Below are 53,736 nucleotides of genomic sequence, written 5' to 3'. Positions count from 1 at the left end.
CCGGGCCGCACCTCGCCCGCGTCCGGGCGGTCGAGGAACGCGGCCGGCTCGGTGGTCAGCGAGCGCAGCACGTCGGCCGTCGTCATGCCGCAGGCCGCCATCGCCTCGAGCTCCGGGCGGACGTCCCGGTCGGTGAGGTAGCCGACGTCCGTGCCGAACAGGACGCGGCCCCCCGCGGCGAGGAACACGCGCAGCCCGTCGCGGACCGGCTCCATGAAGCCGTCCTCCGGGCTGACCATGGCGGCGAACATGTGCAGCGTGGGGATCAGCCGGGTCCCCCGGTCCGCGGCCTCCCGCAGCAGGTCGGCGGTGCCGCCGGCCACCGAGGGGACGTGCGCGAGCGCGTCGACGCCCGCACGGAGCGCCACGGCGGTGCCCTCCCGATCGGTCGGGTGGGCCAGGACCAGCAGGCCTCGGCGGTGGGACTCCTCGACGGCAGCGCGAGCGATGTCCACGTCCATCGCGAGGACCCGGTCCCGCTCGACGAGCGAACCGGTGAACAGCTTGGTCAGGACGACGCCACGGCGGTGCCGCACGGCGACGGCGCGACGTGCGGCTGCGGCGCTCGCGGGCGTCGGGATCCAGCGGCGCGCGTACCACGGCATCGTCTCCCGGACGTAGAAGGGCAGTCCGCGCCGCGGCATGAGCGTGGCCCCGGTGACGAGGATCTCCGGTCCGCGCAGGTCTCCGGACGCGATGCGCTGGACGACGGGCAGCGTGTGCCGCGGGTCCGAACCGAGGTCGAGCGCGGTCGTGAACCCGCGGCTCAGCAGCATGTCGTCGATCTCGGCCTGCAGCGCGGCAGCCGGTGCGGTGCGGGCGCGGGCCCACACCCGCTCGCTCAGGTGGATGTGGCTGTTGGTGTACCCGGCGGTCACGACCCGGCCGCCCACGTCGACGTGGGGCAGGCCGGCGTCGGGCGGGACGTCGCCACCGACCTGCCGCACGACCCCGTCGCGCACCAGCAGGACACCCGGCTCCCCGACGGGGGCATCGGGTGCCGACCACACGCGCGCGCCCGTCAGCAGCAGGTCGCGGGGGGCGGGCGCGCTCGAGGCCGGCGGCATGAGCGCGACCGTAGCGACCGCCCGGCTGCGCCGTCCAGGGGGTGCCGACCGGCCCGGGCCGGGCACGTGGCGTGCAGGGCGGCGCGGCGTTCACCCGGACGCCACTGCTCCACCCGTGCGGGGGCCTACGCTGCCGCCATGGGTCACCCCGCAGCCGAGGTTCCCGCCGACACCGTCGTCGAGCCCGCACCCGCCCGCCGTCAGATCGCCGCGTGGGCGTCGTGGGACTGGGGGTCGGCGGCGTTCAACGCGGTCGTCACGACCTTCGTCTTCACCACGTACCTCACGAGCAGCGTGTTCGCCGAACCCGGCCAGGACACGGTGGCGGTCACCGCCCTGCACAGCCAGTGGCTCGGCTGGGGACTGGCGGCTGCGGGCATCCTCGTCGCGCTGACCGCGCCGGCGATGGGCGCCCTGGCCGACGCCGGGGGGCGTCGCCGCCCGATCCTGGCGGCCACGTCCGGGATCGTCGGGCTGTGCGTGCTGGCCCTGTGGTTCGTCCGCCCCGAGGAGGGCGGCATGGCCGACGCCGTCCGGCTCGGCGTGATCCTGCTCGGCATCGGCACGATCGCCTTCGAGATCGGGTCGGTCGCGTACAACGCGCTGATGCTGCAGATCAGCACGCCGCGGACCATCGGGCGGATCAGCGGCATCGGGTGGGGCGCCGGGTACGTCGGCGGGATCGTGCTCCTGCTCATCCTCTTCTTCGGGTTCATCGACCCCGAGGTCGGCTGGTTCGGCGTCACGTCCGAGGCCGGCATGGACGTCCGGGTGTCGATGCTGGTGGCCGGCGCGTGGTTCCTCCTCTTCGCCGTGCCCGTGCTCGTCATGGTGCCGGACCGCCGCCGTGCCGGTGCGGCGCCCACCCGCGTCGGCCTCGCGGGCGCGTACGTCGCGGTCGGCCGACACATCGCGGAGCTGTGGCGCGAGCGCCGCGCGACCCTGCGCTTCCTCGTCGCGTCCGCGGTGTTCCGTGACGGGCTCACGGGCGTGTTCACGTTCGGCGGCGTGATCGCGGCCGGGTCGTTCGGGTTCTCCGCGAGCGACGTCATCATGTTCGGCATCGCCGCGAACGTCGTCGCCGGTGCCGCGACCATCGGTGCGGGCTGGCTCGACGACCGGTACGGGCCGCGGCTGCTGGTCACGTGGTCGCTCGTGGTGCTCGTCATCGCCGGCACGGCCGTCTTCCTCCTGCACGACGCGGGGGCGCGGGCCTTCTGGGTCGGCGGACTGGTGCTCGCGGCGTGCGTCGGGCCCGCGCAGTCCGCGTCGCGCGGCCTGCTGGCACGGCTGGCCGACCCCGGCCGGGAGACCGAGCTGTTCGGCCTGTACGCCACGACCGGGCGCGCGGCGACGTTCCTGGCGCCCGCCGCGTTCTCGATCGCGATCGGCCTGGGCGGCGCGCAGTACTGGGGGATCCTCGGGATCGTCGCGGTGCTGGTGCTCGGCCTGCTGCTCTTCCTGCCGGTGCGGTACCCGCGCGGCCGCGGCGTCGAGGGACGGCGCGACCTGCTCGCGGACGGCGCATGACGTCACCCGGCACGCGGCGCGGCTGGTCGCCCGACACGCTGCTGGCCGGGTACGAGTCGTGCACGCTGCCGGGGTGGGTACCGGCGCCCGGGGGGCCGTCCGCGCGAGCCGTCGCGGCCGGTGGTGCGGCACCCCTGCTCACCCTGGTGCGGCCGCCCCGGGCCCCGGAGGCGCCGCGGGGCGTCGTGGTGCACCTGCACGGCTACAACGACTACTTCTTCGCGACGCACCTGGCCGACGCGTTCGTCGACGCCGGGTGGGCGTTCCTCGCGCTGGACGCGCGCCGCGCCGGCCGGTCGCTGCGCCCCGGCGACCTGCCCCACTACCAGGGTGACCTGCGCGAGCAGGCGTCGGACCTGAGCCGCGCGGTCGCGGTCGCGCGCCGGACGTGGCCGGGGTTGCCGGTCGTCGTGCACGCGCACTCCACCGGCGGGCTGGTCGCCGCGCTGTGGGCGCACGCGCACCGAGCGCGTCGGGGCGCGGACGCGGTGGTGCTCGACAGCCCGTTCCTGTCGTCCGAGCGCTCGTGGGTGCGGCCGCTGGAGGACGGCGCGCTGCGGGCCCTCGCACGGCGGCGTCCCATGCAGGTCGTGGCCTCCCGGCCGTCGTGGTACGCCGGGCGGATGGCCGAGCGGTGGGACTTCGACACGTCGCTCAAGCGCCCGCAGGGGGTACCCGCGCGTGCGGGCTGGCTCGCGGCCGTCCGGGCGGGGCAGGCGCGCGTCGCGCGCGGGCTGCGGATCCGGGTGCCGGTGCTCGTCGCCCGGGCCGCACGCTCGGGCGCCGACGTGGTGGACGGCGCGGACCTCGACACGGCCGACACGGTGCTCGACGTCACGACGATCGCGGCGCTCGTACCCCGCCTCGGTGCGGACGTGCGCGAGGTGGTGGTCGACGGCGGCGTCCACGACCTCGCGCTCTCCCGCGCGGAGCCCCGCACCGCGTATCTCAGCGCCGTGCGGGACTTCCTCGCCGGGGTCCGCTGACGCGCCGACCCGCGCACCCCCCGCACGCCGAGCGCGGTACTCGGCCGCCGAGCGCGGTACTCGTATGCGCCGCGCTCGACCGGTGTGTACCGCGCTCGGCGGGGGTGGGGGAGGTGGCGTCAGCGCAGCCTGGTGCGTGCCCTGCCGAGGGGCAGGTCGGCGAGCGGGCCCGCCGGGTACATGATGCCCGAGGCCTTGCACACGCCCAGGAGGTCGACGTCCGCGGCCACGGGGGTGCCGTCGGGATTCTCGAAGTCGGCGTCGGCGAAGCGGACGCGGGGCAGGTCGGCCGCCGTGACCAGGCCCACATGGCCGTCCGTGAGGTCGGCGGGGAGCGTCGTCTCCAGCCACACGCCGTCGCCGTCCTCGACGACGGCGGCCTCGACGGCGCCGCTCACGGTCCGGGCGCCCGTCTCGCCCGAGAACGGCCGGCTGCCGTTCGCGTAGACGTTGTGGTGGATGTAGACGCCCTGCCGCTGGGTGCCGAAGCGCTCGTGGTCGCCCTCGGCGGCGTTGACGGCCTCCAGGTAGCCCTCCCAGCCGACGGGGCACCCCTCGTAGGCGGAGGTGCCCGACGCCGCCGGGGCGGCGTCGAGCCAGATCGCGCCGGGCAGCAGCGCGCCGGCGACGTCGGCGCCGGTGAACAGGTTGCCGATCCAGCGGTCGTCGCCGCCGAGGATGTTCGCGAACCCGGCCACCGCCGTCGAGTGCGGCCGGTGGTACTGCGTGGCCCGGTCGATGACCTGCCCGCAGCGCACGACGCCGCCGACGAGGTTGTTCACGTACGCGCCGCCCTGCGCGAAGTTCTCGATCGCGACAGGTGAGGCGAACACGTTGTGGTCGACCAGGTAGGGGCCGTGCGAGACCTCGACGAAGAGGTCGCGCGTGTTGGCGTGGTAGACGTTGCGGGCCACGCGGGTGCCCTGGGTCTGCCAGTCGAGCCAGGTGCCGAGCGTGCAGTGGTCGATCCGGTTGCCGAGGAGCTGCACGTCGATCGCGGCGTGCAGCTTGATGCCGGCGATCTCGAAGCCGTAGAACTCGCGCTTGGTGCCGATGTGATGGATGTGGTTGTCCTCGATGGTCGAGAACACCGCGCCCAGGTGGCCGACGACGCCGTTCTGCCCGCAGTCGTAGATGTGGTTGCGGCGCACGACGTGCGAGCCGATGCGGTCCTTGGACCAGCCCTGCTCCAGCGCCGTGAACACCGACTCGAGCTGGTACTGGTAGCCCGGCTTGTCACCGCGGACCGCCGCGAAGTTGTGACCGGTGGAGATCTCCTTGCCGAGCGAGACCCCCGAGCACTTCGCGTCGTGGATGACGTTGTCCTCGATGACCCAGCCCTTGGCCCAGTTCGGCCCGATGAGGCCGGGCTGGTCGGCGGTGGGCGGGGTCCAGGGCGACGCCGCCTGTGCCAGCTCGAAGCCGCGCACCGTGATCCAGTCGAGGTGGTGCTGCTCGGGGTAGAACACCGCGGGGCGCACGTTGACCTCGGTCAGCGCGGCGTTCGGGTCGGCATCGAGGAAGTTCGCCCAGATCGTGGTGACGTCGTCGCCCACCTCGGCGTACCAGACCGCCTGCGACCACGCCGGGTCCTCGACCGCCTGCGTGGTCCTGGTCCAGCCGTCGACGACGGACTCGCGCCGCTCGGGGTGCGCGACGGACTCGACGTCGTACACCTGGGTCAGGGAGACGCCGTCGAGGTACACGTCGCCCCGGGTGGGCCTGCCGCCGTACTGCCCCGGGACGAGCCAGTCGCCCCACAGCTCCTCGGCGAACGGGTTGAAGCCGCCGAACAGGGCGTGTGGCACCTCGACCCGCCAGGTGCCGTCCGCCGTGCGCGTCCAGCCGGTCACGGGCTCGGCGCCCGTGACCACCACGTGGTCGCCCGCGGCCTCGAACGTGATGCGGCGCGTGTCGCTCAGGCCGCCGCGCACCGGGCGGACCCACTCGCGGTAGACGCCCTCGTGCACGCGCACGGTGTCGCCCGGCATCGCCTTCGCGGCGGCGGCGTTGATGGTGCGCAGCGGCGCGCCCTCGTCGCCGCGGTGGGTGTCGTCGCCGGTCACGGCGACGTGGATGATGCCCATGCTCGTCTCCTTCGACGGTGGCGGGGTGGTCAGGCGGTCACGGTGAGCGCCTGCTCGCCGGCCGGCAGGGTCACGTCGACGGCGGCGCCGGCGACGGTGAGGCGGTAGTCGCCCGCGAAGGCGTCGACGACGACGCGGCCGGCGTCGTCGGTGCGCACCGTCGTCGGCGCAAGCCACCAGGCACCCTTGACGAGGCCGCGCAGCGCGTCGTAAGCGGGCTTGGGGGTGCCGTCGGCGCGGACGAGCCCGCACGGGGCGCCGAGCCACGCGCCCTCGTCCGTGATGCCCCAGTAGTTGACGCACTCGACCGAGGGGTGCGCGACGAGCTGGGTGTAGTGCCGCACGATCTCCTCGGCCTGGCGCTCCTCACCCTGCGGCGTGGACGGCCAGGAGTCGACGACGTAGTCGTTGAGGTCGGTGACCTCCGCCGGCATGACGTCCCCCGAGAGCAGCGTGTTCTCGGTGAAGTGCAGGGGCAGGCCGAACCGCTCGAAGCGGGTGAGCACGTCCGCGAAGAACTCCTCGCCGCGGTAGCCCTGGTGCATGTGGGACTGCAGTCCGAGCACGTCGATCTGCACGCCCGCGTCGAGGACGTCCTCGATGAGCCGCTCGTAGGCGGGGGAGAGGTTGAAGTCGTTGAGCAGCAGCGTCACGGCGGGGTTCGCCTCGCGCGCGGCCTCGAAGGCGAGGCGGACCATCTCGACGCGCCCGCGCCGCTGGGCGAGCCGGGTCACGGCGTTCTCCTCGCGGTCGAACACCGGCAGGATGACGGCCTCGTTGATGGCGTCCCAGGTGGGGACGACGTCGGCGAGCTGCGTGACCTCGCGTGCGATGCGGGCGCGGATGGTGCGCTCGAGCTCCGCGTCGTCCATGCCGAGGAGCCACGTCGGGGCCATGGTGTGCCACAGCAGCGGGTGGCCCTTGGTCGCGGCGCCGCGTGCGGCGAACCACTCGGCGGTGCGCCGCAGGCGCGTGGTGTCGGGACGGCCTGCCTCGGGCTCGAAGCCCCGCCAGTAGAACGGGAGCGTGACCTGGTTGAAGAGGTCGAACCAGAGGGGCTCGAGGTGCCGGGCGGCCTCGACGGAGGCGCCGCCGAAGGGGGAGTAGAGCGGCGTCGTGTCCTCGCCGTTGGCGAGTCCGACGAAGTCGAAGCCGACGTTGCCGAACAGGAACGCGTGCGTGGTCTGTTCGACGACGACCTCGCGGTCGGCCAGGGGAGTCCCGGCGGCGTCGGTGACGGTCACGGTGCTCTGCGTGTGGCGGTGGGCGAAGCGCGGGTCGGCAGTGATGCGGGCGACGTTGTCCATAAAGGAAACTTTCCATACCCGAGGCGCTTCGCGCTAGTCGGCCGACCCGAATCAGGCGCGCGGCACGTCGGTCGATCTGCGGACCACCAAGGACGTCGCCAGCTCGGTGCGAGGTGCCGGGCGCAGGTCGGACCGGGACATCTCGATGACGATGCGGGCGGCCTCGCGCCCCATCTCCACCAGCGGCTGGCGCACCGTCGTCAACGCCGGCGTCACCCACTGGCACAGGTCGACGTCGTCGAACCCGACCACGGAGACGTCCCGGGGCACGCTCAGGCCCAGCTCGGCGGCGGCGAGGTAGACGCCGTAGGCCTGCTCGTCGGAGCCCGAGACGATCGCGGTGGGGCGGTCCGGCAGGCTCAGCAGCGCGGTGCCGTGCTCGATCCCGCCGCTGACCAGCGAGTCGCCGTGCCGGACCAGCGTGGGGTCGGCCCGCAGGCCGTGGCGCTGCAGGGCGCTGCGGTAGCCGTCGAGACGGTCGCGGTGGGACTCGTCACGCAACGGCCCGGTGATGAAGGCGATCCGCGTGTGGCCCAGGCCGATGAGGTGTGCCGTGGCGTCGCGCCCACCGGCCCAGTTGGTGGCGGCGACGGTGGGCAGCGAGGGCAGTGCTGCGCCGATGGGGTCCAGCAGCACGACGGGCATGCGCAGTCGCGAGAGCTCGCGCTCGGCGACGTCGTGCACCTGGGCGGCGACGAGGATGACGCCTTCCGAGCCGCGGCGCGACAGATGGTCGAGCCACGTGCGCCCGCTCGCGGGCGTCGACGTCGTCGTCACGACGAGATCGAGCCCGAGCCGCGCGACCTCCGCCTGGGCGCCGCGCAGGAGCGTGGTCGCCCACTGGGTGTCGAGCGAGTACAGGACGAGGTCGACCAGGGCGCTGCCGGACCCGGGATGGGTGCGTCGCTGTTCGTAGCCCTGCTCGTCGAGTACCTGCTCCACCTGCCGGCGGGTCGCCGCCGAGACGCCGGGGCGCCCGTTGAGCACCTTGGACACGGTCGGCACGGAGACGCCGGCTGCCTGCGCCACCTTGGCGATGGTCACGCCGCGCCGCTCCTTCGAGCCCTTGCGGGACGCGGGCCCCATGGCGCCCTCCTCTGCTCCTCGTGTCGTGCCCGGCGCATCACATTGACGGCGCCGCGGAGGCACCCTAACGTACGGGTGAGCGAAAGGATTAAAGAAACTTTCGCAAATCGGAGCAGTCCCCAACGGCGGGGACGAGCAGAAGGAGCAGCGATGCGAACCTCAAGGACGACGGTTCAGACGCGGAGGGCGGGCATCATCGCGGCAGTCGTCGCGGTCGGCCTCCTCGCCACGGGATGCGGGGGCACGGACGGCGAAGCCGCCGGCGGTACGGAGGGCAGCGCCACCGAGGGCACGGTGACGTGGTGGGGCTGGACCCCGGACGCCCCCAACGCGGAGAAGCTGATCGCGGCGTTCAACGAGGAGTACCCCGACATCGAGGTCACCTTCGTCTCACGGCCCATCGACAGCTACGACTCGGTCCTCTCCCCGGCGCTGACGTCCTCGGACGGACCCGACGTGTTCAACGTCGCGCCGGGCTCGGCCAACGGTGGCGTCCAGACCTTCGGCGCCGGCGCGATCGACCTGACCCCCGCGGTCCAGGAGGCCCTCGGGGACGGATGGAAGGACCAGCTCGCCGGGATCGGCGTCGACGGTCTGACCGTCGACGGCAAGCTCGTCGGCCTGTCCGCCGGTGCGGTCTACTCCGGCAACCTCTGGATCAACCAGGACCTCTTCGACGAGTTCGGCCAGAAGCCGCCGACCACGCTCGAGGAGTGGAAGTCCGTGTGCGAGGCCTTCGAGGCGGGCGGCAAGGGCTGCTTCGTGCAGGGCGCCGGCCAGCACGCGTTCAACATGGACACCTTCGAGGCGATCATGGAGAACATCGAGCCCGGCCTCTACCAGAAGGCGTCGCTCGGCGAGGCCTCGTACGTCGACGGCGACTCGGGCGCCAAGTTCGCCCAGGGCATGGAGATCTGGAAGTCGCTGTTCGACGAGGGCATCATGCAGCCCGGGGCCACGGGCCTCCAGCAGTACCCCGACGCGAACAACGAGTTCTTCGCCGGCAACTACGCCATGGTGATGATGGGCTCCTGGTACACCCAGTACGCCGTCAAGGACTCCAACCTCGCGGCGCAGGAGGCCGCGGGCGTCGCGAACCCCGAGCCGATGACGATCATCCCGATCGACCTTCCGGACCTCGCCGGCACCGGCAACGTCGGGAGCATGTTCGGTGACGCGGACTACGGCCTCGCCGTCTCGGCGCGCTCGCAGAACCAGGCCGCCGCCACGACGTTCGCCGTCTGGCTCGCCACCTCGCAGAGCGGGCAGCAGGCCGTCGCCAACACGCTCAACAACATCCCGGCGCTCAACGGCATCACGCCGGTCTGGGAGGACATCGAGCTGGCCAACCCCGAGGCCCAGGCCGAGGTGCTGTCGGCATACACGGAGCAGGCCGCCTCGGGCACCGAGCCGCGGTTCGCGACCGTCTCCGCCGAGCTGAACTCCGGCTTCCGCGACACGCTCGGCGAGGTCGCCGAGGGACGCATGAGCATCGCGGACGCGCAGGCTCACCTGCAGTCGATCATCGACGCGCAGTGACCGATCACAGCTGACTCCCGTCGGGCCGGCCGTGCCCTACCCTCCGCGGCCGGCCCGACCGGGCGTACCCCACCCCCCGGAACTCCCACCAGAAGGACTCCCGATGCGCAGCGACAGTGCTGTCGACGCACCACGCGAGACCACCGGTGGCCCCACTCGCACCTCCGCGCAGCGTCGTCGCGGCGGAACCCTGAAGCACGTCGCGAGCGGCTACCCGTGGATCCTCCCGGCCATGATCGTGGTGGCCGGTCTGATCTACTTCTCGATCGGCTACACCGGATTCGTCTCGACCCAGAAGTGGAACGGATTCATCCTCACCCCCTCCGAGTGGATCGGGGCCGGCAACTTCCAGACCCTCGCCGGGGACCCGATGTTCCGGCGTGCGCTCGCCAACACCGTCGTCTTCTTCGTCGTGACCTTCACGGTGCAGACCACGATCGGGTTCGTCTTCGCGGCGCTGATGCACTCCTCGGTCAAGCTCCGCGGGCTGTACAAGGTCATCGTCTTCGTCCCCACGGTGCTCGCGCCCGCGACGATGGCCCCCGTCTTCCGCACGATGTTCGCCAACAACGGCGAGGTCAACACGTTCCTGTCGTCGATCGGGCTGGACGGGCTGACGCACACCTGGCTCTCGGACCCCGGCACCGCGCTCGGCGTCGTCATGGCGGCGACGATCTGGCAGTGGACGGGCCTGACGTTCATCCTCTTCTACGCCGCCATGTCGCAGATCGAGCCCGAGATGCTCGAGGCGGCGCGCATGGACGGCGCCGGCAACGTCCGCAGCCTGTTCTCGATCGTGTGGCCGTCGTGCCGCGGGACGACGTTCGCCCTGGCGACGCTCGGCCTGATCGGTGCGCTCAAGACGTTCGACTGGCCCTACCTGATCTCGCCCTCGGGCCTGGGCGGGGCGACCCAGTTCCTGGGCACGTACATCTACCAGACGATGATGCAGGAGAAGAACTTCGGCTACGCCGCGACGATCTCCGTCGCGCTCCTCGTCCTGGCTGTGACCTGCGGTGTCGCGATGTCGATCCGCAACCGTCGTGAGGGGAAGAGCTGATGTTCGAGGCCCGTACGAAGTCGCAGAGGATCGTCATCCAGGTCGTCGTGACGCTGATGGCGCTGCCCTTCCTGGTCCCGCTGGTCGTGATGGTCCGCGGGTCGCTCGCCGGCCGAGGGTTCGGCAACTACGTCAAGGTCTTCGAGACCGGCGTCCTGGGCACCTACCTGCTCAACTCGGTCATCGTCTCGGTGTCGGCGATCCTCATCGTCTACGCCTGCGCCATGCTCGCCGCGTTCGGCTTCTCCAAGCTGCGCATCGTGGGCAAGGAGCTGTGGTTCTGGGCGCTGCTGCTGGCCCTGACGATGCCCGAGGCCGTGCTCCTGACGCCCCTGTTCGTCACCGCGTCCACGTTCGACATGTACAACCAGCTCATCGCCGTGATCCTGCCGATCGCGGCCCTGCAGATCCCGTTCGCGACGCTGCTGGCCCGCAACTTCTTCGACGGCATCCCGAACGAGCTCATGGAGGCCGCGCGCGTCGACGGCGCCAACATCTGGCAGGTGTTCCGGCGGATCATCCTGCCGCTGACCAAGCCGATCGCCGCCGCCATCGTGGTGCTCACGCTGATCTCCGCGTGGAACGCGTACCTGCTCCCGCTGCTCATGCTGAACTCCCCGGACCGCCAGGTGCTGACCCTGCTGCCGTCGTTCTTCATCAGCCAGTACACGAACGACCAGACCGGCGTGCTGGCGGCCGCGGTCATCGCGGCGCTGCCCATGGTCATCGCCTACCTCTCACTGCAGAAGTACTTCGAACGCGGGCTCGCCGCGGGTGCCCTGAAGTGACCGTCCCGAAGGAGAGAAGCATGGGTCTGCTCGAGGGCAAGCTCGCCGTCGTCACCGCCGGCACCGCCGGCATCGGCAAGGCGGTGGCCACCCGGTTCATCGCCGAGGGCGCGACCGTCGTCGTCACCTCGCCGTTCCCCGACGAGGTCGCGGCCGCGGCCGCGGAGCTCGGGCCCCAGGCCATCGGCGTCGTCGGCGACGCCGCCGACCTGGGCGACCTGGACGCGCTCGCGGCGGCCGTCGCCGCCACCGGCCGCCGCATCGACGTGCTGCACGTCAACGCCGGCCGCGACGTCGAGGCGACCGACGTCGCCGACATGACGCCCGAGAAGTTCGACGCCGTCGCGGGGCTCACGTTCCGCGGCGCGCTGTTCACCGTCCAGCGGCTCCTGCCGCAGATCGCCGACGGCGCGTCGATCGTGCTGACCTCCTCGATCGCCGGGACGAACGGCGGCCCCGGTCACGCCGTCTACAACGCGAGCAAGGCGGCCGTGCGCTCGCTGGCCCGCACGCTGACCGCCGAGCTGGGACACCGCGGCATCCGCGCCAACGCCGTGAGCCCCGGGCCGACGCGTACGGCGCTGTTCGAGCAGTTCACGGGTGGCTCCGCCGACGTCGAGGCCGCCGTGACCGAGCACATCCCGCTGCGCCGGGTCGGCCGGCCCGAGGAGATCGCCGCCGCGGTGACGTTCCTCGCGTCCGACGAGTCGAGCTTCGTCGCGGGCGTCGAGCTCACCGTCGACGGCGGCATGAGCCAGGTCTGAGTTTTCCGTCAACGCATTACCGAAAGGACCGCTCACATGAGCAACCCCATCCGTTTCGCCGTGATCGGCACCGGCTGGCGCGGCCAGTTCCACCTGCGGGTGGCCGCGGCCGACCCGTCGCGGCTCGAGGCCGTCGCCGTCATGGCGGTCGACCAGGCCCAGGCCGACATGATCCACTCCGCGTACGGCGTGCCCGCCGTGACGTCGCTCGACGAGCTGCTCGCCTACGAGCCCGAGTTCGTCGTGGCGGCGGTGTCGTGGCCGGCCATGCCCGGGCTGCTCAAGGAGCTCACGGCCCGCGGCGTCAAGGTCATGGGCGAGACCCCGCCCGCCCCCGACCTGGCGGGGTTGCGCGACCTGTGGACGTCGATCGAGGACCAGTCGCTGGTCCAGGTGGGCGAGCAGTACGTCCTCATGCCGGGGCACGCCTCGCGACTCGCGGTGCTCGGCGCGGGCCTCCTCGGCGTCCCGCAGTCGGTGGAGATCGCCTCGACGCACCTGTACCACGCGACGTCGCTCATGCGCGCCTTCCTCGACGTCGACATGGAGCGGACCGTCGTGTCGGGCCGCACCTTCGACACCAGGATGACGCTGCCGCTGACCTTCGACGGCTGGGTCACGGAGCCGCAGCCCGAGGTCCAGGCCTCCACGTACGCCACGCTCGACTTCGGCGACGGACGCGTCGGCGTGTACAACTTCGTCAACATGCAGTGGTGGAACCCGCTGCTGTCCCGTCGCATCGTCGTGCGGGGCACCCTGGGTGAGATGGTCGACGACACGGTCGTCCGCTGGGACGGCGCCGACCCGATCACCTCGCGCATCGAGTACCGCCGCACCGGCGTCGACATGAACCTCGAGGGCAACGAGGTGGTGCACACGTCGTTCGACGGCAAGATCCTGTGGCGCAACTCCTGGGTCGGCACCCGCCTGTCGGAGGACGACGTGGCCGTGGCCGACCACCTGGTGGCGGTCGGCGCCTGGGCGCGCGGCGAGGCCGTCGGCCCGTACTCCCTCGCGTCGGCCTGCCAGGACCACGCGCTCGGCCTCGCGATCGAGGAGTCCGCTCGCACGCACCAGGACGTCGTCGTCGAGGGGGAGCCGTGGGCATGAAGCACCCCGTCACGCTCGGCGGTCTGATCCAGGTCGCGATCGTCGTCGAGGACATGGACAAGGCGCTCGACCACTGGTGCGAGCTGTTCGCCATCGAGCGGCCGGAGGTGCGCGTGATGGGCCTGCCGAACGCCGACGAGACCTACCGCGGCGAGCCGGCGAACTACGGCATGCAGCTCGCCGTCATCGAGGTGCCGGGGCAGCCGGTCGTCATCGAGCTCATGGAGCCCGACGACAACCCGTCGACCTTCCGCGAGTTCCTCGACAAGCACGGCGAGGGCGTGCACCATCTCGGCTTCGCGGTGGGCGATGCGCGTGACGCCGTCGTCGGCGAGCTGGCGGGCCGCGGCCACGCGCTCCGGGTCGAGGCGTTCTACCCGGGCGGGTCGTGGACCGTCGTCGACACCGAGGACGTCCTGGGCGTCAACCTCAACATCAAGCCTGCCTGATGTTCGTCGACACCCACGTGCACCTGTGGGACCGGCGCGACCGGGACCTCGGGTACGGGTGGCTGGACGGCGACGGGTTCCCCTACGGGGACCTCGTCGCCGTCCGGGCGCCCCGGTTCTCCGTGCCCGAGCTCCGCGCGGAGGGCCGGCTGGCCGGCCTGACGAAGGTCGTGCACATGAACGCCGCGTTCGACGCCGCGGACCCCGTGGCCGAGACCGCGTGGCTGCAGCGGCTCGCGGACGAGACCGGCTGGCCGAACGCGGCCGTGGTCACGTGCGATCTCGCGGCCCGTGACGCGGCGGAGCAGCTGGGGCACCATGCACGGCACGCGGTGTTCCGCGGCGTGCGGGAGATGGGCCCGGCGACGCGGTTCGCGGACCCGGCGTTCCGGCGGGGGTACGCCGCGCTGGGGCGCATGGGCGGGCTCTTCTTCCACACCGTGGGGTGGCAGCACGCCGGACTTGCGCTCGACCTGGTGCGCGCGCACCCCGAGGTGACGTTCGTCCTCGACCAGGCCGGGATGCCGCAGGACCGCAGCCCGCAGACGTGGGCGGCCTGGACGGGCATGCTCCGGGCGCTCGCCGCCGAGCCGAACACGCTGTGCAAGGTGTCCTCCCTGGGCATGGTCGAGCCGGGCTGGACACCGCGGTCGCGACGGCCGTGGGTGCTCGCCTGCATCGAGGCGTTCGGCTCACGCCGGGTGTTCCTGGGTACGAACTGGCCGGTCGAGCGGCTGTACTCGAGCTACACCGACGTCGTGCAGGCCTACCGCACGGCGGTGAGCGAGCTGACGGCCGCCGAGCAGAGCGACGTGCTCGCCCGGACCGCGGAGCGTGTCTTCCGGATCTGACGCCACCCCCGCCGAGCGCGGACCGCGCTCGGCGGGGGTGGGGCGGGTCAGAAGGCGGGGATGATCTCCCCGGACGGCCAGCGCTCCTCGATGAAGGCCCGCACCTCGTCGGAGTGCAGCAGCTGGTCGAGCGTCGCGAGAGCCTCGCTGTCGGCGTCCTCGGTGCGGAAGGCGACGAGGTTGGCGTACGGGTTGTCCGCGCCGTCCTCGAGGAGGATCGCGTCCTCGGCCGGGTTGAGCCCTGCCTCCAGCGCGTAGTTGCCGTTGATGACGGCTGCGTCGACGTCCTGCAGGGACACGACGAGCTGCTCCGGCGCCGCCTCGACGAACTCAAGGTTCCTCGGGTTCTCGGCGATGTCGAGCAGGGTCGCGTCGCCGTCGGTCTCGGCGAGCTCGATGAGCCCGGCCCCGACCAGCAGGTCCAGCGCACGGGGCTGGTTGCCCGGGTCGTTGGTGAGGGCGATCGTGCCGCCCTCGGGGATGTCGTCGAGCGAGTCGAGCGACTCGGAGTAGACCCCGTACGGCTCGATGTGCACGCCGTCGAAGTGGTCGAAGTCGTAGCCGTTCTCCGCGATCTGCGCCTCGAGGTAGGGCAGGTGCTGGAAGAAGTTCGCGTCGATCTCGCCCTCGGCCAGCGCCGTGTTGGGCAGGACGTAGTCGGTGAACTCGCGGATCTCCAGCTCCAGCCCGGCGTCCGGGGCGAGCTCGTCGGCGACGTACTGCAGGATCTCCGCGTGCGGGACGGGGCTCGCGCCCACGACCAGCGTCGTCCCGCCGTCGCCCGCCTCGTCGGAGCCGCCGGCCGAGCAGCCGGCCATCAGCAGGGCGGCGGCGGTCAGGGCGGCTGCGGTGCGGACGGTGCTTCTCATGGTGGTTCCTCTCGGGTGGTGCCCCCGGGGGCGGGGTGGGACGGTGCCGCAGGTGCCGGGCGGCTCAGCGGTGGTCGAGGCGGCGGGCGACGAGGTCGCCGACCAGCTGGACCACCGTGACGAGCGCGACGATGACGACGATGGACGTGTAGAGCACGGGCGGGTCGAAGCGCTGGAAGCCGTAGGTGATCGCCAGGAACCCGAGGCCGCCGCCGCCGATCGCGCCGACCATCGCGGAGAAGCCGATGAGGGTGATCACGGTGACGGTGAACGCCGAGACGATGCTCGGCAGGGCCTCGCGCACGAGCACGGCGCGAAGGATCTTCGGCGTGGTGGAGCCCATGACCCGCGCGGCCTCGACCTTGCCCGGGGCGACGTCGCGCACCGCGGTCTCCACGAGCCGCGCGAAGAAGGGGATCGTCCCGATGCTCAGCGGGACGACGGCCGCCTCCCACCCGAGGGACGTGCCCACGATCGCGCGCGTCACGGGGATGATCGCGAGCGCCAGGATGATGAACGGCAGCGAGCGCAGCACGTTGACGACGAAGCCGAGCACGGACGCCGCGGTGCGGTGCGGCAGCAGGCCGTCGGCGGACAGCGAGCGCAGCAGCAGGCCGAGCGGCAGCCCGACGACCAGCGTGATCAGCGCGGAGAGCCCGACCATCTGCAGCGTCTCGAGCGTCGCCTCCGGCAGCTTCTCGGTGATGACGCGGTTGGACGCCAGCTCGTTCCACAGCTCGCCCATCAGGCCACCTCCTCCTGGCCGGCGGGTCCTGGCAGCGGGTCGAGGCCGGCGGCCCTGAGCCGTGCCACGACGTCGTCGGTGAGGGCCTCGGGCGTGTCGAGGATGAGGCGCCCGATGCGCACGCCGCCCAGCGGCTCGACCGTCGCCGACACCACCTCGACGTCGGCACCCAGGCCGGCAACCGCTGCGAAGGCGGCGGACGTGGCGACGGCGCCGGTCGAGTAGACCGCCTCGACGAGGCGCCGCCGCCCTGCCGCCGGCACGTCGGGCACGGGGACGAGCGCACGCGACAGCGGCGAGCCGACCTCGGTGACCACCTGCGCGAGGGCCCCCGACTGCACGACCCGTCCGTGCTCGAGGAGCGTCACGGCGTCGCACGTCTCGCGCACCACGGACGGTTCGTGGGTGATGAACACGACCGTGATCCCGAGGCGGTCGCGCAGGTCCCGCACGAGCCCGAGGATCTGCCGCGTCGTCTCGCCGTCGAGCGCGGACGTGGGCTCGTCGCACAGCAGCACGGCGGGCTCGGTGGCCAGCGCGCGGGCGATGCCGACGCGCTGCTTCTGCCCCCCGGACAGCTGCGCGGGGTACGCGGCGGCCCGGTCGCCCAGGCCGACGAGGTCGAGCAGCTCGGCGACCCGGGCCGCGCGCTGCGTGGTCTTCACGCCCGCGACCTCGAGCGGGTAGGCGACGTTCGCGGCGATGGTGCGCGAGTCGAGCAGGTTGACGTGCTGGAAGACCATGCCCGTCTTGCGGCGGGCGGTGCGCAGCCGGCGCTCCGGCAGGTCGGAGATGGTGACGCCGTCGACGGTGACGGTGCCGGCGGTGGGCCGCTCGAGGCCCGTCAGGCACCGGATCAGCGTCGACTTGCCGGCGCCGGAGCGCCCGACGATGCCGTGCACGGTGCCGCGCTCGACGGTCAGGTCGATGCCGTCCAAGGCGACGACGTCGCCGTCCGGGGACGGGTAGACCTTGCGGAGGCCTGACAGCTCGATCACGGGGGGACCCTTCGAGGGTGGCGCCGCGAGGCGGGGACGGACCCGGGGGTGCGTCGGCGGCGGGGGGACGACCCGGCGTGCAGGGCAGCGGGTCAGGGGAGCGCGCGGGGCGCGCGGGGGGTCGCGGTCAGCGACACATTCGGGCACGACACATGCGGACGGCGACGGCGGGAGCCGGTCGCGTCGCGTGCGTGTCGTGGAGCGCCATGTCCGTCATGCAAGCACGCGGTCTCGCGGGACCCGGCATCGGTCTCATTCAGTGAGACGATATGTCCGAGGGGTGGCGCCACGCCTGAGACGTGTCCTCGCAGGTCAGGGCAGTGGCGATGGAGGGCGACGGGCGTGGGCCGTCCCATCCTGTGACGAGATCGGCTGTGTCTCGCGTCCGGCTGATGAGACTTTCGGCCCGGGTCGACGCGTCGACGGGCCGCCCCCCGCTCCCGTCAGCAGCCCTCGCCAGGTGCGTCCTGAGCCGCCCTGTCAGGCGACGAGCGTCGCACGCAGCGCCGCCACCTCCTCGTCCGTCAGACGCAGGCCGTCGCGCAGGTAGTCGTCGACGGTCCCGAAGTGCGTGCGCATGGCGTCGAGGGCCGCGTCCAGGTACTCCTCGTGGACCTGCAGCAGGGGCGCCAGGAGCGCCGGGTCCCCGCCGACGGACGCGAACTGCCGCAGCAGCGGCGCGTACATCGCGCCGACGGCCGCGTTCACGCCGAGGTACTCCTCGCGGACACCGTCCTCGTCGACGCCCGCGGTGAGCAGCAGCACCGTCGTCGCCCACCCGGTGCGGTCCTTGCCCGCCGTGCAGTGGTAGAGCACGGGCGTCGCCGGCGGGTCGATGATCTGCCGCAGCAGCGTCGCGTACCCCGCGCGGCCCAGGTCCCCGACGACGAGGTCGACGTACGTGCGCCGCATCTGCGCTGCCGGGTCGAGCTCCGCGAGCACCCGTGACGCCTCGTCGGGCCGTCGCAGCATCTCGGCGAAGTCGGCGGCGGGCGCGTCCTGCGTGACCGCCAGGACGTCCGCGTGGATGCCACGCGCGCCCGCGGGCAGCACGTCGGGCAGCGCCGCGCGCTCGGCAGCCGTGCGCAGGTCGACGACGGTGCGCACGCCCAGGCCGGCGAGCACGGGGTCGTCCGCGATCGTCGGAGCGCGCAGCTCGGCGGAGCGGAACGCGACGCCCCGCCGGACGGTACCGCCGTCGGCGGTCGCCCGGCCCCCGATGTCCCGCAGGTTCGCGAGGTGCTCGGACGCGACCGCGTGCGGGTCGACCGTCGCCAGGGCCGAGCGCGCGTCGGGCGCGGGCTCGCCCGTCGGCGTCGTCGGCGGGTGCGGGGGCAGTGTCACGTCGTCGTCCACCCCTGGACCCTCGCACACCCGCCCTGCCCGCCGCTGTCGTTCCGCGCTCCGGGAAGGACGGGCGAGGTTAGGGTGACGCCGTGCCTGAAGGTCATACCGTCCACCGGATCGCACGCCAGATGACGCTGGACCTCGTCGGGTGCCGCCTGGCCGTGTCGTCCCCGCAGGGGCGGTTCGCCGCGGGCGCCGCGCGCCTCGACGGCCGCACGATGACCTCCGCGTCCGCCGTCGGCAAACAGCTGTTCTGCACGTTCGACGCGGGCGACGTCCTGCGCGTGCACCTGGGGCTCTACGGCGCGTGGGACCTGCACGGTGACGTCAGCCCCCTCGGAGCCGGGCAGCGCGCGCGCGGCAGCCTGGGTGCCCCGCGGGTGCGGTCGGGCGCGCCGACGGATGCCCGGCCGTCGAGCCGCCGGCTGCGCATGGGCGAGGGGGAGACCGAGAGCACCGTCCCCGCCGGCACGGCGTGGCCGCCCCCGCCGATCGGCCAGGTCCGCGTGCGGCTCGACTCCGGGAGCGTCGTGGCGGACCTGCGTGGCCCGACGGCGTGCGAGGTCCTCACGGCCGCCGAGGCGGCTCTCGTCCGGGAGCGGCTGGGACCCGATCCGCAGACGGTCGACGACCTCGACGCCGCGGGCGAGGTGGTCGTCGACCGGGTCACCCGCCGCAACGTCGCCGTGGGCCAGCTGCTGATGGACCAGTCCGTCGTCGCGGGCATCGGCAACATCTACCGCGCCGAGCTGCTGTTCCGCGCGCGCCTCGACCCCTGGACGCCGGGACGCCAGGTCCCCGCGGACCTGGTCCGCGGGATCTGGCGGGACTGGGCGGTCCTGCTCGACGACGGCATCCGCGAGGGCGTCATGCTGACGCGCGAGGACCTCGACGACGCCGGGCGGGAGGCCGCACGTCGCGACCCGACCCTGCGGCACTGGGTGTACCAGCGGGGCGGGCTGCCGTGCCTGGTGTGCGGGACGGCGGTGGTCGTCGAGGAGATGGCCACGCGCAAGCTGTACCGGTGCCCCGCCTGCCAGGTGGCACCGTCAGGGGCTGCCGGCGGTCGCTGACACCCGCACGGCGGTCACGCGCAGGGAACTCCTTCTCTCATGACCCCGGCCGGTCAGCCGGCCGGTGCCATGAGCTCCCCGACCGGGAGCTCGGCGGCCAGCGTGTTCGCGCGCGTCGCCAGGGGGCACGACCACGTCGGGTCGTACGCGCACGACGGGTTGTACGCGAAGTTCAGGTCGACGACGAGCCGACCGACGTGGTCGCACCCGAGGTCGGCGCCCTTGATCGTGTCCAGCAGGTACCGGCCGCCGCCGAACGTGCCGTGCCCCGCGAGGGCGTCGCGCACGGGGAGGAACAGCCCGCCCGCGTACCCGCGCAGGGACCACAGCGTGAGGGTGCCCAGCCCGCCGAGCGCGACGCTGCCGACGCGGTCGAACCCGACGACGCCGTCGGTGTCCGTCGCGAGGTCGAGCCGCTGCGGGCCGGCGGGCCCGACTTCGACCTCGAACCGGTACGCCGGGTCGTACGGGGCGACGTCGAGGCCGGCGAAGTCGGCGCGGGCGTCGGCCGTCAGCGGCGAGGCGGGGTGCGAGGCGAACAGCTCGTCGCGCTCCTGCACCCACACGGCGTGCGCCTGCGCCGGGTCGTGGACGGCGAGCGACCGCACGAGCGCGTACGTCTCGGCCGTGCGTCGTCGCCAGTCCGCGAGCTCCAGCGCGGCGGTGAGCGGGGTGGCGGCGTGCATCCGACAACCGTCGCAAGAGCGGGGCCCTCGCGCACGTCGAGCGGGTCCGGCAGGCCTCAGCCCGGACGCCGTGCGCGACGCAGGCGGCGCACCTCGCGCAGCGCGAGCGCGGCGGCGACGGCGGCGGGGACGAGGGCGACGGGTCGCCCGCGCAGCGCCGCGCCGACGCACACGAGCACGACGAGCCCGCACACGACGACGAGGAGCAGCGACGACCACCGGACGGCCCGCGGGCCCCGGCCGGGCTTCCACCAGCACACCCGGTGACCGTACCGGGCGCAGGATGCGGTGCGTGCGCCACCCCCGGTGCCCGCACGGTGTGCGTGCGAGGCTGGCGGGCATGGATCTGCGCATCTTCACCGAGCCCCAGCAGGGCGCCACCTACGACGACGTCCTCGCGGTCGCCCGCGCGACCGAGGACCTCGGCTTCGACGCGTTCTTCCGCTCCGACCACTTCATGGCGATGGGTGGTGACGGCCTGCCCGGCCCCACGGACGCGTGGACGACGCTCGCGGGCCTGGCGCGCGAGACGAGCCGCATCCGCCTCGGCACGCTCGTGTCGTCCGCGACGTTCCGGTACCCGGGTGTCCTGGCGATCCAGGTCGCCCAGGTCGACCAGATGTCCGGCGGGCGCGTCGAGCTGGGCCTGGGAGCGGGGTGGTTCGAGGCGGAGCACACCGCGTACGGCATCCCGTTCCCGGCCAAGCGGTTCGGCCTGCTCACCGAGCAGCTCGAGATCGTCACCGGCCTGTGGGGAACACCGGTGGGGGCGACCTTCGACCACGCGGGCGAGCACTACACGCTCACCGACTCCCCGGCGCTGCCCAAGCCGGTGCAGCGCTCGCCGCTGGACCCGTCCCGCGCGGGCGTCCCCGTGATCGTCGGCGGCGGCGGTCCGACGCGCACGCCGCGCCTGGCCGCACGTTTCGCCGCCGAGTACAACCAGGCGTTCCCCGAGATCGCCGACGTCCCGGGCCGCATCGCGCACGTCCGGGCGGCGTGCGTCGAGGCGGGCCGTGACCCGCAGAGCCTGGTGCAGTCCGTGGCGCTCGTGCTGTGCGTGGGCCGCGACGAGGCGGAGCTCGCGCGGCGCGCGGCGGCGATCGGCCGCGAGGTGCCCGAGCTGCGCGAGCACGGTGTGGCGGGGACCCCGGCGGAGGCGGTCGAGCGCCTCACGTGGCTCGCCGCCCAGGGGGTGCAGCGCGTCTACCTGCAGGTCCTCGACCTGGCGGACCTCGAGCACCTCCAGCTGGTGGCCGAGCAGGTGGCCCCGCACCTGCCCACGGACTGACCCGTCCAGGCTCGGCGGCGGTGCGGCCGGGCCTGGAATGTCCGAATGGTGGGACGTGTGCAGCGCTCCGGAAATGTTCACACGACTGTCATTTTCGTGCGTCGGCGCAGGTGGGTGCGCTCCCAGCACGTCGTCGGGCGGCCTGTGAGGGCGGGAGAGGGCGAGTCGGACACCCGTCCCGGATGACATCCCGCGCGGGCCGCTCCTACCTTCGGACACACCACGAGGGACGACGTCATCACAGGTCCCGGACGCTCCGGGCAGTCGACCCCTCGTGCACCAGGCGCCAACGAGGCCGTCGTGAACATGACGTCGGTCCCCGGCCCGGGGGCTGCCGTCGAGCCGACGCCGACGCACCTTGGGGGGCGACCGTGGCCACCACATTCGACCGACTGATCCTCGACCCACGACGCACCGACGACACGCGCCACCGCCCGCAGAGCACACGATCGGCTGAGAACGAGGCGTCACAGAGCCCCTCGCTCACGCTGCTGGTCCTCCTGGCGGCCGCGGGCATCGTGATGTATTCGGGCTTCCTGCTCAACCCCGCCAACCGGGGTGACTTCCTGCCGTACGTGCTGGTCATCGTGGCGGAGACCATCCTGGTCACGCACGCGCTGCTGGCGATGTGGACCGTGCTGTCCGCGGGCTGGAACCCGCGCGGCTTCGCCTTCCACCACGCGCAGGAGCGGCTGTACGACCTCGCCGAGATCATCCGTGACGGCGCCGAGGACGAGCCCTGGCGCTGGCAGATCTACCTCGAGGACCGTCCCGTCACGCCTGACGTCTTCATCACGACGTACGGCGAGGACCTCGAGACCATCCGCCGGACCGTGAGCGCGGCCCTGCGCATCCAGGGCCGCCACCACACGTGGGTCCTCGACGACGGCCGCTCGGACGACGTCCGCGACCTGGCCGCCGAGCTCGGCGCCCGCTACGTCCGCCGCCTGTCGAGCGGCGGCGCCAAGGCCGGCAACATCAACCACGCGATGTCGCTCGCCAAGGGTGAGTACTTCGCGGTGTTCGACGCGGACTTCGTCCCGCAGCCGGCGTTCCTGCACGAGACCCTGCCGTTCTTCGCGACGCACGACGTCGCGTTCGTCCAGACCCCGCAGACGTACGGCAACTACGACAACGTCATCAGCCGCGGCGCCGGCTACATGCAGGCGGTGTTCTACCGGTACGTGCAGCCGGGACGTAACCGGTTCAACGCGGCCTTCTGCGTGGGGACCAACGTCATCTACCGCCGCGCGGCGGTCGACGCGATCGGCGGCATCTACACGGACTCGAAGTCCGAGGACGTGTGGACGTCGCTCATGCTGCACGAGCGCGGCTGGCGCACGGTCTACATCCCGACGACCCTGGCGGTCGGCGACACCCCGGAGACCGTCGAGGCGTACACCAAGCAGCAGCTGCGCTGGGCGACCGGCGGGTTCGAGATCATGCTCACCCACAACCCGCTGTCCCGGAAGCGCAAGCTCACGATGGACCAGCGCATCCAGTACTTCGTGACGGCCACGCACTACCTCACGGGCATCGCGCCGCTTCTCCTGCTGCTCGTGCCGCCGCTGGAGATCTACTTCAACCTGTCGCCGATGAACCTGACGATGACGCCCCTGAACTGGGCGCTGTACTACGCCGGGTTCTACGTCATGCAGATCCTGCTGGCGTTCTACACCCTCGGGTCGTTCCGGTGGGAGGTGCTCCTGCTCTCGTCCGTGTCGTTCCCGATCTACGTCCGGGCGCTGCTCAACGCGGTCTTCCGCCGCGAGCAGGCGTGGCACGTCACCGGGCGCAAGGGCGCCTACCGCTCACCGTTCGCGTTCATGCAGCCGCAGGTGCTGGTCTTCCAGTTCCTGCTGATCACGACCGCCGTGGCCGCGTGGAAGACGTACACGTCGGGCGTCTTCACGCTCGCGCTCGCGTGGAACGCGACCAACACCGTCATCCTCGCCGGCTTCATCGTCACGGCCTGGCGTGAGGGACGCCGGGGACGTGCCGAGGCGCGTGCGCGCCGGGCGGCCCTGGCCAGCCACGAGCGTGCCGCCGCGGACCTCGCGGACGACGCCGCGCTGCTCGAGCTCGAGTCCGTCGGCGCGACCGACCCCGGCAGCAGCGCCGGCGCCTCGTCAGCATCCCGCTGACACCCCTGACATCCCTGACCCACCCCGCTGACCGAGAGGTGACCCCATGACCTGGGCCAGCCGCATCCGCCTGCTCGCGGGCACGATCCTCGTGCTCGTCCTCGCCTCCCTGGCGACCTACCACCTCAACGAGACCAAGGGGCGCGCCACCAGCGACTCCGCCCAGATCCTCGCCGAGAGCTACGCCGTCGGCAGCCCCTACGCCGGGCTGGTCGCCGACCACCTCGTCGACGTGGGCGACGTCGTCAAGGAGGGCGACCCGATGTTCGTCATCGACTCCTCCGGCCTCACGTACGACCTCGCGAACGGCCTGGTCGTCGAGCCGCCCGAGTTCACGCGGCTCGACGACCAGGGCCGCCTCGTCCTGCTCGCGAGCGGTGACGGGCGCATCACGCAGCTCGCGGCCAAGCGCGGCACCTTCGTGCCCTCCGCCCAGACGCTCGCGACCGTGCAGCGCGACGGCACCCTGTACGTGCAGGGCGAGTACACGCTGACCGCCAAGGAGTACGCGCGGCTGCCCGACGGCGCCGACGTGACCATCACGCTGCCCAACGACGACGTCCTCGCCGGGAAGGTCGACCGGGTCGAGGTCACCACGACCGACGGGCAGGCGCAGGCCGTCGTACGCGTCGCCAGCGACGAGCTCGTCCCCGGTGCCGACAACGGCCTGGTCTCGGCCGGCACGCCCGTGGTCGTGCAGATCGCCCTGACGAACGACGGCGTCGTGACCACACTCGCCGGCAAGGTCCGCAGCTACGTCGAGGGGGTGCTCGGATGACCGGGAACCGGATGGCCCTGCCGGGCCCCGCCCGCACACGCTGGGCGCTCGTCGCCGGCGTCGTCGCCGCGCTCGTGGTGGTGGCGCTGCTCGTGGTGCGCCCGTGGGCGACCGGCACGATCGCGTCGGCCCCCGGGGGCTCGAACGGGGGTGCGCCCGCGGCGCCCGTCGTGGGGCCGGACGACGCGACGCCCCCGGACGTCGACGCCGCGGCCCTCACGGGTGCGCTCGTGCAGGCGGCGGACGCGAAGCTCGACCCCGTCCGCCTGGCCGAGGGCGTCGCGCCGCCGTCGAACCGCTGGTACTCCGGTCTCGTCTTCGGCGAGGAGCTGCTGCCGGTGTTCCCGCTGCCGCTGTCGTTCGCGCTCACGCCCAGCGGGTTCACGATCGGCCTGCCGGACCCGGTGACGAGCGCCAAGGCGGTCGTCGGACCGCACGTGCCGGCCGTGAGCGTCGACGTCGGTGCGGCGTCGGCGCAGGTCGTCGCGGCGGACCCCGTCGCGGTCACCACGCGCCTGCTCGACGCGGCGGGCGCCACGCTCGGCGACGTCACGGTGGCGGCGGGCTCGCCGTTCGTGTCGTTCACCGCGGCGACCGAGGTCGAGGTCGCCGCCGGTGAGGGCTTCGGTGCGCTCGAGGACGGTGTCGCCACCGCTGAGGTGGCGGGTACGACGTGGGGTCTGGCGACCTCCGACGGTGCCCTCGACGGCGGCACCCTGACCTTGCCCGCCGGTGCGACGGCCGGCTGGTACGCGCTGCCCGACGACCCGTCCGACGACGCCGCCGCGGTGCTCGCCGCGGCGGCCGTGGATCCCGTCGTGGGCGTCGACGTCACCTACGGCGTCGGCGACGACGTGGCGCGCACGACGCTCACCTACCGCACGGCCGGCGCGACGCCGAGCGCGCACGTCCTCATGCGGCACCACACCACCGGCACCCAGCCGGAGCGGGACGGGTGCGGCCTGGGCACGTACCGCAGCGTGTACGGGGACCTGGAGCTGTGCGCCGGGTCGACGCTCACGTCGTACGCGCCGACGCTGCACCCGGCGGGTGCGCTCGACCTCGAGGGCATCGACGACGCGCGCCGCGACGCCGTCCTCGCGCAGCTCGAGCAGGACGTCGCCGGCACGGAGGCGTTCGCGTCGGACACGTACTTCGGCGGCAAGCACCTGTACCGGGCCGCCACGCTGGTCGTGCTCGGGGAGCAGCTCGGTGCCGACGACACGGTGGCCGAGCTGCGCACGCGCGTCGCCGACGCGCTGCGCGAGTGGGCGGAGCCCGAGGGCTGCGACGAGCGCGACGCGCGCTGCTTCGTGTACGACGACGCCGCACGGTCCGTCATGGGCCGCACGCCGTCGTTCGGGTCCGACGAGCTCAACGACCACCACTTCCACTACGGCTACCTGCTGTCCGCGGCGGGTCTGCTCGGGGCGGACGACCCCGCCCTCGTCGACGACGTGCGCCCCGTCATGGACGCGCTCGCCGCCGACATCGCCGCGGCCCAGCCGTCCGAGGAGCTGCCCCAGCTGCGCACGTTCGACCCGTACGCGGGCCACGCGTGGGCGTCGGGCACGTCCCCGTTCGCCGACGGCAACAACCAGGAGTCCGCGTCGGAGGCCGTCAACGCGTGGAACGGCATCGGCCTGTGGGCGCAGGCGTCCGGGCAGGACGACCTGCTGACGCAGGCCACGTGGCTCGCGTCGACGGAGGCCGCGTCGGCGCGGGACTACTGGACGGACCCCGATCTGGACCACCCGGTGACGGACGGGTTCGAGCACCGCGTCTTCGCCCTCAACTGGGGCGGCAAGCGGGACTGGGCGACGTGGTTCAGCGCCGAGCCCAGCGCGATGCTCGGCATCCTGCTCATCCCCATGGGCCCGGTGTCCGATTACCTCGCGGTGGACGTGGAGCCCGCCACGATCCTCGCGGCCGTCGACGAGGCCACGCCCGCAGGGCCGGACGTCATGTTCGGCGACTACCTGCTGATGTACCGGGCGCTCGCCGGCCCGGACGAGGCGGCGGCCGCGTGGGACGACGCGGTCGCGCTACCCGACACCTCGATCGACGACGGCAGCTCCCGGGCCTACCTGCTGGCCTGGCTCGCGGCGCACGGCGCCTGACGCGTCGGCGGCCGGTCCCTCACCGGCCGCCGACGCCCCCTCGTCCGCCCCGGCGTCCTCCGCGGGCGCCGGTCGCCGCACGAGCTGCCGGACGGCGACGACGAGCAGGGCGACCACGGCGAGGTTGCGTCCCGCCAGGAGGAACGTCGGCCCGGGCACGCCGTCGACGATGTTGTCGTACATCCACGGGTAGGCGAGCTGCGTCGCACCGGCGACCGCGAGCACGCCCCACGCCGACACGCCCCACCGGGGCAGGCCGAGCGCGAGGGCCACGGCCGTCGCGGGGGCGAGCCACGCGACGAACTGCGGGCTGCCGACCTTGTTGATCACGAGCAGCACGAGCGTGAGGGCGAACGCACCGCGGACGACGAAGTCGGCGCGCACCGCGGTGTCGGTCCAGAACTGCTCGCCCGCGCGGCGGCGCACCCGCCACAGCAGCACGGTGACGGCGAGTACCGCGACGAGCAGCGCGGGTGTGGCTGCGTCGGCGACGGCGCGGGCGCCCGGCGCGCTGATCTCGAACGTGAAGATCTGGTCGTCGTACGCCCGGACCACCTGGGTGGACCAGATGCCCGCGACCATGAAGGGCGTCCCGAGGATCGACTCGATCTGCAGGTCGCGCTGGCGCTGCGCGGTGACGAAGGACAGCAGGTTCGCCCCGCCCCCGCGCGCGACGACCGTCCCGACGACGACCAGGCACACGGCGAGGGCGGGCACGACGACGTCGCGCACCGGCCGGCGGACCGCGAGCACCAGGGGGAGCACCGCGGCCCCGGGGGCGACCTTGATCCAGGCGCCCGCGGTGAGCAGCGCCGCGGAGAGCCGCGGGCGGGAGAGCGCCACGAGCAGGGCGACGACGGTCAGCGGCGCGACGAGCCCGTCGAGGCGTCCCAGGCCCGCCGGGCCCAGCAGGGCGATGAACGCGACGAACCACAGCGCCGCGACCCGCCCGTGCGGGCGGCGCAGCAGCAGCGCGACCGCCACGGCGTCGAGGACCGAGACGAGCGCCAGCCACGCGAGCGGGTACTGACCGCCGTCGGCCAGCCCGGCGAACCCCGCGACCAGCATGGGCACGATCGCGCCCGCGGGGTAGACCCACTCGTAGTCGAGGACCGGCCAGTGGCCGTCGATGAACGCCATGTACGCCCACCAGCGGTACATCCCGAGGTCGCCGAGCGTCCAGTCCCACACCACGAGCCCCACGTGGGCGACCCACGCGTGGGCGAGGATGAACGCGAGCCACACGAGCGGGGTGCGCCACGCCTGTGGCGGCACCGCCCAGGCGAACCGTCCGGGCGCGGTGCGAGGTGACGCCCCTGACGGTGCGGACATGGGTGCCCCCTACCTCGGTGTGACGATGCCGCGCCAGGTTACGCGACGACGGGCGGGCGAGGGACGATCCGGGAGGAATGCCGCGAACCCTCGGGCTCGGCGGCGGTGCCGCGTCCGCCACGTGCGTCAGCCACGGCGGGGGTGTGAGAAACGCGTCGTTCGTGAGGCGGGCGGCGTGCACCGGACGTCCGTCCCTGACGCCACCGGTCCGCGCTCGCTACCCTCGCGAGCGGGCGAGGACCACGCAACGCGAGGAGCAGACATGAGCGGCTGGGGCTGGACCGTGCACGGCGACGGACGGACCGTTCGACCTGGTGAGGTGGTGGCTCCCGACGAGCGCCTCTCCTGGGGGCGCACCATCGGCATCGGCATGCAGCACGTCGTCGCGATGTTCGGCGCGACGTTCCTCGTGCCCCTCCTGACGGACTTCTCCCCGCAGACGACGCTGTTCTTCTCCGCGCTGGGCACGGCGCTGTTCCTGCTCGTGACGCGCAACCGGCTGCCCAGCTACCTCGGCTCGAGCTTCGCGTTCATCGCCCCGGTCGTGGCGGCCACGGCGAGCGGCGGCCAGTCGGTCGCCGTCGGCGGCATCCTCGTCACGGGTCTCGCGCTGTTCGTCGTGGGGCTCGTGGCGCACCTGGCGGGCACGCGCTGGATCGACGTGCTCATGCCCCCGGTCGTGACGGGCACGATCGTCGCGCTCATCGGCTTCAACCTCGCGCCGGCGGCGTGGGGGTCCTGCGACGACGCGGGCGTCTGCTCGGGGTTCCGTGCCGCGCCCGTCACCGCGACGGCGACGCTGCTCGCGATCGTCCTGGTCACCGTGCTGTTCCGGGGCCTGCTCGGACGCCTGTCGATCCTCGTCGGCGTGCTCGTCGGGTACGGCGTCGCTCTGCTGCGGGGCGAGGTCGACCTCGACGTGGTCCGTGAGGCCGCCTGGGTCGGGCTCCCGCCGTTCGTCGCGCCGACGTTCGAGGTCGGTGTGCTCGGGCTGTTCCTGCCGGTGGTGCTCGTGCTCGTCGCGGAGAACGTGGGGCACGTGAAGTCGGTCGCCGCCATGACCGACAGGGACCTCGACCCCCTGGTCGGTCGCGCCCTCATGGCCGACGGCCTGGCCACCACGCTCGCCGGCACCGGTGGCGGGTCGGGCACGACCACGTACGCCGAGAACATCGGCGTCATGGCCGCCTCCCGCGTGTACTCCACCGCCGCGTACTGGGTGGCGGCCGCGACCGCCCTGGTGCTGGCGCTGTCCCCCAAGTTCGGGGCTCTCGTCGCGACCATCCCGCCCGGCGTGCTCGGCGGTGCCGCGGCCGTCCTCTACGGCATGATCGGGCTGCTCGGCGCACGGATCTGGGTGCAGAACCGGGTGGACTTCTCCGCTCCGGTGAACCTCATGCCGGCGGCGGTCGCGCTCATCGTCGGCGTCGCGAACTTCACCTGGGACGTCGGTGAGCTGAAGTTCGAGGGCATCGCGATCGGCACGGCGGCCGCGATCGGCCTCTACCACCTCATGCGGGGTGTCGCGCGGTGGCGTGGGACGCACGAGGAGCCGGCGACCCCGGCGTCCGTCCCCGGAGGCGACGAGATCGAGCGGGGACGAGCCGACCGTGATGAGCTGACCGACCGGTGACGAGCTGACCGACCCGCGGGGCCGGCTCAGCCCGCGCGGGGCGGGCTCAGCCCTCGGGCTGCTGCTCCTCGGTGCCCGCAGCGTCCTCCGGGGGCGCCGTCATCTCCGCGAACGGCATGCACCCCTCCGGTCCGACGAGGGGCACGGCCGGGTCGAGCACGACCTCCTCGAGGGGCAGCAGGGTGGTGTACTCCTTGCCCACGATCAGGTCCACCAGTGCGTCCGTGCGGGGGTCGTTCTGCAGGACCGCCTCGGGCAGGTGGGCCTTCAGGGTGTACGCCGCCGCGCTCCCCGCCGCACCGTAGATGATGCGCGCGACACCGCTGAACTGTACCCGCGCGTTCTCGGTGACACCGATGACGAAGCCGCGCTCCTTGAGGTCCGTGGCCGTCCGTCCCGCGAGTCCGCCGAGGTTGGCACCGTTGAAGACGTCGACCGTGATCTGGTCGGCGGGGACCGGCAGCGCACCCTCGGGCGGGCAGTACGTGTCGACAGCCCCGGCGACCACCGTCGGCTTCACCGAGAACTCCCGCTCGAGGAAGGGCAGCGACATGCTGTCCGTGTACAGGGCTGCAGCGCCGAGGCCGGCCACCGCGAGGCAGGCGAGCAGCACGCCGAAGACCACGGCCTGCCGCTCGTGCATGTGCCGGCGACGCAGCTCGCGCGCCCGGTCGTGGTCGCTCACGAGGTCCTGCCCTTCCCCCGCCTGCGGCGCGCCGCGATCACGTCAGCACCAGGACCCGTGCGTGCAGCAGTGCGCGCTGGTGCAGGGCCGCCCGCACGGCACGGTGCAGTCCGTCCTCCAGGTACATGATCCCCTTGTACTCCACCACGTGCGCGAACAGGTCACCGTAGAACGTCGAGTCCTCGGCCAGCAGCGCCTCGAGGTCGAGCGTCCGCTTGGTCGTGACGAGGACGTCGAGCCGGACCTGGCGCGGGGGGACGTCCGCCCACTGCGCGGGCGTGGTCAGCCCGTGGTCGGGGTAGGGGCGCCCCTCGCCCACGGCCTTGAAGATCACGGGCCGAGTGTAGAGGGTGCGGGCGTGCCACCCAGGGATCGTCCGTCACACGTCACACACGTCACCCGTCCACCCGCCCGAACCCGCCGCTCGGGGCACCTGGCTTACGGGGTGCCGGTTGCCGGTCCTGGCGGTGGTCCTGTCGGTACAGTCGCCCGCATGCCGTCGCTGTATGCGCTCAAGCCCTGGTACACCCGGCGGCTGCGCCGCTTCGTCGACGGTGCGGTGGCGCGGGGGACCTCACCCGACCTGTTCACGGCCGTGGGTGTCGCGGGTGCAGCGCTCGCGGGCGTCGCGATCGCCCTGGGCTGGTGGCCGGCGGCTCTCGTGCTGCTCGCGGTGCGCCTCGCGGGCGCCAACCTCGACGGAGCCGTCGCCCGGGCGCGCGGCGTCGCACGGCCCTGGGGCTTCGTCCTCAACGAGCTGGGCGACCGCCTGTCGGACCTGCTGATGTTCGCGGGCCTGGCGGTCCTCGCGGTGCGCACCGGCGGTGACGCGGTGGCCGGTCTGACGCCCCTGACGTGGGTGCTGCTCGCCGCCACGGCGGCGACCCTGCCGACGTTCGCGTCGCTCGCGGGGGCCGGGGCGGGCGCGCCGCGGCTGAACGGCGGCCCGTTCGGCAAGACCGAGCGCTGCGCGTTCGCGGTGCTCGCGACGGCCGTCCCGACGCTGCTGCCCGGCGTGGCCGTCGTCGTCGTCGTGGGGTCGGTGCTGACGGGCGTGGTGCGTGCGCGGCGCGTGCACCGGGTGCTCGCGTCGAGGTCCGCGCCCGCCGTGGCCGCTGCGGGCGCTGCCGAGGGCGCCGCGTGACCCTCGACCCGTCGCAGCGCCCCGGGGTCCTCGACCCGCTCGCGGCGTGGACGGGCCTGGACCGCACGGCGTACGCCCTGGACGTGCGGCTGGGCGGATGGCACATCGACCTGGACGGGCGGGCCGTCTTCCTCTTCCTCCTCACGGCGGCGATCCTCGCGGTCGCCGCGGTGCCGGTGCTCGCCTCGGGCAAGCCCGAGCTGCGGCGGCGGTGGACGACGTGGGCGCTGATCCTGCCCGTCATCGGCATCCCCCTGTGGCTGGGCCCCGGGCCGACGACGTTGCTGGCGGCGCTGCTCGCCCTGCAGGCGGTCCGCGAGTTCTCCCGCATGACGGGCCTGCCGCGCCCCGAGACCGTGATCCTGCTGGTCCTGGCCGTCGCCTACCCGGTGGCGGCGTGGCTCGCTCCCGACCTGCTCGCGCTCGTGCCGCTCGTCGCGCTGCTGTGCGCCGTCCCCGCGGTGCTCTCCGGTGACCTCGACCGCGGCGTCGAGCGGGCGACCGGAGCTGCGTTCGGGTCGATCTGGCTGTGCTGGTCGCTCGCGCACCTCGTGCTCGTCGGGTCCGACGCGTTCCTGCTGTGCTTCGCGGCGGCCGCGACCGACGTCGCCGCGTGGTGCGGCGGGCAGGGCCTCAAGAGGTTCGCGTGGGCGCGCCGGTCGCTGTCGCCGCTGAGCCCCAACAAGACGGTCGGTGGTCTGGTGGGTGCCGCCGTGGGTGGCACGATCGTGCTGCTGGTCCTCGGTGCGTTCTCGGCCGGGCTGGTGGTGGCGGTGGTCCTCGGCGGTGTGGGAGGTGACCTGGTGGAGTCCATGGTGAAACGGCGGGCGGGCGTCAAGGACGCGGGGACGTGGCTGCCGGGGTTCGGCGGGCTGCTCGACCGGGTGGACTCGCTGCTCTTCGTGCTGCCGCTGGCGTGGGTGCTGGCATGAGCGACGACGCGCAGCCCGGCGACCGTCACCCGTACGCCCACGCCTCGGCGGAGACGTTCCTCCGGCTGCGCCGACGCGTCGGGATGCCTCCCGGCTTCAACCTGGCCGGTGCCGTGCGGCACGTGGTGTGGCGCAACGTGTTCCACCTCGTCGGCGGGTTCCGCGTCGTCGGGTCGGCGCCGTACGAGGCGATGGTCGTCGTCGCCAACCACCAGTCGCACGCCGACACCCCGGCGCTCATCGCGGCGTTCCCCGCGCCGTACAAGCCGGTGGTCGTCGCCGCGGGGGACTACTGGTTCGACGACCCCTGGAAGGCTCGGCTCCTCAAGGTCGCCATCGGGGCCGTGCCGGTGCGGCGCCACGGCGGGGGCGGGTACGAGTCCCTCATCGAGGGTGCCACGCAGGTGCTCGGCGGCGGGTCGAGCCTCCTGGTGTTCCCCGAGGGCACCCGCTCGACCGACGGCCGCCTGGGCCGGTTCCGCAGCGGCGCGCTGCGCATCGCGCAGGAGTTCGACGTGCCGATCCTGCCCGTGGCCGTCGTCGGCACGCGCGAGCTGCTCGCCAAGAAGGGCCGGTTGACGCCGGGCCCCGTCGAGGTGCGGGTCGGTCACCCGCTGAACCCGCACGAGCTGACGGACATGACCCCGCTCGTGGCGCAGATCGAGGGGATGCTGGCGGCCGGCCCCCCGGTGCCGTCGCGGTCGCGCATCTGGCGGGTGCTGCGCAACCACATGTCCGGGCCTGCCGGCATGGCGGGCGCGTTCGGCTGGGGGTTCGCGGAGGCCGTGAGCCTGCCCGTCACGTCCGAGATGTACCTCGTCCTCGTCGCCGCCGCCCACCCGCGCCGCGTCGTGCCGGCTGCAGCGTTCCTCGCGGCCGGCTCGGTCGCGGGCGTCCTGGTCACGCGGGCGCTGACGGCCCACGGCGATCGACCGCCCGCGCCGCTGACCACACCGGCGATGCGCTCGCGGGCCGCGGCCGACCTCGCGGCGGCCGGTGCCCGTGGCATCTGGCGGCAGGCGCTCAACGGCGTGCCGGTCAAGGTCTACGCAGCCGAGGCGGGCGCGGCGCACGTGCCCGCCCTGCCCCTGGCCGCGCACGCGCTCGGGGCACGGGGTGCGCGCTCGCTCGCGGTCGGTGCCGTGGTCGGAGCGGCTGCCGGTGCCGCGGCCCCGGTGCTGCGGCGCTTCTACGGCCCGTACCTGGCGGTCGCGGGCGTGACGTTCGCGGTCGGCCTGGGCGCGGTCGTGCGGCGCTGGAGCCGCTGACCGGCCGGCCGTCGTCGATTCGGTGGGCGGGCCGCCTCGGGGTCCCGGTGGGACGGTCCGTCAGCGGGGCAGCAGGGCGAGGGCGCCGGCGACGAGCAGCGCCACCACGGGGAGCGCCGCGCTCAGCGCGATCGACGTGAGCCGCATCCGTCGCGTCGGCGGGCTGTCGCGCTCGGCCGGGTCGCGGACGAGGTCGGTGGTCGCGCCGCCGACGTGCAGCGCGACCGCCCCGGCGACCATGAGCAGCACGCTGACCAGGACGAGGGGCGTCGCCGGTGCCGTCAGCGGCGCGTCCGGGACGAGCGCGCCGACGGCCGCGAGCGTGGCCGCTGCTCCGCCGCCCGCGAGCGCCGCCTGCCACCACCGCGCGCGCATGAACCAGCCCAGGATCCTCGTGGGCGCCAGGCACAGCACGACCGTCAGCACCAGGACGAGCGCGATGGTGGTCGCCGCACCGCGCGAGGCCACCAGGTCCTCGCCGTGCAGCCACGGGGGGACCGTCCACACGACCCCCATGACGCCGGCGGTCTGCGCGACGACCGCGGCACCGTCGCGCACGGTGGTGCGGCGGCGGGTCGGCAGCACCTGCGCGAGGCTGCGGGCGTACGCGGCAGGATCGCCGAACGCGCTGAGGGCGTCCTCGCCCGCGTCCGCGCAGTAGGCCTCGACCTCACCGAGCGCCTCGCCGATCGACGGACCCGGCACGTCGTGCAGACGCAGCTCCATGACGAACGCGTCGCGCCAGGCCGGCTCGACGTGCGGGGCGAAGGTGGCGGGTTCGTTGTTCATGGGAGCCTCCGGGCTGGGTGATGACGTCAGCGGTGGGGTTGGCGGCCGAGCTCTTGGGGGTGGCGGCCGTCAGCCGGCCAGGCGGTTGATCAGGATGCCCGTCGCCGCGGCGGCGGCGACCCAGCCGACCTGGGTCGCCCAGACGAGCAGCGTCGTCCTCCGGGCGTCGCGACGGGCGGCCTCGTCGGCCGTCGCACGGTCGGCCCCGGGTGCCAGCAGCGGGTCGACGGGGGAGGGGTGGCGCAGCTCGAGGACGATCGCGACGGCGAGCAGCACGAGCGCGCCGACGGCGACGGGCGGCGCCGGGAGCGTGCCGATGTGCCACGGGCGAGCGAGGACGGCCAGGCCGACCATGGGGACCAGGGCCGCCATGGCCAGCAACCAGCTCTTCCACCAGGGGGCGGTGAGCACGAACCGCACCAGGGGTGCGAAGAACCGCGCGATCACGAAGGGCGCCAGGAGCACCCCCAGGACGAGCGCAACCGTGCCGCCGGTCCGCTCGAACGTCCCGTCCTGCCACCACTCGACGACGCCGCCGACCGCCACGACCATCGCGGCCGCCCCGATCGCGATCGGCACCAGCTCCCCCGGGGCGTCCGGATCCGGTCTGGCGGCCGTCTCGGCGATCTGCGCGGCGTACTGCGTCGGGTCGCCGAAGGCCTCGTGCGCGGGGGTGCCGGAGTCGACGACGTGCGACTCGACCTCCGTCAGCAGGTCGCCGATCACGTCGCCGGGGACGTCGCGCAGCCGCAGCTCGACGACGAAGTCGTCGGCCCACGTGGTCTCCACGTGCGGGGCCAGGTCGGCGGGTTCGATGCTCATCGCGTGGCCTCCGGGTTCGTGACGTCCATGGGGGTCAGGTGGTGCGGCGCAGGACGAGGAACACGATGAGGAGGACGGCTGCCACGTAGCCGCCCTGCAGCGCCGCGAGGCGCAGCGCGAACCGCCGGTACTCGCGGCGCGCGCCCTCGTCAGCCGCCGCGCGGTCGGCGCCCGGCGCGAGCAGCGGGTCCAACGACCGGGGGAGCCACAGCCAGAACAGCGTCGAGGCGGCCAGCACCGCGAGTGCACCGAGAGTGACGGGCGCGGCGGGCAGCACGGCGATGTGCCACGACCGCCCGAGGACCCCCAGCCCGACCAGTGGAGCCATGGCCGCGACGGTCAGCAGGCCCGCCTTCCACGGCGCAGCGCCCAGGACGAACCGCAGCATCGATGTGCCGTACCGCTCGACCACGACGAGGATCGCGACCATCCCCAGGACGAGCACCACCGTGCTGCCGGTCAGTGCGTACGTCCCGTCGCGCCACCACCCGAAGGCGCTGTCGATCGCGACGATCATCGCGGCGCAGCCCATCCAGATCGGCAGGTCGCCGCGGCGGTCGTCGGCCTCGGGCCGGGCGGTGGTCTCCGCGATCTGCGCGGCGTACTGCTTCGGGTCGCCGAATGCCTCGTGCGCGGGGGCGCCGGAGTCCAGGACGTGCGACTCGACCTCAGCCAACAGGTCGCCGATCGTGTCGCCGGGGACGTCGCGCAGGCGCAGCTCGATGACGAACGCGTCGGCCCACGTCCTGTCCACGTGCGGGGCCAGGTCGGCAGGTCTGGTGCTCATCGGACGGCCTCCGGGGTCGTGACGAACGTCTGGGTCAGGTCGGCGAAGCGCGACCAGCGCGCGCTCTCGTCTCGCAGGTGGGTGCGGCCGGCGTCGGTGAGCGCGTAGTACTTGCGCCCCGGGCCCCCGTCGCCCGGGCGCCACTCCTCGTCGAGCAGCCCGGCGGCGTGCAGGCGACCGAGCAGGGGGTAGAGGGTGCCGCCCTTGATCTCGCCGAGCCCGGCGGCGGCCAGGCGCTGGGCGATGTCGTAGCCGTACGTCGGGCCGTCGGCCAGCACGCGCAGCGCGCACAGCGACAGGACGCCGCGCAGCCACTCACCGGGCCAGTCGGCACCGGTCGCGACGTCGTCGCCGGTGCCGGGGGCCGGAGGTGCGGTGCGTCGTGCCATGGCTAGACAGTAAGGTTGACTAGGTAGGCACGCAACCCACGTGCCTGGCGGTGCCCCCGGACGGGAAAGGCGAAGGGCGCCCCGACCAGTGGTCGGGACGCCCTTCGGTGAGCCCGTGGGCTCGGTGAGCTGTCGCTCAGGCAGGTGCGACGTTCGAGGCCTGCGGGCCCTTGGGGCCGGCCTGCACGTCGAACTGCACGCGCTGGTTCTCCTCGAGCGAGCGGTAGCCCTGCGTCTGGATGGCCGAGTAGTGGACGAAGACGTCCGGGCCGCCGTCCTCGGGGGCGATGAAGCCGAAGCCCTTCTCAGCGTTGAACCACTTCACGATGCCAGTGGGCACGTCATTCTCCTCATGCGGTTACTACGGACCCGACGACCGGGACCGGTGAATCACGGTGGTCGTCGTCCGCTCCGGAGAACGGGACAAACAAAGCGCACTGCGACTACCTCCTCAGCGTAGCCGCAGGGATCCCGACTGCGCGAGGGTTCAGCCGCACGGACCTGCACGGATTCACGGAGGGCCCGCCACGGCGCGCACCGCAGCGGTCGCCGGTGCCGGCGACCGCCCGCAGATTCGGCGCCCGTTCGCCCACGGGGAGCGGCCCGGCGCCGCTACGCTCCCGCCGGACGGGACGCGCGGGCGGCCCCCAGGGGAGTCCAGGAGGCACCCATGAGCACCAGGCTGCGCGCCGTCATCGCGGTTCTGACCTTGGCAGGGTTCTACGTCACCGCGCTCCTCGTCATCGCCGGTCTCGGTGCACTGACGGTGCTCGCGTTCCGGTCCGGCACCGGGCCGTTGGCCGGCAAGCTCGGCTTCGTCACCATCGCGGCCGTCGTCGGCGTCGTCGTCGCGCTGTGGAAGGTCGCCCGCGCCCGGCCCGAGCCTCCGTCGGGTCCGGTGCTGCTGCGCGCCGAGGCACCCGAGCTGTGGGCGATGGTCGACGAGCTCGCGGTCCTGACCGGGACCCGCGCCCCCGACGAGATCCGGCTCGCACCGGACGTCAACGCCGGCGTCATGGAGGACGCGCGGCTCCTGGGGCTCGTCGGCGGGACGCGGCGCATGGTGCTCGGCGTGCCGCTGCTGCACGGCCTGAGCGTCGCGCAGCTGCGCTCGGTCCTGGCCCACGAGCTGGGCCACTACTCGCACGACGACACACGCCTGTCCGTCGTGGTCCACCGTGGCCGCGCCGCGATCGGCGCCACCCTCGCCCAGCTCTCGGGATCGCCGGTCGGCTGGCTCCTGCGGCAGTACGGCAAGCTCTACCTGCTGGTCTCCGCGGCCACCAGTCGCCGGCAGGAGCTGGCGGCCGACGCCAAGTCCGTCGCTGCGGTGGGCCGTGCGACCGCGCAGTCGGCGCTGCGCGAGGTGCCGGTGCTCGACGCCGCGTGGGACTTCTACCTGGAGCGCTACGTCATGGTCGGGTGGGAGGTCGGTCTGGCGCCGACGTCCGACGCGTTCTACGGCGGCTTCCGGCACCTGCTGGCCGCGCGTGCACAGGAGCTGAGCGACATGCGCGACGTGCCCCGCCCCGAGCACGCCAGCCGCTGGGACAGCCACCCGCCCATCGGCGAGCGCATCGTCACGATGGACCGCCTGCCCGACGTCCCGCACACGCCCGACGCCCGGCCGGCGACGGTCCTCGTCCCGCGGCTCGACGTCCTCGCGACGCACCTCGCCGACGAGGTGCTGGCCGTCGAGGACCGCAGGCGGCTCCCCTGGGAGGAGCTGGTCCCGCCCGCGATCGCCGCGGCGCAGCAGCGCCACGCGGACAGCGTCCACCGTGCCGCCGCACGGCTCGCCGGCGTCCAGCGGGCGACGCTCGGGACCGTGCTCGACCTCGTGGCCCAGGGCCGCGGTGACGACCTCGCTCGTGAGCTGGGGATCGACCGTGATCACCCGGCGTTCGAGGAGGCCGGTGAGCACGTGCCGCACCCCATGGCCGACGCTCTCGAGCCCGTCCTGTCGTCGGCGCTCGTCAACGCGGGTGCCGCACGGTGGCACCTCGACTGGGCGGGCCCCGCCACGCTGCGGGACCGCGAGGGTGACGAGCCCGCGCTGTCGGCCTGGGCGAACCTCGCGTCGCAGCCCGCGGGTGTCGAGCACGTCCGCGCCTGGCTCGCCGGCCTGGGTGTCGAACCGCAGGCGGTCGGCCAGGTCCACGAGCGCGCGACCGCGCACGGCGCGTCGGTGCTCGCCGGTCTCGCCAACGTCGCCGTCGACGGCGTGGACCACGACGTCGTCGTGCTGGACCGTGGCCTGGTGCTCGTGCCCTGCCCCAAGAAGACCGACGGCGGCAAGGCTCGCCTGATCGGTGTCGTCCGGTCCGCGCCCGTGCACCAGCTCGCGCAGGTGCACCGGTTCGTGTCGTACGAAGACGTCCGCACCGCGACGGTGCGCCGCTCGTCGCCCGTGCAGGCGACCGTCGAGCTGCACGACGGCACGCGCCTGGAGCTCAAGGAGCGGTGGGCGGGGGAGTACCTGGCGAAGGGCTCGCAGGAGATCCTCGTGGGGCACCTGCATTCGCTCGCCGGCGCGCCCGGAGCCTGACGCCCGGAGCCCGACGCCCGGACGTCGGACGCCCGGACGTCGGAGGCCTGCGGCGCTCAGGCGACGGTGGCGGTCAGGTGCAGACGATCACCGAGCGCGACGTCCTCGACGCGGACCTGCAGGCCGCGCGCGGCGGGGAACGCCTCGCCGACGAGCGGGCCGAGACGGTCCAGGTCGACCTCGACGACCGTGGCGCCCTCCTGCGTGTGGACCGTCGCGACGCCCGGGGGCAGCTTCACCAGCTGCCCCCGCACGGCCTCGGTGACGAACCCGCTGAGGTCCATGCGCATGACGGGGTGCGACGCGACGATCGCCACGCGCCACGCGCGGCCCGTCACGCCGCGGTCCTCGACGCGCACGTCGACCGGCCCGGCGAGCCGCGTCGCCATGCGGACGGCACCGGGCACCCCGGGCAGCTCGTGGACCTTGACCTGCGCCCGCACCAGGCGGGGTTCCCCGCGGACGTCGGTCACGGCGGAGGGCAGGGCGTCGGCCGCGCGGGCCAGCGTGAGGGCCTCGTCGAGACCCAGGGTGAGCTCCATGCCGTCAGGTTACGCACCGCGCGGCGTCGCGGGGCGGGGAGGACCTGCGGCCCTGCGGCCCGTGCGCACCGGGTGGAGGATGGGGCCCTGCACCCACGCGCCGCGCGCGCCCGAGCCCGGAGGTCCGACGTGCCCCTGAATCCGAAGAAGAAGTGGCGTGAGCTGCGACGTGGTCAGCGCGTGGGTGTCGCCGTGGTCGGCGCCGCGCAGGTGGCGCTCACCGCGGCCGCCTACCGCGACCTGGTCAAGCGGCCGGCCGCGCAGGTGAACGGGCCGAAGCTCGCGTGGGGGCTCGCGCTGCTCGTCAACTGGGTGGGACCGCTGGCGTACTTCGCGAAGGGGCGCGTCACGTCCTGAGGTCACACGTCGACGAGCCGTAGTCGCAGGTGCACCACGTCGCCGGCGGCGACGTCCGCGGCGGTGCGCACGGCCTTCTTCACGGGCAGCACGTACGTCTTGCGGCTCTTGTCGGGGAACAGCGACGTGCGCCACGTCGTCGGGCCGAGCGTCACCTCGACGCGCACCGAGCCGAACCCGCCCTGGCGGCCCCGCGTGAGCTCGTCCACCTCGTCCGCGACGGGGAACGGCAGCGCCGCGAACACCCACGACCCGTTCTCCACCTGCCACAGCGGCACGTCGACCTCGTACTCCGTCACCCCCGGCACGCTACCGGGGGCCACCGACGCGGGTCGGGGTCAGGCGGGTGCGACGTCCTGGGGGAGCAGGCCGCGCAGGTAGGCGGCCTGCCCCGCGTGCTGGACGCAGTCGTCGAGGATGCTGACGAGCCGCACGCCCAGCGTCACCGGCGGGTCCCACGACGTGTCGACGACGGTGTCGAGCTCGTCGTCCTCGATGCGCTCCAGGTAGGCCAGGGTCTGCGCGGTGACGGCGTCGAGGTACCCCAGCAGCAGGTCGACGGGCGCGTCGACGAGCGCGACCTCGTCGGGTGACTGCCCGTAGCCCGTGGCGTCGTGGTCGAACGGCAGGCCGAACCGGTCGGCCCACCCGTCCGCCGTCCACAGCTGCTCGACGCCGGCCAGCGGTGCGACCTGGGAGTCCTGCCCGCGGGCGACGTGCCACGCGAGCCACGCGAGCGTGTTGGCCCGCGGTGCGGGGCGCCACGTCCGCGCTGCCGCGTCGGTGCCGTCCAGGGCGGCCCGGAGCACGGGGCCGACCCTCCCGAACCCGTCGGTGAGCACCTGCTGCGCGCCTGTCGTCACGCGACCGACCGTACGGCCGTCCGTGGCACGCCGCACCCTAGGCCGTGACGGACGAGGCGGTGGCGGAGAGGTGCGTCACCGCCGGGCGCGTCGCGCGACCGTCGAGCCACAGCGTGTCCGATGCGTCGCGGTGCGCCCCCGTGGTGCCGACGTGCTTGCCGGAGATGGTCGGTCCCTTGGTGATGACGTGCACCATCGCCATGCCGTGCCCCCGGCCCAGGCCGTGCTCGTCGGCGAGCCACGCGAGGATCGGGCCCGCCTTGGTGGACGCGTCGAACCCGCGCTCGCGCGCCTGCTCGAGCAGCTGGCGCGGTGTGAGGCCGGTCTTCTCCTCGACCGCGTCGAGATAGGCCTGGAAGGACATGGCGCGCTCCTCGCTGGTGGTGGTGCGGGGGTAGACCCGCGGACGTGCGTGGAGTCATCGGGTGGCTCGCCGGGTGCGTCGGGCGGCGGCAGGACACACTGCCACCATGCAGCGGCAGCGGGTGAGGGACGGGCTGGTCGGCGCCGGGATCGCGGTGCTGGTCCTGGCGCTGCTGCTGGTCGTCGCCGTGCTCGCTGCGACGAGGTCGGCGTCCTCGGCGGCGCCGGACGCGTCGCCGCCGGCCGACCCGTCGGGGGCCGGCAGCGCGGCGGAGCCGGCTCCCGGTGACCTCGCCGACGGTGACCTGTGGCTCGACGGGCTCACGCTGGACGCCGACACCCTGGCGACGCCCGACGGCACCCTGCGCGACGTCGTCGTCACGGGCGCGGACGTGCGCACCGGTGCGTCGGGGCTGGTCGCCGGGCAGCTCACGGTGGACGCGACGGTGCCGTTCGCCCTGGTCGCGGGGCAGATCGGGTCGGACGTGCGCGTCGGTCCGGTCGCGGGCAGCCCGGACCAGGCGGCGGTGCACCGGTCGTTCGAAGGGCTCGGGCGGGTGCTGGACGTCGAGGCGACCGGGACCGTGACGGTGAGCGCGGGACGTCTCGTCATCGAGCCGCGCACGATCGACATCGGCGGGCCGGCGTTCCTCGCCGACGTGTTCGGCGCGCTCGCGCGCGAGCTCGTCACGATCGAGCACGAGATCGAGGGCGTGCCGGACGGCCTGGTGCTGCGGGAGGTGACGGTGCAGCGCGACGGGTTCCGGGCGCAGCTGCGGGGGGCGGACGTGCGCATCGAGCCGTGAGGGTGCGTCCGGGGCTCGCACGTTCCTCGGCTAGACTCCTACCCGCAGTACGCCCGCTCACGCGGAGCGTGCAGCACCAGGAGGATTCGCCTAGTGGCCTATGGCGCACGCTTGGAAAGCGTGTTGGGTTAACGCCCTCGGGGGTTCGAATCCCCCATCCTCCGCCGGATGAAGGGCCCGTGACCTGCAGCGATGTGGGTGGCGGGCCCTTCGTCGTCGCGGCTGCGGGTGGCCGGCCGGGCGGCGGTAGCAGTTCTGGTAGCAGTTCGTACGGCGAACGACGCCCCCGTCAGGGAAGGTTCACGCCCCCAAGGGCGAGCCACGCCTGCCACTCGGGCCGCCGTGCGACTTCTGCGACGCGGCCCATCGACGGAACTCCCCGCTGGCTTGGGCGTCCCCCGGCTCCCACATCCCGGTCGTAGGGTTCCACGCGGCGGCGTGGTTGACGGTCCCGTCGTACACGGGGTCCACGAACGCGGTGATGGCCGCGAGTTGGTCATTGAGGACCGGTTCGGCAAGGTCAGTCATGTCGTTGGTCCGCAACCACGCGGACCACTTCGGTTGGGCGACGTCGCCGTACCCGGCCGTCACGGCGGCGAGCGGTCCGAGCTCGACCTGCCGGTGGTCAGCGACTGCTTGCGCTGCTGAACGCAGGTCACCGGCCAGGAACGGGTACGTGCGGGACAGGCCGCGAACGTCAACGTAGTCGCGCCACCGGGTGCTCGTCGTTCCGCGCTGGAGGACCGTGACGGTCTTCTCCGCGACGACAGTTGGCAGCGGGTGCCCGAGGACGGTCACATGCCCGCCCAGGATTGCGGGCAGGTCCACGCGCTGGGGCGAGGGCCAGATGGGGTCCCGGTGGAGATGTCGAGCCTGAGCGGGAACTCGAACGTGTGCACCCGCGCGGTTGCCGTACGCCACCTCGGCGGCCGTCGTCTGGAAGTTCGCGACGTTGGTGAAGAACCCGGCGACCTCCTGCACGCCTGAGGCGACCAGCCGCTCCGCGATGCCCGCGCGAGAGTTCGGCCCCCAGTCGAACGAGTTCGACGAGCCTGCATCGAGGTACACCTCAGCCCCAGCGTCCTTGTACGTCAACGCCACCGTCCGCAGCAGGGCGTACCGGTTCTGCGGGACCGGTGCCCGCGTCGCCTGCAGCAGAATCAGGCTCGAGAAGCACCACGGCCCGCGAACCCCGCAGCGCCTCGACGATCTCCACCGTCCAGGCCATGTACCCGCTGGTGGGGTACCCGCCGGCCGAGTGCGACCCGTTGTCACGGTTCGGCACCGCGTACGGCACCAGGACTGGCGTCTGGCCAACAACCTGGGCCTGCTCGACGTACGCGGCCACCGCGGCGCCCACACGGCCCGTAGGGGTGCCGGAGTCCGTCAGCCAGCGCGCCGCACCACCCTGAGCAGCCCCCGACAACAGCCGGGCGTCACCCAGGCGCCCCCTCCGTGAGCGCCTTGCGCGCAGCGACGCCGGCAGGGGTGTCAGGGGAGACGAAGCGGTAGCCAGGTAGCTCATGCCCAAGACGATCGACCTCGGCGCTGGAGGCGCGCAGCGAGCTACGACGCTGCTGGTCGGGCCCGGAGACGGTGACTACCCGCCCGTGTCGTGCGTCATGGGGCGAGACGCTACCTGCGCCGGCCGGCGGGACCCACCTTTGCCAGACACCGCCGCGTCACGCGGGCGGGCGGCTCATGAGCATGAACACGAGCGTCCCGAACAGCCCCGCCATCGCCAGCCCAACCAGTGCCGCCATCCGCCAGGCCACCAGGCTGGTGTGCATGTTCGTCGTGATCGTGAAGTACCGCTCCGCCGCGCCCTGGTACTCGCGCGCGTCGTCCTCGAGCTTCCGGTTCTGAACGGCCAACCACTCCACGCGCTCACGGGCGGCGCCGAGCTCGATGGCGATGTGCTCAGTCCCCGGGGGCACCGATGGTCCGCTGGCCCACCCGTCGGCAGCTCCGCCGCTCGATGTCGTCATGCCGTAGGTGTCGGCACGCCACAACCTCGGGTTGAGCCATCACGGCGCGGGTGACCGCTTCGTTCGCTCAGCGCCGGCCCTACTGCTCGGCAGGTGCCACCGGCTCGGCGTTCTTCCGGGCTCGCCGTGCCTCGTTGGCCGCGAACCCGGTGGCGGCGTTGGCGTACAAGCTCATCAGCGCCACCCACAGCACGGAGTCCTTCAGCCACAGCAGCGTCGGCACCGTCGCCGCGATCCAGAACCACCCGGTCAGCAGGTAGCGGTTCTCCCGCAGCCACTCAAGCGCACCCGACACCTCCCGTTTCTGCTACCGCACGAATGGCGTCGGGCGGGGCGCGCCGACGGACGACACCATCGACCCGCGTCGGGATGACACTCTGAGGCCCATGAGCCTCAACGAAGACATGTGCGCCTCCGTGCGAGCCTCGATGTCCGACCATGGCGTGTCGATGAGCGCGGTGGCCCGACACCTAGACCGCAGCGTGAACTACGTCTCGGGCAGACTCACCGGGAAGCACGCGCTATCCATGGACATCATCGAGGGGGCGGCAGCCGTTGCTCACGTCGGCGAAGTCGCATTCTTGGCCGAGGTGACGCGCCGGATGTTCGGATCGACGTCCGTCTGATGCCCATGAGCGACCTCAACAATGACTTGTGCGCCTCCGTGTTGGCAGTGATGTCGGAACGCGCCGTGTCGATGCGCGCAGTGGCCCGACTTCTGGACCGCAGCGCAGGCTACGTCTCAGGCCGGCTAACGGGCCGACACGCGCTATCCGTGGACATCCTGGCTGCGGCAGCACAGGTCGCCCACATGTCCGAGCGCGCGTTCATGGCGGCGGTCATGCGCGATTACATGAGCCGGACGGTGGGTCCGACGTCTGACTGAGCGTTGGCGGCAGCCCGACGTAACCCCGGGGCGCTGTATAACGAAGTACTTGGATGTGCCTTAGGCAGGTCGGCGGAGCGGGGTCAACCGATCCTCCACGGCTGCGCGATGCGGTGCCGGATACGCATCGACGCCGGCCCAAGCGCGGCACGGCGGATGTAGATCGCGTTGACCGACCGCCCCAGCGCCTTGGCGATGTCCTCAACCTCGTCGACGGGCAGATGCTGACGGAGGTAGTCGTCGTCGGCCTGGGACCACGCGATGTGACGGTTCACCTGCAGGTGGCTGGCCGGGCGCGGGGGAGGTAACCCGATGCCCCGCTCCTCGCGGTCGCGCTTCTTGCGCTTGTTGAAGCACCGGTGACACCCCGAACGCCGGTACCTCCCGTCGATCAGCGGGAACGATTCGCCGTCACCCAGCACACCGCACCCCACGCAGCTCCTGGCAAGCAAGCGGGGACGGTGAGCCGGAGCCCGTCGTACTCCTCTTCGTCGCGGATCCTCCTCACGGTCGCCGCGTCGCTGTCCAGGACCAGGGCGTCCGCGCTGGTCACCGCTGCCACCCGCTGCACCACGGTGCGCATGTGCGCTTCGTCGAGTGGGAAGTCCAGGGCCTGCATGTCGATGTCACGGGTCGGCCGGCGCAACCGGTACGCGGCGAGCAGCACCCCACCTTTCAGGGCGAAGTCCTCGGCGTGCTCGGTCTCCGCCAGGCGCGCCAGGAACCGTTCCAGCCCGTACAGCGTCATGACCTCTTGGGCGAGGCGTCCCCGTGCGCGCGCCTCTCTTTGCAGCGCGGCGTAAACCTGCGTGGCTCTCATGAGAGGTAGTTCAGGGCGTCACGGACGGGCGTCTGAGCGCGCGGGAGCTGCTGGGCGATGTTCAGGAGCGCGACGGGGTTCGACCCTCTCCTGGGTAGCCAGTTCCGTAGCGCCTCGATGGCGATCTCGTACCCGGTCACGTCCCGGAGTCGGAAGCAGTCGACGATCGTCCGCTCCGGGGAATAGATCCCAACGGAGAACGGAGTCCCCAGCACGGGGATCGTCGACCGGCCTATGTCGAACGTGTCCACGTCGAAGAGGTGCCACCGGACGTTCTCAACGCGTGGCTTGCGGGTGCCGCGCGGTAGGGCCAGGTCGATCCAGTGCGGGATGGTGTCGGTCAGTCCGTGGTGCGCGAGCGCGCTCGTCAGGCACAGAGTCGCGCGCGGTGCGCGCTTCGCGGCTGGGGCAAGGTCCAGGTCGACGGGGTACTCCGCGTCGGTCCGCTGATACAGGCCGTGGCCGATGCGTTCCAGGACGCCATCGTTCAGCAGGGCGTACAGCCGGTGCTCGGTTACCCCGGCATCCCTGGCCTCCCGCGCGGTGAACGGGTGCGCAGGCAGGATGTCAACAACACCCACGAGCTCGCCTCCTACCTCTCCCGGTTTGCGTACACACGTAACCGTATATGCGTACGGTTTTCGAGGCCAGCTCCGTCCGGTCGAGCGCTCGATCAGTAGTGGCGAGGAGGCCCATGCGCGCGCAGGCGGAAGACGTCTGGCAGACCGTCCGTGAGGAGCGGCTGCGCCTCGCGGACGACCTCTCCGGGCTCCGCGAAGAGCAGTGGGCGGTCCCGTCGCTGTGTCCCGGGTGGGACGTCCACGACGTCCTGGCGCACCTGGTCGACACGGCCCGCACCGGGCGACTGGCCTTCGTGCGGGACATGGTGGCCGCCCGTGGGGACTTCGACCGCGCGAACCGGACCGGCGTCGCCCGGGAGAGGCGAACGGACCCGCAGGACACGGTTGCAGCGCTGCGGCAGGTCGCCGACCTGCGGCGCACCCCACCGGCTCCGCTCGCGACGCGGCTGGTCGAGGCGGTCGTGCACGGCGAGGACGTCCGCCGGCCGCTGGGTCTCGCGGGCGCCTACCCGGCCCGGGCGGTCGTCCTCGCGCTCGAGAACCAGCTCCGCACGCGCGTCTCCCTCGGTGGCGGACGCGAGCGCGTCGCGGGCGTCCGGCTGGTCGACCGGGGCAGCGGGCGGACGTGGGGTGCCGGCGAGGACCTGGAGGCGGACGCCGTCGACCTGCTCCTCGTCGTCTCGGGACGGCCCGTGCCCGCCGACCGGCTCGCAGGGGCCGCGGCCTCCCGCTTCGCGGCCGCGCCCGTCGCCGGTGAGCGGGACGACCAGTGACGCGACGTGCGGCGGACCGCCCCGACGACCGGGCAGCGGCGCCTGGCCCGTACCTGGACGAGCTCGCCGGGCCGGGCGTCCCGACGCTGCGGGCACGGGTCACCGGCGGGTAGTCGCGTCCGGCCGGGGGACGGGCGGCAAACCGCCGGACAGCGTGATGCCCTGCGTGCGAGGATCCGCCGGTGCTCCTGACCCTGTCCGCCGCCGGCCCCGACGCAGCCGACCTCGGCTACCTGCTGCACAAGCACCCCGGCCGGGTCCAGGCGTTCGACCAGTCGTTCGGGGTCGCGCACGTCTTCTACCCCGAGGCGAGCGACGAGCGCTGCACCGTCGCGCTGCTGCTGGAGGTCGACCCGGTCGGCCTGGTCCGGCAGAAGGGCCGCAGCGCACCGCGGGACGTCGCGTTCAGCCTCGCGCAGTACGTGAACGACCGGCCGTACGCGGCCTCCTCGATGCTCGCGGTCGCGCTCGGCAAGGTGTTCCGCACGGCCATGACCGGACGTTGCGAGCTCCGCCCCGAGCTGCCCGCGCGGCGGTGGGACCTGAACGTGCACGTCCCGGCCGTGCCGTGCCGCGGCGGCGTCGAGGCCGCGGTCCGGCTGTTCGCCCCGCTGGGGTGGCAGGTCGACGCGCGCCACGTGCCGCTCGACCCGACGGTCCCCGCGTGGGGCGACTCGCGCTACGTCGACCTGCGCCTGACCGGCACGCAGCGCGTCGCCGACGCCCTCAGCCACCTGTACGTCCTGCTGCCGACGCTCGACGCGAGCAAGCACTACTGGGTCGGGTCCGACGAGGTCACCAAGCTCGTGCGCGCGGGGGAGGGGTGGCTCGCGGCGCACCCGGCGCGTGAGGAGATCGCGCGCCGGTACCTCGCCCACCGCACCAGCCTGGCGACGTCGGCCATCGAGCGGCTCGCGGAGGTCGACGACGCCCGCCCGGAGACGGTGGACGACGCCGTCGCCGAGCCCGAGGACGCCGCGGTGGACACAGCCGCGCCGACGACCCCACCGCTGGCCCGGCAGCGTCTCGACGCGGTCGTCGCCCAGCTCCGGGACGCGGGCGCGCGGAGCGTCGTCGACCTGGGGTGCGGCGAGGGTGCCCTGCTGAGCGAGCTGCTGCGCGACCCGGCGTACGAGCGACTCCTCGGCGTCGACGTCTCGGCGCGCGCCCTGACGACCGCCGCCCGGCGGCTCCACCTCGACACTCTCCCCGAACGTCAGCGCCGGCGCATCGAGCTCGCGCACTCCTCCGTCACCTACCGTGACGCCCGCGTCGCCGACTTCGACGCCGCGGTGCTCATGGAGGTGATCGAGCACGTCGACCCGCCGCGCCTCGCAGCGCTGGAGCGCGCGGTCCTGGGCGCCGCCGCGCCCGCGACGCTCGTCGTCACCACCCCCAACGCCGAGCACAACGTGCGGTACCCCACGCTGGAGGCGGGCACGATGCGCCACCACGACCACCGCTTCGAGTGGACGCGCGCCGAGTTCGCCGCCTGGGTGCACACCGCTGCCGACCGTCACGGGTACGCGGTCACGCTGCTGCCCGTCGGGCCGGACGACCCGGAGGTCGGCCCGCCCACCCAGATGGCCGTCTTCCGGCGCGGTACGGCCCCCGTGAGCCACGAGGGAGGTGCGCGATGACCACGCTGACGGTCCCGGCGCTCTCGCTCGTCGTCCTGGTCGGGGTGTCCGGCTCGGGCAAGTCGACGTTCGCCGCGCAGCACTTCGGCCCGTTCGAGACGCTGTCCTCGGACTTCTGCCGGGGCCTGGTCTCCAACGACGTCACCTCGCAGGACGCCACCGCCGCGGCGTTCGACGTGCTGCACCACATCGCGGGCAAGCGCCTCGACGCCGGGCTGCTCACGGTCGTCGACGCGACCAACGTGCAGCCCGCGGCCCGCAAGGCACTGGTCGCGCTCGCCCGCGCGCACGACGTGCTGCCCGTGGCGATCGTGCTCGACGTGCCGGAGCAGGTCTGCCTGGACCGCAACGCGGCCCGCGCCGACCGGTCGCTGCCCGCCCACGTCGTGCGGCGTCAGCGCGACCAGCTGCGCCGCTCGCTGCGCGGGCTGTCGCGCGAGGGCTTCCGCACGGTCCACGTGCTGCGGGGCACCGACGAGGTCGACGCCGCCGTGATCGACCGGCAGCCGCTGCGCAGCGACCGGCGTGACGAGCGCGGGCCGTTCGACGTCGTGGGGGACGTGCACGGGTGCCGCTCGGAGCTCGAGACCCTGCTCGGCACGCTGGGGTACCTGATCACCCGCGACGCCGAGGGCCGGCCCGTGGACGCCGTCCACCCCGAGGGGCGGCGCGCGCTGTTCGTCGGCGACCTCGTCGACCGCGGCCCGGACAGCGTGGGCGTGCTGCGGCTCGTCATGGGCATGGTCGCGGGCGGGCACGCGCTCGCGGTCCCGGGCAACCACGAGCACAAGCTCGTGCGCGCGCTCGACGGCCGCAACGTGCAGGTGTCGCACGGTCTGGAGACGACGCTCGCCGAGCTGGCGCAGGAGACCGACGAGTTCCGCGCGGCCGTGCGCGAGTTCTGCGACGGCCTGGTCGCGCACCTCGTCCTCGACGACGGCCGGCTCGTCGTCGCGCACGCCGGGCTGAAGGAGGAGTTCCACAACCGCGCGTCCGGGCGGGTGCGGGCGTTCGCGCTCTACGGCGACACGACCGGTGAGACCGACGAGTTCGGCCTGCCCGTGCGCCTGCCGTGGGCCGACGACTACCGCGGCCGGGCCATGGTGCTCTACGGGCACACCCCGACGCCGACGGCCACGTGGGTCAACAACACGATGTGCCTCGACACCGGGTGCGTGTTCGGCGGCCACCTGAGCGCACTGCGCTACCCGGAGAAGGAGCTCGTCCAGGTACCCGCCGAGCGCGTCTGGTACGAGCCGGCGCGCCCGTTCCCCACGGCGGACGACGCACCGACGACCGGCGCGACCCCGGACGTCGCACGGCGCGACCCCGACGTCCTGGACGTCGCGGACGTCCTGGGCAAGCGCGTCGTCGAGACCGGCCTGCACGGGCGCGTCACCATCGCCGAGGAGAACGCCGCCGGCGCCCTGGAGGTCATGAGCCGGTTCGCCCTCGACCCGCGGTGGCTGCTCTACCTGCCGCCGACGATGAGCCCGTGCGCGACCGCCCCCGACGGCGACCTCCTGGAGCACCCCGACCAGGCGTTCGACGCCTACCGGGACGACGTCGAGGCCGTCGTGTGCGAGGAGAAGCACATGGGCTCGCGCGCCGTCGTGCTGGTGTGCCGGGACGCGGACGTCGCCGCGGCGCGCTTCGGCATGCCCGCGGGGACGACGGGCGCGGTGCACACGCGCACCGGGCGACCGTTCTTCGACGCCGCGCGCACGGAGGCGCTGCTCGACGTGGTCCGCACGGCCGCGGCGGACGTCTGGGGGCGCGTCGGACGGGACGGCGCACCCGCGGACTGGCTGCTGCTCGACTGCGAGCTCATGCCGTGGTCCGTCAAGGCCGAGGACCTGCTGCGCCACCAGTACGCGGCCGTCGGCGCCGCCGCACGCACCGCGCTGCCCGCGGCGACGGCCGCGCTCGACGCCGCGTCGGCCGCCGGACTGCCGGTCGACGAGCTGCTGGCGCGCACCCGCTCGCGCAGCGCGAACGCCGATGCCTTCGCCGCCGCGTACCGCCGCTACGTGTGGCCGACCGACGGGCTCGACGGCGTGCGGCTCGCCCCGTTCCAGCTGCTCGCGACCGACGCGGGCACGTACGAGACCCGCGACCACCTGTGGCACCTGGACCTTGCGGACGCCCTGGTCGCGGCAGACCGGTCCGGGGTGCTGGCCACCACCCGGCGGCTCGTCGTCGACCTCACCGACCCCGCCTCGCGTGCGGCCGGCGTCGCCTGGTGGCACGACCTGACGTCGGCCGGCGGGGAGGGGATGGTCGTCAAGCCGCTGGCCAACCTCGTGCGCGGGCGCAAGGGGCTCCTGCAGCCCGGCATCAAGGTCCGGGGACGGGAGTACCTGCGCATCATCTACGGCCCCGACTACACCGAGCCGCAGCACCTGACCCGGCTGCGCTCGCGTCACCTCGGGCGCAAGCGGAGCCTCGCGCTGCGCGAGTACGCGCTGGGCCTGGAAGCGCTCGCGCGCCTCAGCGCGGGTGAGCCGCTGTGGCGCGTCCACGAGGCCGTGTTCGCCGTGCTCGCGCTGGAGTCGGAGGCTGTCGACCCGCGGCTGTGAGTCGGGTTCGTCGAGCGGTTGATGACTTGCTATCGGCCTCGTGAGCGTCCCTGTATGACGCCTAAAGGCATGCGTGAGAGTGCGCTCCTTCTCAAGTTACGCTCTGAAGGTCACGATCAAAAAGAGGCGGCTGGCCTACAGGAATCGCAGAGAACCGCCTCGGCATTGCGTTCGTCGTCGCGTCATCCATGTCGCGAACTTAGGCGCATCGCTATGCAACCGAGGTCGAATCGATCCTGTCTCTTAGGGCGCGCCTAAACTCTGCTCGTAGTCCACTGCGAGCCTGGCTGTTGGCCAGCGTTTCCCGACGACTGGGCGATTTCTTACTAGTTCGGTAACTAAACCACTCGTCGAGCGCCTTTGCAGACTCGCTGCGGTCGAGCGCCGCCCCCGCGCAATCCCGCAGCCAGTCTGCGGAAAGGTCGGCCTCGTCGAATGGACCGATCGTGACATCATTGATAGTCGAGGAGTCAACCAGCGCCCGCGTGTTGTGGTGGATCCATCGTTGCAGCAGTAGATTGACTCCCACTTGAGAGAGGATGGCGTATCGTTTTGCCGACTCGAGCTCCTCCGGCCTTACAATATCGATGAGAGTAAAGTCCGCAACGAGTGCCTCGCGGGGAACGCTCAGGCCAGGTAAGGGCATGAGCCGGTAATGCCCCTTCCACGATCGAGGCGGCTTGATCGCATCGCAGACGGCTGCAACCAAAATGCGGTCGACAAGAGTGGCGCCGTCCCTCCGCAGCGCGCACGGGTGCTGAAGAATAATCACCAAGCGGCCGTCGTCGAATCCGAAAATATCACCCGTGAATACAGGTCTGAACTCATCAACTTCGTCGCCCATCGACGTGTAGAGTTCAGAATCCTCGCGGGGAGCCTCGAGTTCGAGACCTTGCACGCCTACCTCCTGGGTCGAATGGACATCATGCCGTCAGCCGCAGCGAACGACTCGAACGCCGCATCGACATACTCCGATCGCCAGTGAGCGTTGTACTCCGAGTAGATGGCCTCACGCGCCGCGGTATCGGACTCTGTGGCAAGCTCCAGAACTAGATCGTCTCGGCCCGCGACGATCAGGTCAAGAGGCGTGAGTGCGACTCCTGGCTCCACCTGCATCTCAAGCCATGAGGCCGGCTCGCTAACGAACCGGCTCTCCAGCATCTCAATCAGGCCGGCGATCCGAGCGAGTTTGGCCCGGTTGTCGGCCGCCATCCCTTCACCCCGGCGCCACTTCTGCAGAGCCGGGACTGTGACCCCCATCATCCGTGCAACGTCACGCCAGGCGAATCCATGCTCGGAAAGTTCGTCCAGCATCTCGCGCGGCGCCCGGACGGAATGTTTCCGCTGTCGGGTACGCAGGTCGTCCAAAGCGGTTGCGCGGCGGAGTTCGCTCGTTCCGTCGCGGAGCTCCGTTGCTTGCTCGTGAACCACATACGCGTGATCGGCAAGCATTGAGGTGGTTAACTCACCAGTTCGCCGCACTCTCGGCAGCGTTTCACGGCCGCCAGTGGGGGATTCTTGCTGGGTTGTCCAACTAGTTCGCAACCTCAAGCACCTCCTTCCGGAGTCGATCGGTGATGGAGAGCTCGAACAGTTCCTTGATGGGTCGGTGTATGCGATCTGCAATCTCCATGATCCTATTCGGGTCATATTCCGGGATTGCGGAACTTGGCTCAAGGTTCCAGGAGCCGTCTGTATCGAGAAGGAAGAACGGTCCTGGCTTTGGGGTATTGTGCCGAACCAGATTTGGTCCAGACGTGACTGCGGGGGCTCCGACTATTGCCCCGTATCTCAACGAGTAGGACTCGCCGGGCCGCGCCGTCGCATAAGTGGAGATGCCCTGTTGCTGCAACTGCGACAAGCCTAGGTCGGCAAATCGGCGTCTGGGGCCAAGCAGGTCAGAAATGACCCAATCGCTCCAGTCGATCTCTTGATCGAATGTCGGGACGCGGATTTCGTCGATATAGCGGAGGCCGATGCGCTCGAACCCGTCGAGAGGCGCGACAGTCTGTCGCGCGTCAAGCGCGGCGGCCAGCACTTTCCGAAATGCCTGCCATCCGGGGTAGGCTGTCGTCTCTACAACAATTGCCTCGGCGCCGAATGTTACGGAGGTTTGCTTGTCCCGGGCGATCAGTTTCGGAAGCAAGACTGGTCGTTGGGTGCCAGTGCCTAGATCAATCTCATTGCGCTCCTCCACTCGCGAGAGGGGCGTGAACTCTGCAAGCATCTCCTTGGCCGCCATGAGTGCAGGAGAGTCCAGTGCTGCGGTCGTTGGATGCCGAACCTCAACGATCGCGAGGACAAGCGGGGCGTTCGGATACGGCTTCGTACCGTGCATACCTGGAAGACTACCCATCCTGCTACCAAAACCGTAACCCCTGGAGGGTGAAGCCCAGGCCGGGCCGGGTGACGAGCCCGACACCAGGGTCTGTGGCAGCGGAAGCGCCGCGGGCAGAGCGTGCGCGTCGACGCGTGTCGGCCCTCCGTGGTGGGGTGGGCGCATGGTCGCGCGCACAGGTCCCTGGAGCACTCTG

59 protein-coding genes and 1 tRNA gene (2 of these 60 only partly in view) are annotated in these 53,736 nt (G+C 72.7%); 28 read left to right on the top strand and 32 right to left on the bottom strand.

Annotated elements, in window-relative coordinates; all coding sequences use genetic code 11:
- Positions 1–1,067, bottom strand: the 5' portion of a protein-coding gene (locus NP048_RS16560; protein ID WP_227575329.1) for an amidohydrolase family protein. It extends 151 nt beyond the left edge of the window; 1,067 of the gene's 1,218 nt are visible here — the first part of the coding sequence; the start codon lies at positions 1,065–1,067; its stop codon lies beyond the left edge, outside the window.
- A 138-nt stretch (positions 1,068–1,205) separates the two neighbouring features.
- Here NP048_RS16560 and NP048_RS16555 point away from each other — a divergent pair, with 138 nt between their 5' ends.
- Together NP048_RS16555 and NP048_RS16550 are read left to right on the top strand one after the other, a co-directional pair.
- Complete coding sequence (locus NP048_RS16555) at positions 1,206–2,597, top strand: MFS transporter (RefSeq protein ID WP_227575330.1); 1,392 nt, start codon at positions 1,206–1,208, stop codon at positions 2,595–2,597.
- Positions 2,594–3,583: an alpha/beta fold hydrolase gene (locus tag NP048_RS16550; RefSeq protein WP_227575331.1), complete on the top strand. Its 990-nt coding sequence runs from the start codon at positions 2,594–2,596 to the stop codon at positions 3,581–3,583. Before NP048_RS16555 ends, NP048_RS16550 begins: the two co-directional genes overlap by 4 nt.
- Positions 3,584–3,702: 119 nt before the next feature.
- Here the strand turns inward: NP048_RS16550 and NP048_RS16545 are convergent, their stop codons facing one another.
- Genes NP048_RS16545 through NP048_RS16535 form a run of 3 tightly spaced genes read right to left on the bottom strand, consistent with a single transcriptional unit; the run spans position 3,703 to position 8,063 of the window.
- Positions 3,703–5,670, bottom strand: a complete 1,968-nt coding sequence (locus NP048_RS16545; RefSeq protein ID WP_227575332.1) for a right-handed parallel beta-helix repeat-containing protein — start codon at positions 5,668–5,670, stop codon at positions 3,703–3,705.
- Between the two features lie 29 nt (positions 5,671–5,699).
- Positions 5,700–6,977 carry an endo-1,4-beta-xylanase gene (locus NP048_RS16540; protein ID WP_227575333.1) on the bottom strand — a complete coding sequence of 426 codons (1,278 nt, stop codon included), beginning with the start codon at positions 6,975–6,977 and terminating at the stop codon, positions 5,700–5,702.
- A 51-nt stretch (positions 6,978–7,028) separates the two neighbouring features.
- Positions 7,029–8,063: a LacI family DNA-binding transcriptional regulator gene (locus tag NP048_RS16535; protein WP_227575334.1), complete on the bottom strand. Its 1,035-nt coding sequence runs from the start codon at positions 8,061–8,063 to the stop codon at positions 7,029–7,031.
- Positions 8,064–8,213: 150 nt separating this feature from the next.
- Here NP048_RS16535 and NP048_RS16530 point away from each other — a divergent pair, with 150 nt between their 5' ends.
- The 7 genes from NP048_RS16530 (at position 8,214) to NP048_RS16500 (ending at position 14,624) form a co-directional block, all read left to right on the top strand.
- Positions 8,214–9,602, top strand: a complete 1,389-nt coding sequence (locus tag NP048_RS16530) for an ABC transporter substrate-binding protein (protein WP_227575335.1) — start codon at positions 8,214–8,216, stop codon at positions 9,600–9,602.
- Positions 9,603–9,705: 103 nt separating this feature from the next.
- Positions 9,706–10,662, top strand: a complete 957-nt coding sequence (locus tag NP048_RS16525) for a carbohydrate ABC transporter permease (RefSeq protein WP_227575336.1) — start codon at positions 9,706–9,708, stop codon at positions 10,660–10,662.
- Entirely contained in the window at positions 10,662–11,450 is a 789-nt protein-coding gene (locus tag NP048_RS16520; protein ID WP_227575337.1) for a carbohydrate ABC transporter permease, read from the top strand. Before NP048_RS16525 ends, NP048_RS16520 begins: the two co-directional genes overlap by 1 nt.
- 20 nt (positions 11,451–11,470) lie before the next feature.
- On the top strand, positions 11,471–12,214 hold the full coding sequence (locus NP048_RS16515) for an SDR family oxidoreductase (protein ID WP_227575338.1): 744 nt from the start codon (positions 11,471–11,473) through the stop codon (positions 12,212–12,214).
- Positions 12,215–12,250: 36 nt separating this feature from the next.
- Positions 12,251–13,324: a Gfo/Idh/MocA family protein gene (locus NP048_RS16510; protein WP_227575339.1), complete on the top strand. Its 1,074-nt coding sequence runs from the start codon at positions 12,251–12,253 to the stop codon at positions 13,322–13,324.
- The gene (locus NP048_RS16505) at positions 13,321–13,773 is read left to right on the top strand and encodes a VOC family protein (RefSeq protein WP_227575340.1); all 453 of its coding nucleotides are present in this window, start codon (positions 13,321–13,323) and stop codon (positions 13,771–13,773) included. Before NP048_RS16510 ends, NP048_RS16505 begins: the two co-directional genes overlap by 4 nt.
- Positions 13,773–14,624, top strand: a complete 852-nt coding sequence (locus NP048_RS16500) for an amidohydrolase family protein (protein WP_227575341.1) — start codon at positions 13,773–13,775, stop codon at positions 14,622–14,624. Before NP048_RS16505 ends, NP048_RS16500 begins: the two co-directional genes overlap by 1 nt.
- Positions 14,625–14,671: 47 nt before the next feature.
- Here NP048_RS16500 and NP048_RS16495 read toward each other — a convergent pair whose 3' ends face one another.
- The 4 genes from NP048_RS16495 to NP048_RS16480 all read right to left on the bottom strand — a co-directional run bounded on the left by NP048_RS16495 (position 14,672) and on the right by NP048_RS16480 (position 18,592).
- Entirely contained in the window at positions 14,672–15,493 is an 822-nt protein-coding gene (locus NP048_RS16495; protein WP_227575342.1) for a MetQ/NlpA family ABC transporter substrate-binding protein, read from the bottom strand.
- A 64-nt stretch (positions 15,494–15,557) separates the two neighbouring features.
- The gene (locus tag NP048_RS16490) at positions 15,558–16,238 is read right to left on the bottom strand and encodes a methionine ABC transporter permease (protein ID WP_227575343.1); all 681 of its coding nucleotides are present in this window, start codon (positions 16,236–16,238) and stop codon (positions 15,558–15,560) included.
- Complete coding sequence (locus NP048_RS16485; protein ID WP_227575344.1) at positions 16,238–17,236, bottom strand: methionine ABC transporter ATP-binding protein; 999 nt, start codon at positions 17,234–17,236, stop codon at positions 16,238–16,240. The genes NP048_RS16490 and NP048_RS16485 overlap by 1 nt, the downstream gene beginning before the upstream one ends.
- Positions 17,237–17,716: 480 nt before the next feature.
- Positions 17,717–18,592, bottom strand: a complete 876-nt coding sequence (locus NP048_RS16480; protein ID WP_227575345.1) for a tyrosine-protein phosphatase — start codon at positions 18,590–18,592, stop codon at positions 17,717–17,719.
- 80 nt (positions 18,593–18,672) lie between these two features.
- Between NP048_RS16480 and NP048_RS16475 the strand changes: the two genes are divergently transcribed.
- Positions 18,673–19,656, top strand: a complete 984-nt coding sequence (locus NP048_RS16475) for an Fpg/Nei family DNA glycosylase (RefSeq protein ID WP_227575346.1) — start codon at positions 18,673–18,675, stop codon at positions 19,654–19,656.
- Between the two features lie 53 nt (positions 19,657–19,709).
- On the opposite strand, the gene NP048_RS16470 is transcribed toward NP048_RS16475, so the two are convergent.
- A complete protein-coding gene (locus NP048_RS16470) occupies positions 19,710–20,342 on the bottom strand; it encodes a DUF1684 domain-containing protein (protein ID WP_227575347.1) in 633 nt (210 codons plus the stop codon).
- A 56-nt stretch (positions 20,343–20,398) separates the two neighbouring features.
- Complete coding sequence (locus tag NP048_RS16465) at positions 20,399–20,602, bottom strand: hypothetical protein (protein ID WP_227575348.1); 204 nt, start codon at positions 20,600–20,602, stop codon at positions 20,399–20,401.
- Positions 20,603–20,682: 80 nt separating this feature from the next.
- Here NP048_RS16465 and NP048_RS16460 point away from each other — a divergent pair, with 80 nt between their 5' ends.
- The 4 genes from NP048_RS16460 to NP048_RS16445 all read left to right on the top strand — a co-directional run bounded on the left by NP048_RS16460 (position 20,683) and on the right by NP048_RS16445 (position 26,675).
- Complete coding sequence (locus tag NP048_RS16460; RefSeq protein WP_227575349.1) at positions 20,683–21,633, top strand: LLM class F420-dependent oxidoreductase; 951 nt, start codon at positions 20,683–20,685, stop codon at positions 21,631–21,633.
- Positions 21,634–22,004: 371 nt separating this feature from the next.
- Positions 22,005–23,777, top strand: coding sequence for a glycosyltransferase (locus NP048_RS16455; protein WP_227575350.1), 1,773 nt, complete (start codon positions 22,005–22,007; stop codon positions 23,775–23,777).
- 46 nt (positions 23,778–23,823) lie between these two features.
- Positions 23,824–24,555, top strand: coding sequence for a biotin/lipoyl attachment domain-containing protein (locus tag NP048_RS16450; RefSeq protein ID WP_227575351.1), 732 nt, complete (start codon positions 23,824–23,826; stop codon positions 24,553–24,555).
- Complete coding sequence (locus NP048_RS16445) at positions 24,552–26,675, top strand: glycosyl hydrolase (protein WP_227575352.1); 2,124 nt, start codon at positions 24,552–24,554, stop codon at positions 26,673–26,675. The genes NP048_RS16450 and NP048_RS16445 overlap by 4 nt, the downstream gene beginning before the upstream one ends.
- On the opposite strand, the gene NP048_RS16440 is transcribed toward NP048_RS16445, so the two are convergent.
- The gene (locus NP048_RS16440; protein WP_227575353.1) at positions 26,601–28,007 is read right to left on the bottom strand and encodes a glycosyltransferase 87 family protein; all 1,407 of its coding nucleotides are present in this window, start codon (positions 28,005–28,007) and stop codon (positions 26,601–26,603) included. The genes NP048_RS16445 and NP048_RS16440 overlap by 75 nt on opposite strands.
- A gap of 262 nt (positions 28,008–28,269) precedes the next feature.
- On the opposite strand from NP048_RS16440, the gene NP048_RS16435 reads away from it, so the two are divergent.
- Positions 28,270–29,640: a uracil-xanthine permease family protein gene (locus tag NP048_RS16435; RefSeq protein ID WP_227575354.1), complete on the top strand. Its 1,371-nt coding sequence runs from the start codon at positions 28,270–28,272 to the stop codon at positions 29,638–29,640.
- Positions 29,641–29,686: 46 nt separating this feature from the next.
- Here NP048_RS16435 and NP048_RS16430 read toward each other — a convergent pair whose 3' ends face one another.
- Both NP048_RS16430 and NP048_RS16425 read right to left on the bottom strand, forming a co-directional pair.
- Positions 29,687–30,325, bottom strand: a complete 639-nt coding sequence (locus tag NP048_RS16430) for a LytR C-terminal domain-containing protein (RefSeq protein WP_227575355.1) — start codon at positions 30,323–30,325, stop codon at positions 29,687–29,689.
- 37 nt (positions 30,326–30,362) lie between these two features.
- Positions 30,363–30,659, bottom strand: a complete 297-nt coding sequence (locus NP048_RS16425) for a type II toxin-antitoxin system VapB family antitoxin (protein WP_227575356.1) — start codon at positions 30,657–30,659, stop codon at positions 30,363–30,365.
- Positions 30,660–30,818: 159 nt separating this feature from the next.
- Here NP048_RS16425 and NP048_RS16420 point away from each other — a divergent pair, with 159 nt between their 5' ends.
- From NP048_RS16420 to NP048_RS16410, 3 genes are read left to right on the top strand one after another with little or no spacing between them, the layout of a single operon-like run.
- Complete coding sequence (locus NP048_RS16420) at positions 30,819–31,469, top strand: CDP-alcohol phosphatidyltransferase family protein (protein ID WP_227575357.1); 651 nt, start codon at positions 30,819–30,821, stop codon at positions 31,467–31,469.
- Positions 31,466–32,401, top strand: coding sequence for a phosphatidate cytidylyltransferase (locus NP048_RS16415; RefSeq protein ID WP_227575358.1), 936 nt, complete (start codon positions 31,466–31,468; stop codon positions 32,399–32,401). The genes NP048_RS16420 and NP048_RS16415 overlap by 4 nt, the downstream gene beginning before the upstream one ends.
- The gene (locus NP048_RS16410) at positions 32,398–33,669 is read left to right on the top strand and encodes a lysophospholipid acyltransferase family protein (RefSeq protein ID WP_227575359.1); all 1,272 of its coding nucleotides are present in this window, start codon (positions 32,398–32,400) and stop codon (positions 33,667–33,669) included. Before NP048_RS16415 ends, NP048_RS16410 begins: the two co-directional genes overlap by 4 nt.
- A 60-nt stretch (positions 33,670–33,729) precedes the next feature.
- Here the strand turns inward: NP048_RS16410 and NP048_RS16405 are convergent, their stop codons facing one another.
- The 5 genes from NP048_RS16405 to NP048_RS16385 form a co-directional block, all read right to left on the bottom strand.
- The gene (locus NP048_RS16405; protein ID WP_227575360.1) at positions 33,730–34,458 is read right to left on the bottom strand and encodes a hypothetical protein; all 729 of its coding nucleotides are present in this window, start codon (positions 34,456–34,458) and stop codon (positions 33,730–33,732) included.
- 69 nt (positions 34,459–34,527) lie between these two features.
- A complete protein-coding gene (locus tag NP048_RS16400) occupies positions 34,528–35,280 on the bottom strand; it encodes a hypothetical protein (protein WP_227575361.1) in 753 nt (250 codons plus the stop codon).
- Positions 35,281–35,314: 34 nt separating this feature from the next.
- On the bottom strand, positions 35,315–36,067 hold the full coding sequence (locus NP048_RS16395; protein WP_227575362.1) for an HAAS signaling domain-containing protein: 753 nt from the start codon (positions 36,065–36,067) through the stop codon (positions 35,315–35,317).
- Positions 36,064–36,456, bottom strand: a complete 393-nt coding sequence (locus NP048_RS16390; RefSeq protein WP_227575363.1) for a PadR family transcriptional regulator — start codon at positions 36,454–36,456, stop codon at positions 36,064–36,066. Before NP048_RS16390 ends, NP048_RS16395 begins: the two co-directional genes overlap by 4 nt.
- Before the next feature lie 136 nt (positions 36,457–36,592).
- The gene (locus NP048_RS16385; protein ID WP_089797961.1) at positions 36,593–36,796 is read right to left on the bottom strand and encodes a cold-shock protein; all 204 of its coding nucleotides are present in this window, start codon (positions 36,794–36,796) and stop codon (positions 36,593–36,595) included.
- 330 nt (positions 36,797–37,126) lie between these two features.
- Here NP048_RS16385 and NP048_RS16380 point away from each other — a divergent pair, with 330 nt between their 5' ends.
- Entirely contained in the window at positions 37,127–39,004 is a 1,878-nt protein-coding gene (locus NP048_RS16380; RefSeq protein ID WP_227575364.1) for a M48 family metallopeptidase, read from the top strand.
- A 56-nt stretch (positions 39,005–39,060) separates the two neighbouring features.
- Here NP048_RS16380 and NP048_RS16375 read toward each other — a convergent pair whose 3' ends face one another.
- Positions 39,061–39,546, bottom strand: coding sequence for a hypothetical protein (locus tag NP048_RS16375; RefSeq protein ID WP_227575365.1), 486 nt, complete (start codon positions 39,544–39,546; stop codon positions 39,061–39,063).
- 129 nt (positions 39,547–39,675) lie between these two features.
- On the opposite strand from NP048_RS16375, the gene NP048_RS16370 reads away from it, so the two are divergent.
- Positions 39,676–39,903 (top strand): PLDc N-terminal domain-containing protein, encoded by a 228-nt coding sequence (locus NP048_RS16370; protein ID WP_227575366.1) that lies wholly within the window; start codon positions 39,676–39,678, stop codon positions 39,901–39,903.
- Positions 39,904–39,905: 2 nt separating this feature from the next.
- On the opposite strand, the gene NP048_RS16365 is transcribed toward NP048_RS16370, so the two are convergent.
- Genes NP048_RS16365 through NP048_RS16355 form a run of 3 tightly spaced genes read right to left on the bottom strand, consistent with a single transcriptional unit; the run spans position 39,906 to position 41,130 of the window.
- Positions 39,906–40,202, bottom strand: coding sequence for a DUF1905 domain-containing protein (locus tag NP048_RS16365; RefSeq protein ID WP_227575367.1), 297 nt, complete (start codon positions 40,200–40,202; stop codon positions 39,906–39,908).
- A gap of 39 nt (positions 40,203–40,241) precedes the next feature.
- A complete protein-coding gene (locus NP048_RS16360) occupies positions 40,242–40,766 on the bottom strand; it encodes a mycothiol transferase (protein WP_284439707.1) in 525 nt (174 codons plus the stop codon).
- A gap of 37 nt (positions 40,767–40,803) precedes the next feature.
- On the bottom strand, positions 40,804–41,130 hold the full coding sequence (locus NP048_RS16355; RefSeq protein ID WP_227575368.1) for a DUF4287 domain-containing protein: 327 nt from the start codon (positions 41,128–41,130) through the stop codon (positions 40,804–40,806).
- A 106-nt stretch (positions 41,131–41,236) separates the two neighbouring features.
- On the opposite strand from NP048_RS16355, the gene NP048_RS16350 reads away from it, so the two are divergent.
- Both NP048_RS16350 and NP048_RS16345 read left to right on the top strand, forming a co-directional pair.
- Positions 41,237–41,935, top strand: a complete 699-nt coding sequence (locus tag NP048_RS16350) for a hypothetical protein (RefSeq protein WP_227575369.1) — start codon at positions 41,237–41,239, stop codon at positions 41,933–41,935.
- 79 nt (positions 41,936–42,014) lie between these two features.
- Positions 42,015–42,099: transfer RNA gene (locus tag NP048_RS16345), tRNA-Ser, on the top strand.
- A 136-nt stretch (positions 42,100–42,235) separates the two neighbouring features.
- On the opposite strand, the gene NP048_RS16340 is transcribed toward NP048_RS16345, so the two are convergent.
- The 4 genes from NP048_RS16340 to NP048_RS16330 all read right to left on the bottom strand — a co-directional run bounded on the left by NP048_RS16340 (position 42,236) and on the right by NP048_RS16330 (position 44,218).
- Positions 42,236–43,048 carry a nucleotidyl transferase AbiEii/AbiGii toxin family protein gene (locus NP048_RS16340; protein WP_489146104.1) on the bottom strand — a complete coding sequence of 271 codons (813 nt, stop codon included), beginning with the start codon at positions 43,046–43,048 and terminating at the stop codon, positions 42,236–42,238.
- Positions 43,005–43,460, bottom strand: coding sequence for a glycoside hydrolase family 6 protein (locus tag NP048_RS19410; protein WP_372456765.1), 456 nt, complete (start codon positions 43,458–43,460; stop codon positions 43,005–43,007). Before NP048_RS19410 ends, NP048_RS16340 begins: the two co-directional genes overlap by 44 nt.
- A 157-nt stretch (positions 43,461–43,617) precedes the next feature.
- Positions 43,618–43,923: a hypothetical protein gene (locus tag NP048_RS16335; RefSeq protein ID WP_256769325.1), complete on the bottom strand. Its 306-nt coding sequence runs from the start codon at positions 43,921–43,923 to the stop codon at positions 43,618–43,620.
- A gap of 79 nt (positions 43,924–44,002) precedes the next feature.
- On the bottom strand, positions 44,003–44,218 hold the full coding sequence (locus NP048_RS16330; protein ID WP_227575371.1) for a hypothetical protein: 216 nt from the start codon (positions 44,216–44,218) through the stop codon (positions 44,003–44,005).
- A gap of 91 nt (positions 44,219–44,309) precedes the next feature.
- Here NP048_RS16330 and NP048_RS16325 point away from each other — a divergent pair, with 91 nt between their 5' ends.
- Entirely contained in the window at positions 44,310–44,549 is a 240-nt protein-coding gene (locus tag NP048_RS16325) for a hypothetical protein (protein ID WP_227575372.1), read from the top strand.
- Positions 44,550–44,554: 5 nt separating this feature from the next.
- Positions 44,555–44,809 carry a hypothetical protein gene (locus NP048_RS16320; protein WP_227575373.1) on the top strand — a complete coding sequence of 85 codons (255 nt, stop codon included), beginning with the start codon at positions 44,555–44,557 and terminating at the stop codon, positions 44,807–44,809.
- An 83-nt stretch (positions 44,810–44,892) separates the two neighbouring features.
- Here the strand turns inward: NP048_RS16320 and NP048_RS16315 are convergent, their stop codons facing one another.
- The 3 genes from NP048_RS16315 to NP048_RS16305 are packed head-to-tail and all read right to left on the bottom strand — an operon-like array spanning position 44,893 to position 46,210.
- Positions 44,893–45,231 carry a hypothetical protein gene (locus NP048_RS16315; RefSeq protein ID WP_227575374.1) on the bottom strand — a complete coding sequence of 113 codons (339 nt, stop codon included), beginning with the start codon at positions 45,229–45,231 and terminating at the stop codon, positions 44,893–44,895.
- Complete coding sequence (locus tag NP048_RS16310) at positions 45,201–45,629, bottom strand: nucleotidyl transferase AbiEii/AbiGii toxin family protein (RefSeq protein ID WP_227575375.1); 429 nt, start codon at positions 45,627–45,629, stop codon at positions 45,201–45,203. Before NP048_RS16310 ends, NP048_RS16315 begins: the two co-directional genes overlap by 31 nt.
- Entirely contained in the window at positions 45,626–46,210 is a 585-nt protein-coding gene (locus NP048_RS16305; RefSeq protein WP_227575376.1) for a type IV toxin-antitoxin system AbiEi family antitoxin domain-containing protein, read from the bottom strand. The genes NP048_RS16310 and NP048_RS16305 overlap by 4 nt, the downstream gene beginning before the upstream one ends.
- A gap of 113 nt (positions 46,211–46,323) precedes the next feature.
- On the opposite strand from NP048_RS16305, the gene NP048_RS16300 reads away from it, so the two are divergent.
- From NP048_RS16300 to NP048_RS16290, 3 genes are all read left to right on the top strand, one after another.
- On the top strand, positions 46,324–46,983 hold the full coding sequence (locus NP048_RS16300; RefSeq protein ID WP_227575377.1) for a maleylpyruvate isomerase family mycothiol-dependent enzyme: 660 nt from the start codon (positions 46,324–46,326) through the stop codon (positions 46,981–46,983).
- 182 nt (positions 46,984–47,165) lie between these two features.
- Complete coding sequence (locus tag NP048_RS16295) at positions 47,166–48,623, top strand: 3' terminal RNA ribose 2'-O-methyltransferase Hen1 (protein ID WP_227575378.1); 1,458 nt, start codon at positions 47,166–47,168, stop codon at positions 48,621–48,623.
- Complete coding sequence (locus NP048_RS16290; protein WP_227575379.1) at positions 48,620–51,202, top strand: polynucleotide kinase-phosphatase; 2,583 nt, start codon at positions 48,620–48,622, stop codon at positions 51,200–51,202. Before NP048_RS16295 ends, NP048_RS16290 begins: the two co-directional genes overlap by 4 nt.
- A 211-nt stretch (positions 51,203–51,413) precedes the next feature.
- Here the strand turns inward: NP048_RS16290 and NP048_RS16285 are convergent, their stop codons facing one another.
- The 3 genes from NP048_RS16285 to NP048_RS16275 all read right to left on the bottom strand — a co-directional run bounded on the left by NP048_RS16285 (position 51,414) and on the right by NP048_RS16275 (position 53,540).
- Positions 51,414–52,100: a hypothetical protein gene (locus NP048_RS16285; RefSeq protein WP_227575380.1), complete on the bottom strand. Its 687-nt coding sequence runs from the start codon at positions 52,098–52,100 to the stop codon at positions 51,414–51,416.
- Between the two features lie 2 nt (positions 52,101–52,102).
- Positions 52,103–52,516 carry a hypothetical protein gene (locus NP048_RS16280; RefSeq protein WP_227575381.1) on the bottom strand — a complete coding sequence of 138 codons (414 nt, stop codon included), beginning with the start codon at positions 52,514–52,516 and terminating at the stop codon, positions 52,103–52,105.
- Positions 52,517–52,736: 220 nt separating this feature from the next.
- Positions 52,737–53,540 carry a TIGR04255 family protein gene (locus tag NP048_RS16275; protein ID WP_227575382.1) on the bottom strand — a complete coding sequence of 268 codons (804 nt, stop codon included), beginning with the start codon at positions 53,538–53,540 and terminating at the stop codon, positions 52,737–52,739.
- A gap of 163 nt (positions 53,541–53,703) precedes the next feature.
- On the opposite strand from NP048_RS16275, the gene NP048_RS16270 reads away from it, so the two are divergent.
- Positions 53,704–53,736, top strand: partial view of an AAA family ATPase gene (locus NP048_RS16270; protein ID WP_227575383.1) — the beginning only. The gene runs 714 nt beyond the window's last position; only the first 33 of its 747 coding nucleotides appear in the window; it begins with the start codon at positions 53,704–53,706; its stop codon lies beyond the right edge, outside the window.

Origin of the sequence: Cellulomonas xiejunii (assembly GCF_024508315.1) — a bacterium.
Classification (GTDB): Bacteria; Actinomycetota; Actinomycetes; order Actinomycetales; family Cellulomonadaceae; genus Cellulomonas; species Cellulomonas xiejunii.
This window is presented reverse-complemented; position numbering and strand designations above follow the sequence as displayed.

Coding starts and splice junctions, on each gene's coding strand:
- NP048_RS16555 (WP_227575330.1), top strand. CDS start 1,206: ATGGGTCACCCCGCAGCCGAGGTTCCCGCCGACACCGTCGTCGAGCCC.
- NP048_RS16550 (WP_227575331.1), top strand. CDS start 2,594: ATGACGTCACCCGGCACGCGGCGCGGCTGGTCGCCCGACACGCTGCTG.
- NP048_RS16545 (WP_227575332.1), bottom strand. CDS start 5,670: ATGGGCATCATCCACGTCGCCGTGACCGGCGACGACACCCACCGCGGC.
- NP048_RS16540 (WP_227575333.1), bottom strand. CDS start 6,977: ATGGACAACGTCGCCCGCATCACTGCCGACCCGCGCTTCGCCCACCGC.
- NP048_RS16535 (WP_227575334.1), bottom strand. CDS start 8,063: ATGGGGCCCGCGTCCCGCAAGGGCTCGAAGGAGCGGCGCGGCGTGACC.
- NP048_RS16530 (WP_227575335.1), top strand. CDS start 8,214: ATGCGAACCTCAAGGACGACGGTTCAGACGCGGAGGGCGGGCATCATC.
- NP048_RS16525 (WP_227575336.1), top strand. CDS start 9,706: ATGCGCAGCGACAGTGCTGTCGACGCACCACGCGAGACCACCGGTGGC.
- NP048_RS16520 (WP_227575337.1), top strand. CDS start 10,662: ATGTTCGAGGCCCGTACGAAGTCGCAGAGGATCGTCATCCAGGTCGTC.
- NP048_RS16515 (WP_227575338.1), top strand. CDS start 11,471: ATGGGTCTGCTCGAGGGCAAGCTCGCCGTCGTCACCGCCGGCACCGCC.
- NP048_RS16510 (WP_227575339.1), top strand. CDS start 12,251: ATGAGCAACCCCATCCGTTTCGCCGTGATCGGCACCGGCTGGCGCGGC.
- NP048_RS16505 (WP_227575340.1), top strand. CDS start 13,321: ATGAAGCACCCCGTCACGCTCGGCGGTCTGATCCAGGTCGCGATCGTC.
- NP048_RS16500 (WP_227575341.1), top strand. CDS start 13,773: ATGTTCGTCGACACCCACGTGCACCTGTGGGACCGGCGCGACCGGGAC.
- NP048_RS16495 (WP_227575342.1), bottom strand. CDS start 15,493: ATGAGAAGCACCGTCCGCACCGCAGCCGCCCTGACCGCCGCCGCCCTG.
- NP048_RS16490 (WP_227575343.1), bottom strand. CDS start 16,238: ATGGGCGAGCTGTGGAACGAGCTGGCGTCCAACCGCGTCATCACCGAG.
- NP048_RS16470 (WP_227575347.1), bottom strand. CDS start 20,342: ATGCACGCCGCCACCCCGCTCACCGCCGCGCTGGAGCTCGCGGACTGG.
- NP048_RS16460 (WP_227575349.1), top strand. CDS start 20,683: ATGGATCTGCGCATCTTCACCGAGCCCCAGCAGGGCGCCACCTACGAC.
- NP048_RS16450 (WP_227575351.1), top strand. CDS start 23,824: ATGACCTGGGCCAGCCGCATCCGCCTGCTCGCGGGCACGATCCTCGTG.
- NP048_RS16445 (WP_227575352.1), top strand. CDS start 24,552: ATGACCGGGAACCGGATGGCCCTGCCGGGCCCCGCCCGCACACGCTGG.
- NP048_RS16440 (WP_227575353.1), bottom strand. CDS start 28,007: ATGTCCGCACCGTCAGGGGCGTCACCTCGCACCGCGCCCGGACGGTTC.
- NP048_RS16435 (WP_227575354.1), top strand. CDS start 28,270: ATGAGCGGCTGGGGCTGGACCGTGCACGGCGACGGACGGACCGTTCGA.
- NP048_RS16420 (WP_227575357.1), top strand. CDS start 30,819: ATGCCGTCGCTGTATGCGCTCAAGCCCTGGTACACCCGGCGGCTGCGC.
- NP048_RS16410 (WP_227575359.1), top strand. CDS start 32,398: ATGAGCGACGACGCGCAGCCCGGCGACCGTCACCCGTACGCCCACGCC.
- NP048_RS16405 (WP_227575360.1), bottom strand. CDS start 34,458: ATGAACAACGAACCCGCCACCTTCGCCCCGCACGTCGAGCCGGCCTGG.
- NP048_RS16400 (WP_227575361.1), bottom strand. CDS start 35,280: ATGAGCATCGAACCCGCCGACCTGGCCCCGCACGTGGAGACCACGTGG.
- NP048_RS16395 (WP_227575362.1), bottom strand. CDS start 36,067: ATGAGCACCAGACCTGCCGACCTGGCCCCGCACGTGGACAGGACGTGG.
- NP048_RS16390 (WP_227575363.1), bottom strand. CDS start 36,456: ATGGCACGACGCACCGCACCTCCGGCCCCCGGCACCGGCGACGACGTC.
- NP048_RS16380 (WP_227575364.1), top strand. CDS start 37,127: ATGAGCACCAGGCTGCGCGCCGTCATCGCGGTTCTGACCTTGGCAGGG.
- NP048_RS16375 (WP_227575365.1), bottom strand. CDS start 39,546: ATGGAGCTCACCCTGGGTCTCGACGAGGCCCTCACGCTGGCCCGCGCG.
- NP048_RS16355 (WP_227575368.1), bottom strand. CDS start 41,130: ATGTCCTTCCAGGCCTATCTCGACGCGGTCGAGGAGAAGACCGGCCTC.
- NP048_RS16350 (WP_227575369.1), top strand. CDS start 41,237: ATGCAGCGGCAGCGGGTGAGGGACGGGCTGGTCGGCGCCGGGATCGCG.
- NP048_RS19410 (WP_372456765.1), bottom strand. CDS start 43,460: ATGAGCTACCTGGCTACCGCTTCGTCTCCCCTGACACCCCTGCCGGCG.
- NP048_RS16335 (WP_256769325.1), bottom strand. CDS start 43,923: ATGACGACATCGAGCGGCGGAGCTGCCGACGGGTGGGCCAGCGGACCA.
- NP048_RS16325 (WP_227575372.1), top strand. CDS start 44,310: ATGAGCCTCAACGAAGACATGTGCGCCTCCGTGCGAGCCTCGATGTCC.
- NP048_RS16320 (WP_227575373.1), top strand. CDS start 44,555: ATGAGCGACCTCAACAATGACTTGTGCGCCTCCGTGTTGGCAGTGATG.
- NP048_RS16310 (WP_227575375.1), bottom strand. CDS start 45,629: ATGAGAGCCACGCAGGTTTACGCCGCGCTGCAAAGAGAGGCGCGCGCA.
- NP048_RS16300 (WP_227575377.1), top strand. CDS start 46,324: ATGCGCGCGCAGGCGGAAGACGTCTGGCAGACCGTCCGTGAGGAGCGG.
- NP048_RS16290 (WP_227575379.1), top strand. CDS start 48,620: ATGACCACGCTGACGGTCCCGGCGCTCTCGCTCGTCGTCCTGGTCGGG.
- NP048_RS16280 (WP_227575381.1), bottom strand. CDS start 52,516: ATGCTGGACGAACTTTCCGAGCATGGATTCGCCTGGCGTGACGTTGCA.
- NP048_RS16275 (WP_227575382.1), bottom strand. CDS start 53,540: ATGCACGGTACGAAGCCGTATCCGAACGCCCCGCTTGTCCTCGCGATC.